Source organism: Peribacillus sp. FSL P2-0133, assembly GCF_037975445.1.
Lineage (GTDB): Bacteria > Bacillota > Bacilli > Bacillales > DSM-1321 > Peribacillus > Peribacillus simplex_E.
The window spans coordinates 5413593-5471263 of record NZ_CP150254.1 but is presented as its reverse complement, the minus strand read 5'-3'; the positions used below and the strand labels follow the sequence as shown (position 1 = coordinate 5471263).

Genomic DNA, 57671 nt, shown 5'->3' with positions numbered 1-57671 from the left:
TCCTCCTATCATCTATTAAAGATTTATGAAGAGGGGGCAGAATAACTTCAGCCCCGCATCTCATTTACCTATCTCCGATTTCAATAAATCGGCAACCAATACGTATCGTTCCGGTGCACTACCAATATATGAAAAAGGATAGCAGGTTGTTACTGTAAGTGTGGCTTTAGGCTTGGGAACGATCACGGTACGGTCATCTGCATCGACGATACGAACCTTCCTCACTTTATATGTAAACGTACCGGCTTCCGTCTTGGCAATCAGCAAGTCACCTTCGCCGACTTCACCTAAATCTCTGAAAATTGTATCTCGGTGACCGGATAAAACGGAATTATCCTTTTCACCGGGGAGGACGGACCCCGCATAATGACCGACGCCCTTTTCGAGTTCATCTTCGTCCGTTCCGTGATAAATTGGAAGTGTTGCCTCGATTTTTGGAATATAAAGCTCACCCATCAAATCACCTGTCTCCGGTCGTTCTTCATATAGTTCAAGCCCAACGGGAATATCAGCTTTCGTCTTCGGTTCGGGTAGCTTAGCCGTCGCTTCCAATGTGTCAGATTTATTCCATTTATATAGGGCATAGCCTTTTAACAGCGTATAGGCATTTGTAGTTGTAAAATAAAAACCTAAGGTTAAAATGCAAACAGCAGTGATAAGTAACGTTTTTTTCTTATGCTTGGATTGCCTATTTTTGCTCATCTTAATTAGTGAATCTCGCTTTTCTGATTAATCCGAAAGCGATACCCATCAACATTAAACCGATTAAAGCACCGAATAAGTAATTACCAGCCGTTTTAGGAAGCACTCCGCCTTTTTCCGTTTTATGTTCAGGTTTTGTGGGTTTTTTCTTTTCTTTTTTTACCTCAACCACTTTAGAAATGACCTCAGTGGACTGTTTAATGTCATTACCGGTTTCTTTCACTAAATCTGAACCGATCATTTCACCTGTCAATGTAAAATCTAGCAAAAAATTGCCGTTTAAATCATAAATGGAAACTAGTAAACTAGCATTCGTCAATTCCTTAAGCTGGAATAAAGCCTCAAGGGATAGGTTTGTCGTGACACCATCCTGAATTAAGGCGAATTTGAATTGAATTTGCAGCAAGCTTTGAAGATCATTATATATAGAAAGCAATTCTGCCACTTGTTCAGCAGATAATTCATCAATTGTTTCAAAATACTCGAGTTGATCCATCCGATCGGAGATCGCCATTAAACGAGCTTCAAAAGAAGGGTCTTCGACGATAGGTAAAAGGTGGTTCATGAATCTGTCCAGCTCTTCGTCTGTAAGGCCAATCTCAGTAAAGAGACCATCCATTAAATCGATGATCTCTTCATCATCATATTCCATCTCTTCCTCATCATAATCCATTTCTAAATCGATAATATCCTCAATGTCGTAAATGAAATGGAAGGTATCGATGATGGAATCCCCCTCTTCCAGTTCACCGTATTCTATTAATAATTCCTTAAGTTCAGCTTCTGTCATTTCATATTGTTTAAGTAGATTCTGTATGGTCTCAGGAGTGACGGTCGGTCCTAATGTATCACGCAACTCTTCTACCGATTTCAGTTCATTCAATGATAAGTCGTAATAGGATAAATACTCTTCCAATTCTTCTTGCGTCATTCTAACTTCAGAAAGGTATGCATTAAGCTCTTCCTGGTTGATCTTAGTTGCCGCAAAAGCCTTCGTTCCGCTTATACCCAGTGAAAAAAGAACGATAAGTGCCACAAAAAATGAAAAAAATTTCTTCACTCCCATTTCCCCCTAAAATTTTATAATATTACCAAACTCCTAAATATTATAAAACAGCTAAACCAAAAGGTATACATTAATAACAATGAATGGCTAAAGATAGTAAGAAATATTCGGGTAAAAAGGTACAACTCTTTCCATTTGGACTTAAAACGATCATGAAGAATATCCAACACCGCCGTTGTATTGAAGTAATGGAATTAGGCATATTTTCCTTGACGTAAGGTGGGGGCAGGGGTAAACTATTAATAACTTCAACCTACTACCATATTAGCGAACTAAAGTGTTCTAGTAGAATATTGTGATTATTTATATTATTATGTCAGTTTATTTGATACTATTTTTATATGTTGTCCGAAATTTGGATTTAAGCGTGAAACCTTGGAAAGATAAAGGGATAAACAAAATTAGGAATGGGTGCATCGGTTTTTGCCCATAGGCGGACCGATTGGATATAGATAGTAATCAAAATTTCAAAAGGATGTGCAGTCGTGACAAAGCCATTTATGTTTGAAAAACCATTAGGCATGAGAGATACATTGCCGGTGCTGTATGAAACGAAAGTGTCGGCCAGAAATAAAATGAGTGATGAAATCAAGAAGTGGGGCTATCAATTTATTGAAACGCCTGCTTTGGAATATTATGAAACAATTGGCGATGCTTCGGCAATCTTGGATCAACAGTTGTTTAAACTTCTTGATTCCCAGGGGCATACGCTCGTACTCCGTCCCGAGATGACAGCTCCCATTGCACGCGTCGCAGCATCCAAACTGTTAAAACAGCAAATTCCGCTTCGCCTGGCCTATTCCGCGAATGTATACCGCGCACAGCAGCGTGAAGGAGGCAGGCCGGCAGAATTCGAACAGATTGGGATTGAATGCATCGGAAATAAGTCTATAAGTGCCGATGCTGAAATGATTGCCCTGCTTGCGGATGCTCTAAAGGCTGCAGGGCTTCAGGAATTTAAGATTTCCATTGGACATATCGGATTTCTGCAAGAATTTTTCTTAAGCATTCTAGGTACGGAGGAAAGAGCCTCTATATTAAGGAAGTTTTTGTATGAAAAAAATTATGTCGGTTATCGCGAGCATGTTAAATCACTACCGCTTTCATCCATTGATAAACAACGGCTTATCGAATTTACCTCATTAAGGGGCAATGAAGGAACCCTGAACAAGGCGCTAGGGTTGGTTGAAAATAATAAAGGGCAAGATTCTTTGGCTGAACTGAAGGAATTGTCTGCGCAGCTGAAAGAATTTGACGTTGAACAATATGTGAGCTTCGACTTAACATTGGTCAGTCATATGAGTTATTACACGGGAACTTTATTTGAAGTGTATGCCGGGCAAGTGGGTTCGCCAATCGGCAATGGCGGCCGGTATGATAATCTGCTTGCGAAGTTCGGCTGGAATGCTTCGGCCACAGGTTTTGCACTCCGGGTGGATCGTCTTGCAGAAGCTCTTGGGGAGCCGATCCAGCCTGTAGCGCCAGAATGCATTTTATTCAGTCCCGAACGGAGATTGGAAGCAATACAATTTGCAAGAAAAAAACGCGCCGAAGGGAAAATAGTAACGATTCAAGATATTACGGTCGTCCAGAATGTCGATGCTTTTACACGGACATTTTCTGAAGTTCATTTATTCGTAGGGAATGGGGGGAATGGAAAAGATGAATAATAGCTTTTTAACGATTGCCATGCCGAAAGGGAGAATATTTGAAGAAGCGGCAGAGCTGTTAAGAAGGGCCGGTTTTCGTCTCCCTCCCGAGTTTGATGATTCCCGGAAATTGATCCTTGAAGTGGAAGAGGAGAATCTGCGGTTCATTTTAGCAAAACCGATGGATGTCGTAACATATGTGGAACACGGTGTCGCTGACATTGGAATTGCAGGGAAGGATGTCATGTTAGAAGAAGAACGTGATGTCTATGAGTTACTTGATTTGAAAATCAGTGCCTGCTACTTGGCTGTAGCTGGATTGCCTGGTACGAAAATAAGTGACATCGCCCCCAAAATAGCCAGTAAATACCCGAACGTTGCTTCCAGTTATTTTCGCGAGCAGGGGGAGCAAGTTGAGATTATAAAGTTGAATGGGTCAATTGAGTTAGCACCGTTAATCGGTTTAGCTGAACGAATCGTCGATATCGTTTCAACGGGGCGGACATTGAAGGAAAACGGTCTTGTGGAATATGCGAAAATTGCCAATGTGACTTCGAGGCTGGTAGCAAACCCTGTCAGCTATCGAATTAAAGAAGCAAGGATTACCGAAATCGTGGAACGGCTAGCAGAAATTATTGAATAGTAAAGAATCGCTAATGAGGTGAAGGTATGAAAATAGAACGGTTTGCTGAAGGGATTTCACTGAAACGCTCGGTTGAAGCAGGTACTGCCGATCAAAGAAAAGCGGTTCAGGATATTATTTATGATGTCAGGAAAAGCGGAAACGCCGCTTTACATACCTATACCGAACGTTTCGATGGTGTCAGTCCAGGGGAATTACTTGTATCGGAACAGGAAATGGAAGAAGCGACTGCGGCCTTATCTGCTGAGCAGCTTGATATTATTCAAGAAGCTGCAAATAATATTCGAATGTTTCACGAGAAACAAATTCGAAATTCATGGTTTACGACTGATGATACGGGAACGATGCTAGGACAAAAATTGACACCTCTTGATGCTGTAGGTGTTTATGTACCTGGAGGCACAGCTGCATATCCTTCGTCAGTATTGATGAATGTGTTGCCTGCGAAGGCCGCGGGGGTGGAACGGATCGTTATGGTTTCACCTCCAGGAAAAGATGGGAAATTATCGCCAGCGGTTTTGGCAGCTGCCAGAATTGCCGGAGTGAAGGAAATCTATAAAGTTGGCGGGGCCCAGGCCATAGCTGCTCTCGCTTATGGGACGGAAACAATTAAGAAAGTGGATAAAATAGTGGGTCCGGGAAATATATATGTGGCGTTAGCGAAGCGTGAAGTATTCGGTGATGTTGCCATTGATATGATAGCAGGACCAAGTGAAATAGCCATATTGGCGGATGAATCGGCCATCGCTGCAGAAGTTGCGGCAGACTTGCTATCACAGGCGGAGCATGATGCCCGAGCATGCAGTGTTTTGGTGACGACGTCAACGGCACTTGCAGAAGAAGTGGCAGCAGAAGTGACCAAGCAGGTGGCGTTACTTCCACGCCATGATATTGCTGCAGCATCCATAAGGGATTACGGACGAATCGTTGTATGCGGGAATATGGCAGAAGCTGTTGAAGCGATTAATGAACTTGCACCGGAACATTTGGAAATTGTGGCTAAAGATGCACTTGAAATCATGGCTAAAATCCGCCATGCCGGGGCAATCTTCATTGGCCGCTTTAGTTCGGAGCCCGTCGGGGATTATTTTGCAGGTCCCAACCATGTGTTGCCTACAAATGGAACTGCCCGTTTTTCCAGCCCGCTGAATGTGGATGATTTCCAAAAGAAATCGAGCGTCATCATGTATAGTGAAACAGCCTTCCGCAAAAATGCAGAAAAGATCGCAGCATTTGCACGGATGGAAGGACTAGAGGCTCATGCCCGGGCCATTGAATCACGTGGTGTGAATGAATCCGGGGAAAAGTCCTGAATTATTAAAATAAGTGAAATCGCTGATATAAAGACTTTTGACATGCTTTTACATCTTGGGAATTGAGGAGGAGTTGTAATGGAACGTTTTGCTAGTGTGGAGCGAAAGACGAATGAAACGGAAATAAGCTTGAAGTTTGGTGTGGATGGGGAAGGTAATTCCTCCATTAAGACGGGCGTTCCGTTTATGACGCATATGCTGGATTTGTTCACGAAACACGGGAAGTTTGATTTGACTGTAGATGCAAACGGGGATACAGATGTGGATGATCATCATACAACTGAAGATATTGGCATTTGCTTGGGGCAGACGTTATTGGAGGCCCTTGGAGACAAGAGCGGGATAAAGCGTTACGGAAATGCTTTCGTACCTATGGATGAAGCACTTGCCCAGGTTGTCATTGATTTAAGCAATCGTCCGCACCTGGAGTTCCGGGCTGAATTTCCTTCGCAAAAGGTCGGTACTTTCGATACTGAACTGGTGCACGAGTTTCTTTGGAAGTTCGCTCTTGAAGCCAGGATGAATCTGCATGTAGTCGTTCATTACGGACACAACACACACCATATGATCGAAGCAATATTCAAAGCGCTTGGACGTGCATTGGATGAAGCTACGACCATCGATCCACGTGTCAAAGGCATCCCTTCGACGAAAGGAATGTTGTAAATGATCGGGATCGTCGATTATGGCATGGGGAATTTATTTTCCGTAAGCAAAGGGCTGGAGCGCCTTGGTGCCGATTCATTCATTTCCGATGACCCAAATGAACTTTCAAAGTCGAATGGGATCATACTTCCCGGCGTTGGCTCTTTCAGGGATGCCATGAGTCTCTTGGAAAAACAAAAGCTGGATGAATTCCTGAAGGAATATGTAGCCGATGGAGGGTATCTTTTAGGCATCTGCCTAGGTATGCAGCTTCTCTTTGATGAAAGTGAGGAAAATGGACCTGCAAAAGGATTATCCCTCATCCCAGGTAAAGTCGTTCGTTTTAAAGGAGTGGATGCGAATGACCAGGTTTATAAAGTGCCGCACATGGGCTGGAATCGTCTTGAATTTAAACAGGCGTCACAAGTGAATGAGGGACTGGAAGAGGAACATGTTTATTTCGTCCATTCTTACTACGCCGATACGGATGAATCATTCGTTACCGCTTCGGCGACGTATGATGTGGAAGTGCCGGCGATCGTCGGTAAAGGGAATGTATTCGGCATGCAGTTCCATCCGGAAAAAAGCGGGAAGATGGGCATGTCACTCTTGAGAAATTATCTGTCATTAGTAGAAGGGAAGGAAGAAGCATGAGCAACTTTACTATTTACCCGGCGATTGATATGCGCGGAGGCAAATGCGTCCGCTTAATCCAGGGAGATTACAATCAGGAAACCGTTTATGGCGATTCCCCCTTCGATATGGCTAAAAGCTTTGCAGACCAAGGAGCCGATTGGATACATATGGTCGATCTTGACGGAGCTAAAGAGGGAGTGCGCATCAATGATTCATACGTAATTAAAGCTGCAAGTGAGTTAGGGGCCCGCATTCAAATCGGCGGCGGCATCCGTACGGAACAGGATATAGCCCATTACCTGGATAATGGAGTGGAACGTGTCATTCTAGGCAGCACGGCCGTTTCAGACCCTGATTTCACTAAAGATATGATTAGGAAATATGGAAGCCATATCGCAATCGGGATAGATGCGAAAGATGGCATGGTAGCCACTCATGGTTGGCTTCAAACTTCTGGAACCCTTGCGGTAGATCTTGGAAAATTACTGGCCGATGCTGGTGCAGAGACCTTTATCGTGACTGATATCGCGACGGATGGCATGCTTTCAGGTCCGAATGTGAAAGGTATATTGGCCATGGCGGAGGCAACTGGTAAAAACGTGATCGCTTCGGGAGGCATTAGTTCACTCGAAGACCTTGTCACCCTCAAAGAGTATGAAGCCCAAGGAATTGCAGGGGCAATCATTGGCAAAGCAATTTATACCAATCGCTTTACTGTAGAAGAAGCACTAGAAAAGGTGCGTGGTTAAATGCTCACTAAACGAATTATTCCATGCCTCGATGTAAAGGACGGGCGCGTAGTTAAAGGTATACAATTTGTTTCCCTTAGGGATGCTGGAGATCCGGTCGAACTTGCATCCTTTTACGACCAAGAAGGTGCCGATGAGCTTGTCTTCCTTGATATTTCGGCATCACATGAAGGCAGGGAAACGATCGTCGACGTCGTTCAAGCGGTAGCGGGCAGCTTGGCAATCCCGTTCACGGTGGGCGGCGGCATAAATTCATTGGCGGATATGAAGAAGATCTTACGAGCCGGTGCCGATAAGGTATCCTTAAATACAGCAGCCATTCTGCGCCCTGATTTAATAAATGAAGGTGCTGATTATTTTGGTTCCCAATGTATCGTTGTCGCCATAGACGCCCGATATGATGAAGAGCTTGGGTCATGGCGCGTCTATACCCACGGCGGTCGGAAACCGACTGAATGGGAAGTGATCGAGTGGGCGAAGGAAGCCGTAATCCGCGGTGCAGGTGAAATTTTATTGACAAGCATGGATTGTGACGGCGAGAAAAAAGGGTTTAATGTCGCTTTGACAAAAGCGGTATCTGAAGCCGTTTCAGTGCCGGTCATCGCCTCAGGCGGGGCTGGTAACGCCGAGCATTTCCAGGAAGCTTTCCAAGAAGGAAAAGCCGACGCAGCATTAGCCGCATCGATTTTTCATTATAAAGAAACATCCGTCAAAGAAGTCAAAGCGTTTCTCAAACAACAAGGAGTGGTTGTACGATGAATCTTGAAACTATTAAATACGACGAAAAAGGCCTGGTACCGGCAATTATTCAAGATGCAGGAACCGGCGAAGTGCTGACACTTGCTTACATGAACCAAGAATCGCTGCAATTGTCGATTGAAAAAGGTGAAACGGTCTTCTTCAGCCGTTCGCGCAATGAATTATGGCATAAAGGGGCGACCAGCGGCAATACCCAGAAAATCATCGAAATGAAGTATGACTGCGATCAAGATGCATTGGTCGTTCGGGTCGCTCCTGCAGGTCCTGCTTGCCATACAGGGGCAACAAGCTGTTTTAGTGAAACGATTTACCGAAACAGTGAAGCCGGACAAGACGTGAAGGCGAATGTGTCTTTCTTGACGGAATTGGAAAGATTGATTGAAAAAAGAAAATCGGAAATGCCTGAAGGTTCATATACTACCTACCTATTCGATAAGGGCGTTGATAAGATCCTGAAAAAAGTCGGTGAAGAAGCGGCAGAAGTGATCATTGCTGCCAAGAACCGGGATGCAGAGGAACTTTCGATGGAAAGCGCCGATCTCCTCTATCACTTATTCGTTCTTCTTCGGGAGCAGGAGTTGCCTTTCCAAGCAGTGCTTGATGTATTGAAGGCTAGACATGCCGATAAGGACGAACCGAAAGAAACCGAATGAATGGTGATTGCCCTCCGTCAATAGAGGGCTTTTTTTGTATTTACGACTAATCTTGAATCCCCATTTGGCTAGGGATATAATTCGATTTTTTCTTAAAGAAAGCATGGTAATTACCGTTTTCCATTTTCTTGAATTGTTCGGCAAATATTCTCCAATATGTTATAATACTATGGTTAATCAACTTGTAGATGGAGGATTACATGAGTAAAGACTCTAAATTTGGCCAACAGGCAAAAATTCTAACTTTTCACCCAACAGGTGAGTATTATTTCACCAAGGGTTTAAAAGCTTATCATAGACGAGAATTACCTAAATCAAAAAAATACCTGGAACGTGCGCTGGAACTTGAACCGGCTGAACCGATGATAGCCTGTCAATTGGCAATCACCTGCTCGGAAATCGGTGAATATAATTATTCAAACAACCTATTGGAAAACATCTTGGATGTGATGGATCCCTATATGTCCGAATGTCATTACTTCCTGGCGAATAATTATGCCCACTTAGGCATGTTCAAGGAGGCTTATCGTCACGCCAGTGCTTATCTTGATAAAGAAGAAGACGGGGAGTTCAGCGATGACGCAGAGGATCTGCTTGAACTGATAACTTTTGAGTCGGATGAGTCAGAAGAAAACCCCTTTAAGCATGATGGGCTCATTACCAAACAGGAACAAGCCCGTGACTACCTGGAATCAGGCAATTTCCCGAAGGCAATCGAAGTCCTGAAAGAAACGATTGCCGAGTACGAGGATTACTGGTCTGCTTATAATAACCTGGCACTTGCCTATTTCTATCTTGGTCAAGTAAATGAAGCTTTTGAAACACTTGATGAGGTACTGGAAAAAAGTCCGGGAAACCTGCATGCGCTTTGTAACCTTGTTGTTTTTCATCATTATCAACAGGATGAAGCGAAGGTTGAAGAGCTCATACAAATGCTGGAGAAAATTCGGCCGATGCTATCCGAACATCGTTTCAAGCTTGGAGCGACCTTCGCTTTGATCGGAAACTATGCTTCTGCATTTAAATGGCTGAAAGGACTCCAAAAGCAAGGGTTCGAGGGAGATGGAACCTTCTACTATTGGCTTACCATTTCCGCTTACCACTTAGGCCATGAACAGGCTGCCAAAAAGGCATGGAAAAAGGTCGTGGAAATGAACCCGGAAAAGGAAGGCATGGAGCCTTGGGGAGATATGAATGCAACTTCAGATGGTTTTGAACATCATTTTCCTTCTATTATAAAAAGACTGGAAAGTGAATTCATCGAAGAAAGGCTGTTTGCCATTTTCCTTCTGAAACATTCGGTTCATAAACAGAAGCTATTGAAAAACCAGGTCCTCAACCTAAACCAGAATTTCACTGATTTGGAACGTGATTATGCCGAACTTGTTCAAGTTCCTGCTAAAGATCGCCAATTAACACCGATTGATTTTGCCGATCGTACAGCTGAGTTATTATATCGGCATTTCCAACCGATACAATTAAATGAAGCCGGGCTCTATTTAATGTGGTTTTCCGTCTTCATCGAAGCGGTGAAATCCGAGCAGAAGTTAAATAATCCAGCAGGCTGGGCATCTGCTGTGGAGTACGTGTGGAATCAGCTTAAAAATGAGAAGGCGAGCAAACAGGCAATCGCAGACAAACATCTTATATCGGTGTCCACCTTATCGAAGTACGTAAAGTTGGTTGAAAACTTACTGGGATGAGCAGATATTTGGACGAAAAATTATTTGTTATATAGGATATTAGGTAGGGAACACTAACCGTAGTGAAGGTTCCATTTGCAATGGAATATGGAGGAGTGAAAACATGTCTGAAAAAATTTATGACGTTGTTATTATTGGAGCTGGTCCTGCAGGGATGACGGCGGCTGTCTATACATCACGTGCGAACCTTTCAACATTGATGTTAGAACGCGGAGTACCGGGCGGACAAATGGCCAATACTGAGGAAGTAGAAAATTATCCTGGATTTGACACAATACTCGGACCTGAACTTTCAACGAAAATGTTTGATCATGCAAAGAAATTCGGTGCAGAGTATGCCTATGGGGATGTTAAGGAAATCATTGACGGTGAAGAGTATAAAACGATCAAAGCCGGTTCCAAGGAATTCAAAGCACGTTCAATCATCATTTCATCTGGTGCCGAATACAAGAAAATCGGTGTTCCTGGCGAAAAAGAATTGGGCGGCCGCGGTGTATCGTATTGTGCAGTTTGTGATGGTGCTTTCTTCAAGCAAAAAGAACTGTTCGTTATCGGCGGCGGAGACTCTGCTGTTGAAGAGGGTGTGTACTTAACCCGTTTTGCTTCAAAAGTGACGATCGTTCACAGACGTGACGAACTTCGTGCTCAAAAGATTCTTCAAGATCGTGCATTTGCCAATGAGAAAATTAACTTCATCTGGAATCATACTTTGAAGGAAATCAATGAAAAAGGCGGCAAAGTCGGCGGTGTCACTCTAGTTTCCACTGAAAACGGAGAAGAGACAGTGATGGACGCAGACGGTGTATTCATTTATATCGGAATGCTTCCGCTAACTACACCATTTGAGAACTTGGGCATCTTGAATTCCGCAGGCTATATTGAAACGAATGATCGGATGGAAACACGCGTCCCTGGTATTTTTGCGGCTGGTGACGTTCGTGAAAAAACATTGCGCCAAATCGTTACAGCTACAGGCGATGGAAGCATTGCCGCTCAATCCGCTCAGCATTTTGTTGAGGAACTTCAAGAAAAATTGCAGCCAAAGGCTTGATTTCAAGAATATACAATCGTAATTCCGTTTTAACGACGTTGTAACACGGGTGAAATAATAATTGGGTATAGTATAGGTAGAAGTTGACCCCCTTTAATTATAAACGTTTAAGGACACAGATTGAGTTTCTGTGTCTTTTTTTTGTTTTCCGGCTTTGAGACTATATCTTTTGTTCCAATTTTTAGGGTGTTTTTTAAATGGTTTTTAATGTGAAGTAAGCCAGCCCTTTGCATTTAGGCAGCGAAAGCGGAGAAGAATAGGAGTTAAGCAGGATAAAGGCTTGCCTATGTGATTCCTTGCGAATGAATATTCCCCCAATGCAGGAAGTTTACTTTATTGTTAGCTCATTTCAAAAATAGTATAATGATAAGATATACTAAACATAATCTTTCATAATGGTAAGAAGATGAAAAATACAACTTGTTTGAACTATTAGCATTTATAAATCGCTAAATGGATATCTAGCGGCGGTTTAAGGATATAAACTGAACCTCTTCAATATGGGGGAAGGTTTCTATAGTCGAGCAGATCCAATTGAGGTGAAGAACGTGCAACGTGTCACAAACTGTGTATTGATAAAAGATAATCAAATCCTCTTATTGAAAAAGCCTAGACGCGGATGGTGGGTAGCTCCAGGCGGCAAGATGGAACCTGGGGAATCTGTACGCGATGCTTGCATTAGGGAATATCGCGAAGAAACGGGCGTTTATTTAAAAAACCCTTCCATCAAAGGTATTTTCACCTTCATTATGAAGGACGGAGATAAAGTTTTGTCAGAATGGATGATGTTCACTTTCTTTGCAACGGATTCCGATGGTATAAATGTGGATGTTTGTGAAGAAGGGGAACTTAGCTGGCATCCGGTTGAAGATGTTAAAAAGCTGTTGATGGCTGAAGGTGATTTTCACATCCTGGACTATATGGTTCATGGAAGTGGGATCATCTATGGAACGTTTACCTATACGCCTGAATTTAAGCTGCTTTCTTACCGATTGGATCCAGGTTAATTTTAAAATATAAAAAAAGATATACATGGGGGCGGAGAAACTATGAGTACAGGGCAGATGAGTGAAACGCAATTGGTCATCATTACCGGAATGTCCGGAGCAGGTAAGACAGTGGCGGTTCAAAGTTTTGAAGACCTCGGCTTTTTTTGCGTCGATAATTTGCCGCCCACGCTATTGCCAAAGTTTTTGGAGTTAATGAAGGACTCCGGGAATAAGATGAATAAAGTGGCCCTTGTCATGGATTTAAGGGGAAGGGAGTTTTTTGATTCCTTATTTCTTGCACTGGATAATTTAACGGATACAGCTGCAGTATCACCAAGAATCCTTTTTCTTGAAGCTGATGATGATTCCTTGGTACGCAGATATAAGGAAACGAGAAGGACCCACCCCCTTGCTCCATTAGGCCGGCCGTTGGAAGGCATTAAAATGGAACGGGAACTTTTGGACGAATTGAAGGGAAGGGCTCAATTGATCTTTAATACTTCCCAACTGAAACCGCGCGAATTGAGGGAGAAAATCGCTTCGGAATTTTCTGCCGATAAAAGTGTCGGTTTTACACTCAATGTCATGTCGTTCGGGTTCAAACATGGCCTGCCCATAGATGCCGACCTTGTGTTTGATGTACGTTTCCTGCCAAATCCATATTATATTGACCATATGAGGCCAAGGACTGGCTTGGAACAGGAAGTGTCGAGTTACGTTTTAAAATGGAGTGAGACGCAAAAGTTCTTGGAAAAAGTGACCGATCTGCTTGCATTCATGCTTCCATATTATAAACGTGAAGGGAAGGCACAGCTTGTTGTTGCGATTGGATGTACAGGCGGTCAGCACCGTTCAGTAGCGTTGACGGAGTATATTTCAAACCACTTCAAAAAGGATTACAGGGTTCAAGTATCACATCGCGATATCGAAAAAAGTAAGGGGAAAGCAGATGTTAAATAAGAAGAAACAACCTAAGGTTGTGATCATTGGAGGGGGAACCGGCCTTCCCGTTTTGTTGAGAGGGTTAAAGAAGCATCCAGTGGATATTACGGCAATCGTTACGGTAGCTGATGATGGTGGCAGTTCAGGCCGCCTTCGCGAGGATATGGATATCCCCGCTCCGGGGGATATTCGTAACGTGCTGGCTGCGTTATCGGATGTAGAGCCCCTTGTTGAACAAATGTTTCAACATCGCTTTCAGAGTAAAAATGAGTTGTCCGGGCATTCGCTGGGGAATTTGATACTGGCGGCAATGACCTCGTTGACAGGCGATTTCGTCCATGCGATCCAGGAAATGAGTAAATTTCTTAATGTCCGCGGTAAAGTGCTCCCGGCTGCCAACCAAAGTGTGGTTCTCCATGCGGAGATGGATGACGGAACGATTGTTACAGGAGAATCCAAGATCCCCTTCTCAGGAAAGAAAATAAAAAAAGTTTTTCTGTCTCCTCATCATATAAAGCCGCTCAGTGAAACTCTCCAGGAAATCAAGCAGGCAGATCTTATTGTCATAGGTCCAGGAAGTCTATATACTAGCATTCTGCCTAACTTACTTGTCCCTGGCCTAGGAGAAGAGGTTGCCCGTTCCAAGGCTAAGAAGGTGTACATTTGCAATTTGATGACACAAGCCGGCGAGACGCTGGATTATAGTGCGAGCGATCATATAAAAGCGATATATGACCATATGGGAAATGCATATATTGACAGGATACTTGTTAATAATGAGGAAATACCAACCGAGATTCAGCAACGCTATCAAGCTGAATATGCCAAACCGGTCATGTATGATGTGGAAAGTTTAAAACGGATGGGTCTTGAAATCATACAAGAACGCATTTTCAGCTACGAGGGGAATGTAATACGCCATGACACGAAAAAAGTGGCGGATTTGCTTTATAATATGCTTGTAAATGAAACTAAAAGCCCTATAATACCGTAGATATAAGCGGGGACGGTTTTTTGATTGATAAAAATAGATTACTTGCGTTCGATTGGGGGTGAAATGGATGTCTTTTGCTTCAGAAACGAAAAAAGAGCTTACTACATTAGAGGGAAAGGATTGCTGCGGTAGGGCGGAATTATGTGCGCTTATCCGGATGAACGGATCCCTTTCATTTTCTAATCGGAAGCTTGTTGTGGATATTCAAACTGAGAATGCTGCGATTGCCAGAAGGATTTATACGCTGCTGAAAAAAAGTTATGAGGTCCAGGTCGAGCTGTTGGTCCGTAAAAAGATGAAGCTAAAAAAGAATAATGTATATATTGTCAGGATGTCATCCGGAGGGCAGCGGGTTTTAACCGATTTGGAAATTTTAGGCGATGGCTTTGAAATTCTCCATGATATATCCGATACTATTGTTGGGAAGAAATGCTGTAAGCGTTCTTACCTGAGAGGTGCATTTCTTGCGGGGGGTTCGGTAAATAATCCGGAAACGTCTTCCTATCACCTCGAGATTTTCTCACTTTATAAAGAGCACAATGATGCCCTATGTGAGCTAATGAATAAGTTTGGCTTGAAGGCCAAGACGCTTGAACGCAAGAAAGGGTACATCATTTATTTGAAAGAAGCCGAAAAAATTGCCGAGTTTTTAAGTATAGTTGGCGCCCATTCAGCTTTATTAAGGTTCGAGGATGTACGGATTGTCCGTGATATGCGTAATTCAGTGAATCGGCTTGTGAATTGTGAAACAGCCAATTTGAACAAAACGATCGGGGCCTCATTGCGCCAGGTTGAAAATATCCATTATATCGAGGATACGGTAGGACTAAGCATTTTACCGGATAAGCTTCGGGAAATTGCGGAGCTTAGGATAGCGTTTCAGGATATAACCTTAAAGGAACTTGGGGAAATGGTATCCGGGGGAACCATCAGTAAGTCCGGGATTAATCACCGATTACGAAAGATTGATGAAATAGCTGACAGGCTCCGTGGGGGAGAGGCTATTGCTGCGAAAAAATAAAGCTAATAGGGGAGATCAAGATGGTGGAAAAACAAGTTGAGGTAAAATTGAAGACGGGTTTGCAAGCGCGGCCGGCGGCTCTTTTTGTACAAGAAGCTAACCGCTTTCATTCAGATGTTTTTCTTGAAAAAGAAGGAAAGAAAGTGAATGCAAAAAGTATAATGGGGTTAATGAGCCTTGCCATCAGTTCTGGCGTGTCCGTTAAGTTAATCGTCGAAGGACGCGATGAAAAAGAAGCGTTAGAGGCATTGGAAGAGTTCGTTCAGCAAGAGGGTTAAAAGAAAAGGATGCCTAAAAGTGCATCCTTTTTTTTATAATGTAAAAAAGGCTACGGAAGTCGCTTAAGGCGATCTCCGGAGCCTTTTGTTGCATAATTATTTAGAGTCTTTTTTGTCATCAAGGATGCTGCGCGTGATGACTTTGTCAATCAAGCCATATTCAAGAGCTCTTTCGGAAGTCATGAAGTTATCACGTTCCGTATCTCTTTGAAGGACTTCAATAGGTTGACCAGTACGTTCTGCCAGGATTTGGTTCAGTTTATCTTTCAAGTGAAGGATACGGCGGGCAGCAATTTCAATTTCAGTAGCTTGACCTTGAGCTCCTCCAAGCGGTTGGTGAATCATGACTTCACTGTTTGGCAATGCATAACGTTTGCCTTTTTCGCCAGCAGCCAATAGGAAAGCGCCCATGGAAGCGGCCATACCGATGCATACTGTGGATACATTAGGTTTGATATATTGCATAGTATCATAAATGGCCATACCGGAAGTGATGCTTCCGCCAGGGCTGTTGATGTATAGAGTGATATCTTTTTCAGGGTTTTCCGCTTCTAAAAATAGTAATTGAGCAACAATGGAGTTGGAAACATTATCGTCAATTGCACTTCCTAGCATAATGATCCGGTCTTTTAATAAACGGGAGTAAATATCGTAGGCACGCTCCCCACGACTTGTTTGTTCGATAACTGTAGGAATTAAATTCATGTTCATTTCCTCCTTCGATTAAGAGAATCATTTAAATTCTTTATGTATGTATGATACACTTTTTGGTCAATTTAGGTCAAACAAAACAAACCCTTTAATGGATAATTTGTTCGACAATTTTCTGGCTAAGGCTCCTTCCTGATAGATTACTTTATATATTATGCCGCACAGGGATGATTTTCCACATTACCCATAATACCCAAAAGACAAAGTTTTAAACCTGATAACCCTTGCAAAGAAGGGGATTCTATCATATAATGAAGTCTGTTAAAAAAATATTTTCTATTACGCCCTCGTAGTGCAACGGATAGAACGCAAGCCTCCGAAGCTTGAAATGCAGGTTCGATTCCTGCCGAGGGCATTACCAATCTTCTGCTTAATAAAGTGGGGGATTTTTTATTGGGCATTTTTAAGCGGTTCCATAAGATTTTTGGAGAATTTACTCGTTTTCCGTAATATTCCATCGAATCCTATGATGTTATTCCCGCCTTGGAAATATTACCCAACACTATTGAAAAATGGTGATTTTTCAATAAAAGTAGTTGTTAAATTTGCGTTTCTAACATATAGTATTTAAAACAAATAAACTATTCAGAAAAAATTCGTAAGCGTTTTCATGGGTTTTTGTGTAGAATTTTCTCCTGATAATGTAAAATGGAGTGGGGGAGGGATGAATCGATGAGTATGAATATGAAAGCAGGACTTTTTCAACAGCAAACATTAAAGATGGCAATGACCCAGGAGCTTATGCAAGCTATTACATTGCTGCAATACTCCTCGCAGGAGCTATCGGCTTTTCTAGAAAATAAAATGGTGGAGAATCCATTACTGTCCATAGATCAGCCAACATCTTCTATATTTCAGCCAACTTTTGACCGGAAAAAGGGTAAACGGACTCTTAAAAATACGTATGATGCCAACTATTGGATTGAACAGATCAGTGAAGATACTTTATCGCTTGAACAGCATATCATGTCCCAGGTGAATCACCAGCAGTTTTCAGGTGAGCAGCAGAAGGCAATGCTTCTATTAATTCATAACCTTGATGAAAACGGTTACTTGAGGACTCAACTGGATGATATATGCGTCCCAGGCATATCTCCGGCGGTTTTGGAAGAGAGTCTCTCGATATTACAGGAACTCGAGCCGCATGGCATTGGAGCGAGAAACCTTCAAGAGTGCCTTTTGCTTCAGGTGATAGCAGAGGGGGAGAACCTGCTTGCAGAATCGATCATAGAAAATCATTTCCTCGATTTTGCTGAAAAGCGTTGGAAAGACCTAAGTAAGAAAATCGGTGTTACAATGAAGGAGATTCAAGAAGTCTTTGATTATGTCCAGACGTTGAACCCGCGTCCGGCTTCACTCTTTTTTCAGGAAAAGCCTTCTTATATAGTGCCGGATGTGGTCGTGGAAGTTCGGGATGGCATGCTGCTTGTTGGGAATTATGATGGTAACACACCCAATCTTAATGTGGATAAAGGGTATTTAAACCGAATGAAGAGCCATAAGGATCAGGGAGTTCAACGGTTTATCCAGGATAAGTGGCAGGAATACCAATGGATCTCCAGAGGGATTCAACAAAGAAAAGAAACTATATTGAAGGTCATTCAGTGCATCGTCGAAAAACAGCCGGCGTGCTTTCATCATGGCCTGAACTATTTGAAGCCGATGACGATGAAAGAAATAGCTGACGAAATTGGTATACATGAGTCCACAGTAAGCCGGGCGGTTAAAGGGAAATACGTGCAGACACCATTTGGCACGATAGAGATGCGGATATTTTTCACTACTTCTTTACAGTCAGTCGGCCTTGATGAGGATATGTCGGGCATGCAAGCAAAAAAGAGCCTGCAGGCAGCCATCAATGGGGAAAATAAACAAAAGCCGCTTTCGGATCAAGACCTGGTAGAACGGTTGAAAGAGGAGCATGGAATTATCTTGGCACGCCGAACCGTTGCCAAATACCGTGAACAATTAGGGATCCCTTCTTCATCTAAACGAAAAAGATATGATTGAAAAGGATGAGTGGTTTGGAATCAAATGCGTTTGTTTTATATAGTAGGGATAAATGCCCGTTATGTGATAAAGCCAAGCGGGTACTTGAAGAAGTGAAGGCGGAGTCGGGCATAGGCTATAAGGAAATCGATATCCATACCGATGATGATTTGCTAGAAAAATTCGGGCTGATGATTCCTGTCGTAGAATGGAAAGATGATATCGTTCAATTCGGAAATGTTGATAAATCAGCTCTAAATAGGCTTTTGGAAAAATAATTTTTCAAATCATTTGAAGAAACATTCCGTTCCTGCTAGAATAAAATATGTAGCAGGAATATTTTTTTGTTTTAAGTGGGACAGAAAATGACTACGCGGGACATTAAATGTCCAACTTAACTTTTTGGGAGTTTTAAATATGCGTACATTACTCGAGGTACAAAGAAAATTATTACCAGATTTCCTTCTGGTTATGCAAAAAAGATATGATATCCTGCGTTATATCAAAATGATGCAGCCGGTTGGAAGGCGCAGTCTGTCCGTGAGCCTTAATTTGACAGAACGGACGCTTAGAGGCGAGGTTGATTTTCTGAAAAGTCAGAACCTGGTTAACATATTCAGCTCTGGCATGACGCTGACTGATGAAGGGATTGAAATCCTGGATAAGTTAGAAGGAATAATGCGTGAAGTAATGGGTATAGACATAATGGAACGGCAATTGCAGGATTTGTTACAAGTGGATGAGGTCATTATTGTCTCAGGAAATTGTGATGAGACCCCATGGGTGAAAAAAGAATTGGGTAAAGCTTGTGCAAACCGTATGAAACGGGAATGGAACTCAAAGAATATCATTGCGGTTACTGGCGGATCGACAATGGCCGAAGTGGCTAATTCGTTGTCACCTGATGAAGCGTCGAAGAAATTGATATTTGTCCCTGCCCGCGGGGGAATTGGTGAAGCAGTGCAGAATCAGGCCAATACGATTGTTGAAAAAATGGCACAGAAGGCACAGGCCTCATACAGAGTGTTATATGTACCCGATCAATTAAGCGGTGAGGTTTATGCTTCGTTTCAGAAGGAACCTGCAATTAAAGAAGTGATTTCCCAAATTAAATCTGCTGATATGATCATTCATGGAATCGGTGATGCCATGGCGATGGCAGAGAGAAGAAATTCTTCGCCTGAAATGTTAAAGAAGCTGTTAGATGGAAATGCTGTAGGAGAGGCGTTCGGTTATTATTACGATGAAAACGGCAAAGTTGTTCATAAAGTTTTGACAGTCGGCATCCAGTTAGATGATCTTAGCCCTGAAAAGCGAGTGATAACTGTGGCAGGTGGCAAAACTAAAGCAAAGGCTATCCGTTCCTACATGAAAGGCGCACCTTCATCAACCGTTTTGATCACGGATGAAGCGGCGGCACAAGAGTTAATTCAGGGGAATTACACCCCTTAATATATTTGCGAACTTAAAAGGAGGAATTTTTCATGGCAGTAAAAGTTGGTATTAATGGTTTTGGACGTATTGGACGTAATGTATTTCGTGCAGCATTGAGTAATCCTGGGGTAGAGATTGTTGCTATTAACGACTTAACGGATGCTAATATGTTAGCGCACCTTCTTCAATACGATACAATTCATGGATCTCTTAATGAAAAAGTAACAGTTGATGGGGATTACCTTGTTGTTGATGGTCACAAAGTAAAAGTATTGGCTGAACGTGATCCTGCACAATTAGCATGGGGTGAACTAGGAGTAGAAGTAGTTGTAGAATCTACAGGACGTTTCACTAAACGTGCGGATGCAGCTAAACATTTAGAAGCTGGCGCGAAAAAAGTAATCATCTCTGCTCCTGCATCTGATGAAGATATCACGATTGTCATGGGTGTAAATGAAGACAAATATGATGCAGCAAACCACCATGTAATCTCTAATGCTTCTTGTACAACGAACTGCTTGGCTCCATTTGCTAAAGTGCTTCATGAACAATTCGGAATCAAACGCGGTATGATGACTACTGTTCACTCTTATACAAATGATCAGCAAATCCTTGATTTGCCTCATAAAGATTACCGCCGTGCACGTGCAGCTGCCGAGAATATCATTCCTACAACAACTGGGGCAGCAAAAGCTGTTGCACTTGTCCTTCCTGAACTTAAAGGGAAATTGAATGGTATGGCAATGCGCGTACCTACTCCAAACGTTTCTGTTGTCGACCTTGTTGCAGAGCTTGAAAAAGACACAACAGTTGAAGAAGTTAATGCAGCTTTCAAAAAGGCTTCTGAAGGCGAATTAAAAGGAATTCTTGAGTACAGCGAACTTCCGTTAGTATCAACTGACTATAACGGTAACCCATCATCATCTACAATTGATGCCCTTTCCACAATGGTAATGGAAGGAAACATGGTTAAAGTATTATCTTGGTATGACAATGAAACAGGATATTCTAGCCGTGTTGTGGATTTGATCGACTATTTGGCTAAAAAAGGATTGTAATTAGAATAATAAAAAAACCTCACCAAGGTGAGGTTTTTTTTATCACACCTCTAAAAAAACTTGGCAGAAGATGATATTATTAGTAAGTCATTAATCAGTCAAGCGTTTACATTTCTTGTTTTTGGATAATTTCCTGGAAACCGACTATAATGAAAAAGAGAAAAGGGGAGTTGGGAAATTTACCCTCTCCCTTTTTGGCTAAAAGAATCAAAAATATGATAACAATATCTAAGGAGGTTCTTGGATTATGAATAAAAAGTCGATTAAAGATATTGAATTAAAGGGGAAACGCGTATTTTGCCGTGTTGATTTCAATGTGCCGATGCAGGACGGAAAGATTTCGGATGATACTAGAATCAAAGCAGCACTGCCGACGATTTCCTATCTGACAGAACAGGGAGCTAAAGTCATCTTAGCCAGCCACCTTGGCCGTCCTAAAGGACAAGTTGTTGAAGAATTGCGTCTAGCACCTGTTGCAAAAAGACTAAGCGAACTTAGTGGCAAAGACGTGCAAAAGGCAGAAGAAGCTTACGGAGAGACCGTGCAATCAATCATTGATAACATGCAAAATGGCGAGATCTTGTTGTTGGAAAACGTTCGTTTCTATCCAGGAGAAGAGAAGAACGATCAAGAATTGGCGAAGTCTTTTGCTGCACTGGCTGATGTTTATGTTAACGATGCATTCGGAGCTGCGCATCGTGCACATGCTTCAACTGAAGGAATAGCACACCATCTCCCAGCTGTTGCCGGATTGCTGATGGAAAAAGAGCTTTCTGTACTAGGAAAAGCCCTATCGAACCCGGAACGTCCTTTTACAGCTATAATTGGCGGAGCAAAAGTAAAGGATAAGATAGGCGTTATCGAAAACCTTTTAGAAAAAGTCGATCACTTGATCATTGGTGGTGGTCTGGGTTATACATTCATTAAAGCGCAAGGTCATGAAATCGGTAATTCTTTATTGGAAGAAGACAAAATAGAATTGGCCAAATCTTTCATCGAAAGTGCAAAAGAAAAAGGGGTAAAACTCCATTTGCCTATCGATGCAGTCGTAACGGCTGAATTTTCACCTGATGCAGAGGCAGAGAATGTCGATATCGATGCTATTCCACATGATAAAATGGCTCTTGATATCGGTCCAAAAACAAGTGATTTATTTGCGGATGTAATCAAAAGTTCTAAGCTAGTGATTTGGAATGGACCAATGGGTGTATTCGAGTTCGATAAATTTGCGAATGGAACGAGAACGGTTGCTAGTGCCTTGGCGGAAGCAAAAGATACGTACAGCATTGTAGGCGGAGGGGATTCAGCCGCAGCTGCAGAAAAGTTTGGCCTGGCTGAAAAGATGTCCCATATTTCAACTGGCGGCGGTGCATCTCTTGAGTTCATGGAAGGCAAAGAGTTGCCTGGCGTTGTGGCCTTGAACGATAAATAAGATCAATCCGTTACATATTTCAACTTTAGAAGGGATGAGAAACCAAATGCGTAAACCGATTATTGCAGGAAACTGGAAAATGAATAAAACACTATCTGAAGCGACTGCCTTTTTAGAAGAAGTGAGCAATTTGATTCCGAAGCAAGATGTAATTGATACGGTTGTATGTGCTCCAGCTTTATTTTTGGATCAGCTGGTTCAAGCAGCAAAAGGAACCGATGTGAAAATCGGGGCGCAGAACATGCACTTTGAAGAAAGCGGTGCTTTCACAGGCGAAATCAGCCCAATCGCATTGGCTGATCTTGGTGTATCCTACGTCATACTTGGTCATTCTGAGCGCCGGGAAATGTTCAACGAAACGGATGAAGCCGTTAATAAAAAAGCTCATGCCGCTTTTGCCCACCAGTTGACCCCGATCGTTTGCTGCGGTGAAACACTTGAGCAAAGGGAAGCTGGCGAAACGAATGATTTCGTAGGCAGTCAGATTGAAAAAGGCCTGGCAGGATTATCTGACGATCAATTGAAACAAGCCGTTATTGCTTATGAGCCGATTTGGGCGATTGGAACAGGAAAATCGTCATCTGCTCAAGATGCAAATGAAGTTTGTGCGCATATCCGCTCAGTTGTTGCCGACAAATTTTCAAATGAAGCAGCTGCAGCCATCCGAATTCAGTACGGTGGCAGTGTAAAACCTGAGAATATTAAAGAGTACATGGCACAACCTGATATAGACGGTGCGTTGGTTGGCGGTGCAAGCTTGAAATCCGATTCATTTTTACAATTGCTGGAGGCTGGTCACTATGAGTAAGTCGCCTGTGGCACTTATCATCTTAGACGGTTTTGGCTGCCGTAACGAAGAAAAGGGAAATGCTGTTTTTCATGCGAAAAAACCGAATTTTGACCGTTTTTGGGAACAGTATCCTCATTCCCATTTAACTGCAAGCGGGGAAGCGGTCGGCTTGCCTGCAGGTCAAATGGGGAACTCAGAAGTGGGGCATTTGAATATCGGGGCAGGACGGATCGTTTATCAAAGTCTGACCCGTGTGAACCTGGCTATCCGTGAAGGCGAGTTTGCACAAAACCCAACTTTGGTCGATGCCATGAGCTATACCAAAGAAAAAGGCACGGACCTTCATCTTTTCGGTCTTCTTTCAGATGGCGGCGTGCACAGTCATATTGATCATATGTATGCCCTGCTGAAATTGGCCGCAAAAGAAGGAGTTAAAAATGTATATGTACATGCATTCTTAGATGGCCGTGATGTCGGACCGAAAACGGCGCAGGGTTATATTAAGGAAGCGGAAGCGAAAATGAAGGAAATCGGTGTTGGTCAGTTTGCGACCATATCCGGAAGATATTATTCGATGGACCGTGATAAGCGCTGGGAACGTGTGGAGAAATCCTACCGTTCGATGGTGTATGGTGATGGCCCTGCTTACTCTTCTGCAATGGAATGTGTCGAGGATTCCTACGAACATGGTATATTTGACGAGTTCGTGATACCTTCAGTCATAACGGCGGAAGACGGTAAGCCGGTGGCGACGATTAAAGATGATGATGCCGTAATCTTTTATAACTTCCGTCCAGACCGGGCGATCCAGATTTCCAATACGTTCACGAATGAGGATTTTCGCTCATTTGACCGCGGTCCTGGACATCCAAAGCATCTCCATTTTGTCTGCTTGACACATTTTTCGGAAACAGTTGACGGATATGTTGCATTTAATCCGACAAATCTTGATAATACATTAGGGGAAGTACTTTCCCAAAACCAGCTAACCCAGCTTCGTATCGCTGAAACTGAAAAATATCCACATGTGACGTTTTTCATGAGCGGCGGACGTGAAGAGAAGTTTCCTGGTGAAGAGAGGATTTTAATTAATTCTCCGAAAGTCGCTACATATGATTTACAACCTGAAATGAGTGCTTATGAAGTGACGGATGCATTGGTGGAACAGATTGAGGCTGATCGTTTTGATGCCATTCTCTTGAATTTTGCCAACCCGGACATGGTTGGTCATTCAGGGATGCTAGAGCCTACCATTAAAGCGATTGAAACAGTGGATGAATGCCTAGGCAGGATTGTCGATTTAATCGTCTCAAAAGGCGGTACAGCAATCATTACCGCTGACCACGGAAATGCTGATGAAGTCGTAACGCTTGAAGGCAATCCCATGACAGCCCATACTACGAATCCCGTGCCTGTCATTATCACTAAAAATCAGGTAACATTAAGAACAGGTGGTATCTTAGGCGATTTAGCTCCAACGATGCTTGATTTGCTTGGAGTCGAAAAACCTGTTGAAATGACAGGGAAATCCCTATTATCTAAATAAAATTGTGATTAGGAAAAGGAGAGATTTATAATGCCGTACATCGAACATGTATATGCACGCGAAGTGCTAGATTCCCGTGGTAATCCAACAATAGAAGTAGAAATCCAAACAGAGTCCGGATACTTCGGACGTGCAATCGTACCATCAGGTGCTTCAACAGGGGAACACGAAGCGGTTGAGCTTCGTGACGGAGATAAATCTCGTTACCTGGGTAAAGGGGTACAAAAAGCAGTCGATAATGTAAATGATATCATTGCTGAAGCTGTCATCGGTTTGGATGTAACGAACCAAGCAGGCCTTGACCTTACTATGATTGAATTGGATGGCACTGAAAACAAAGGAAACCTGGGAGCTAATGCAATCCTTGGCGTGTCAATGGCTGCTGCCCATGCCGCTGCGGAATTTTCAGGTTTACCATTGTATCGTTACCTTGGAGGGTTCAATGCGAAACAACTTCCAACTCCAATGATGAACATCATTAACGGCGGATCACATGCCGATAACAATGTTGACTTCCAGGAATTCATGATCCTTCCTGTAGGCGCTCCTAGCTTCAAAGAAGCAGTTCGTATGGGTGCTGAAGTATTCCATGCATTGAAATCTGTCCTTTCTGCCAAAGGCTTGAATACGGCAGTCGGCGATGAAGGCGGCTTTGCGCCAAACCTTGGTTCAAACCGTGAAGCACTGCAAGTCATCATCGAGGCAATTGAAAAAGCTGGCTACAAAGCAGGCGAAGATATCTACCTTGGCATGGATGTAGCTTCATCTGAATTCTATAACAAAGAAACAGGCAAATATGATCTTGCAGGCGAAGGCCGCAATGGCGTTACATCCGAAGAAATGGTTGCTTTCTATGAAGAGCTAGTGAATGAGTTCCCTATTCTCTCCATCGAAGACGGCCTGGATGAAAATGACTGGGAAGGCCACAAACTTTTAACGGAACGCATCGGTTCTAAAGTTCAACTTGTTGGTGACGATCTTTTCGTAACGAACACGAAAAAATTGGCTGAAGGCATCGAAAAAGGCATCGGTAACTCCATCCTGATCAAAGTGAACCAAATTGGTACACTGACAGAAACGTTTGATGCAATCGAAATGGCTAAACGCGCAGGCTACACTGCAGTCGTTTCCCACCGTTCCGGTGAAACGGAAGATGCAACGATCGCTGATATTGCCGTTGCAACAAACGCAGGACAAATCAAAACTGGTTCAATGTCCCGTACAGACCGTATCGCTAAATATAACCAACTTCTTCGCATCGAAGACCAACTTGGTGACTTGGCTGTATATGGCGGCTTGAAATCTTTCTATAACTTGAAGAAGTAATTTTTTTGGGATTCCGCTTCTGACGAGAAGATGGATTCTGCACAGTAATTTCTTTTCACCTCCCATTCAATGTGAGAAACACATTGAATGGGAGGTTTTTTGCTTATAAAGTTAGCCGCAGAGCTGATAAAAGGATTTAATCAAACGTTTGATTAATATAAAAAAGGTGCCGCATCCGGGCACCTTTTTTTATTTATTCGATACAGCTTCCACTGGTACGGCATTATAGTATTCTTCTAATGTAATCTTCGCTTCAAAGATTTCAGTTGCGGTAGCCACACCAACATAACGGATGTGCCATGGTTCGTATTTATACCCTGTGATGTTTTCCTTGCCTTCAGGGTAGCGGATGATAAATCCGTATTCATGTGCATGTTCAGCAAGCCAGGCCGCTTCATTCGTATCACCGAAGCAGTCTTGTGCAGCGCATGCACCATCGTGGGTCGTGACATCAATCGCTAGGCCCGTTTCATGCTCGCTTGTCCCAGGCATTGCGCTGTAGGTTTTCGCTTTTTCTTCCCCGTCCTTAGCCACATAGTTATTAAAGACGGTGATTTGTGTTTGGTGTGAGCGGTATGCGGAAACGCCGGCGAAGTGCATGCTGTCTTTTTCGGCAGCTTGGAACATTTTTTCAAGAGCCTTCCCCGCTTCTTCGCGCATCATTCTTTTTTCGATTTTATCTTGAAAGATGAAATCCACTTTTGGGTAGATGAGGTCAGCGGGTTTATAATCTTCAGGAAGACTGTATTGTTTATTGACAAGTACAGGTATGCTTTCCGGATTGGCTAACGTCTGAAGGCCAGCCTGTGCGGGTTTAGCCGTTTCATCAACATCCACCTGGCGTTGGGCCGATTCTTTTGAATCATCATTCTTGTCGGTTTCTGTCTCCGTCTCCGTATCCTGGGAGCTCGGTTGTTCTTCTTTTTGCTCTTTTTCATGATCGCTTGTCAGGTCTGATGAACAGCCAGCCATCAGAATGAAAGATGATAGAGCGGTTGCTGCAAATATAGGTTTTAACATTTGAAAGGCCCCTTGCTTTTAATATAAGATTTCCAATAAAAGTAGTTTTGAAAAATTATCGTGATAAGTAATCCCTTGTTAATTCACTTTGATATTTATCTAGAAATAAGCCAATCCAGACGACCATCAATAAAAACGGATAATCATTACGAACTGCGGTTTGCACGACGGGATCAGACCAAAAGTTCGAAAGGAAACCAGATGACATCCTGATTGTCTCGAATGTGACAAGGGCGTGAAGCGATAACCAAAGAATCGTAAGGGTATTTGTCCCAAACCCAATGACCGCTGCTATGACGCTCAGCAAGGCGGCTGCTGCCCCGATCAGGAGGACATGGAAGTTGGATTGGAAAAAATCGGTACCGCTATTGGAAAGTCCATTATAAATAATAGCAGTAAAATAAACGGTTGTCGTGATATATGCAGCAAATAATAAGTATCGATTTCCGTGATACTTTGCCAGCAGCAATAAAATTGGTGATAGGATAATTAATAGGACACTGATAAGATTGCTTCCGCCTGTCCATAAAGAATAGCCGGCAACCGCCGAGAATAGGATGGTCAGGAGATCAAGAATCCGAAGTATGGACTTAAACATGTTGACACCTCTTTCTCTATTTATGCAAATTATCTCAAACTTTGTTTCAAAAAGAAATAAATGACTATGGGTTTTTAGGAATTCTTACCATCATAGTATAACAAAGATTGTGGATATTTATTGGGTGTGGTAAAGTTAAAGTAATTGTTTATTGGTTCTTCAGGAGGTGTAATTGCATGCATGCATTTCTCATAACGCTTTTAGTGATTGTCAGTATCGCCCTCATTGTGACGGTATTGCTTCAATCAGGTAAGAGTGCAGGTTTATCGGGTGCGATTGCCGGCGGTGCTGAGCAGCTATTCGGAAAGCAAAAGGCACGCGGTTTGGACCTAGTTTTACATCGTGCAACGATAGTATTGGCGATTTTATTCTTTGCTTTAACTTTACTTGTTGCTTTCTTTGATGTGTAATGGATCAAAAATGAGTCTAGCTAATTAGCTAGGCTTTTTTCTTTGCACAATAGTTGCATGAATAGATATAGTGATTTTAGTACTTAATTATAGGATAGGGATATTTTGAATTCTATTTACTGATAAAGGAGTTTGAAGTCATGAAAATCAAGCTGCAGCAGCCCTTTACTTTTGAAGGCGGAAAAAGGGCTGTCTTACTTTTACATGGATTTACGGGAAATTCGGCGGATGTACGGATGCTGGGCCGTTACTTGGAGAAACAGGGATACACCTGCCACGCCCCGCACTATAAAGGGCATGGCGTTCCGCCAGAAGAACTGGTGAAAACGGGTCCGGAAGATTGGTGGAAAGATGTCATGATGGCCTATGATTTTCTGAAAAGCAAAGGCCATGAAGAAATTGCTGTTGCCGGACTCTCATTAGGAGGCGTATTTTCTCTTAAATTAGGTTACACTGTACCTATAAAGGGTATCGTATCAATGTGTGCGCCTATGCATATTAAAAGTGAAGAAATGATGTTTAAAGGAGTATTGGAGTACGCCAGAGAATTTAAGAAGTATGAAGGGAAAACTCAAGAGCAAATAGAGCTTGAAATGGACCTCCTTGCCGATAAACCGATGAATACATTGAAAGCCCTTCAGGAATTGATAACGGATGTAAGAGAGCACGTCGACCTTATTTACGCTCCGACATTTGTCGTGCAGGGCCGGCATGATGATGTTATCAATCCAAAAAGTGCCGATATTATTATTGATTCCATTGAATCACCGGTCAAACGAATCAAGTGGTATGAAGAATCCGGCCATGTCATAACACTTGATAAAGAAAAAGACCAGTTGCATGAAGATGTATTGGAATTTTTAGAAAGTCTGGATTGGTCCGAATAACAAATTTATTATACCCTGAATAGGAGGGTTTTCATGGAAGATAACATTCAAGAACATATTAATAAGCTTCTGACATACATGACGGATGAAGCGTATAAGCCGTTAACGGTACAAGAACTGGAAGAGGCTTTGAAAATCGAAGACTCGGCAGATTTCAAGAATTTCGTTAAGGCTTTAGTAAAAATGGAAGAAAAAGGATTGGTAGTCAGAACGAGAAGCAATCGTTACGGCCTGCCGCAAAAAATGAATTTGTTCCGCGGTAAATTAACGGGACATGCAAAGGGATTCGCATTTGTGACACCTGACGATAACCCAGGAATGGATGATATTTTCATTCCGCCAAATGAAACGGGCACAGCGATGCATGGAGATGTCGTCATGGTACGAGTGTCTTCGGAAACATCGGGCTCAAGGCAAGAAGGCACGGTCATCAGAATACTTGAACGCGGAATTACACAAGTGGTCGGTACATACTCCGAAAGTAAAAGTTTTGGTTTCGTCATCCCTGATGATAAAAAAATCGCAAGCGATATCTTCATCCCACAGCACGCTTCACATGGCGCGGTAGAGGGCCATAAGGTTGTCGTCAAGCTTACTTCCTATCCTGAAGGACGCATAAGTGCTGAAGGCGAAGTCATTGAGATTCTGGGGCATAAAAATGACCCTGGCGTGGATATTCTTTCCGTGATCCACAAATATGGTTTGCCGATGGAGTTCCCGGAAGACGTAATGGAGCAAGCCAATGCCGTTTCGGATACCATTCAAGAAAGTGAAATTGGCAGCCGCAGGGATTTGCGCAATGATGTTTTGGTCACAATTGATGGTGCGGATGCAAAGGACCTGGATGACGCCGTCACTGTTTCTAAACTTGAAAATGGCAATTACAAGCTAGGTGTTCATATTGCTGATGTCAGCCATTATGTGGAGGAAGGATCTCCAATCGATAAGGAAGCTTTGGAAAGAGGGACGAGCGTATATTTGGTGGACAGGGTCATTCCAATGATCCCGCATCGTTTATCGAATGGCATTTGTTCCTTGAACCCACAAGTCGATCGTTTTACACTCTCTTGTGAAATGGAAATCACGCCAGATGGCAAAGTCGTCAATCATGAGATTTTTGAAAGTGTCATTAAGACGACGGAACGTATGACATATGGCAATGTGAACAAAATCCTTGTGGATAAAGATGAAGAACAGCTCGAACGCTATGAAGCGTTGGTGCCAATGTTCCAGGACATGGAGAAGTTAGCGGCCATCCTTCGTAAAAACCGGATGAACCGCGGTGCGATCGACTTTGATTTCAATGAAGCGAGAGTCATCGTTGATGAAGAGGGCCATCCGACTGATGTGGTTTTACGTGAAAGGTCGGTTGCGGAAAAGCTGATTGAAGAGTTCATGCTTGCGGCAAATGAAACCGTTGCAGAGCATTTTCACCGTCTTGACGTTCCGTTCATCTACCGTATTCATGAAGATCCAAAGCCGGAAAAACTGCAGCGTTTCTTCGAATTCATTACGAATTTCGGATATATTGTACGGGGATCGGCCAATGACGTCCATCCTAAGGCGTTACAGGAAATCATTGAGGCAGTTGCCGGTAAACCGGAAGAAACGGTCATTTCAACCGTCATGCTTCGTTCCATGCAACAGGCGAAATATGATCCGGAGAGCTTAGGTCACTTTGGTTTATCTGCTGAGTTTTATACACATTTCACATCGCCGATTCGCCGTTACCCGGATTTGATCGTGCACAGGTTGATCAGGACCTACTTGGTGGAAGGTAAAATGGATGAAGCTACGAAGGAGAAATGGAATGCCAATTTACCTGAGATTGCCGATCATACATCGAAACGTGAACGTCGCTCAGTCGATGCTGAACGGGAAACGGATGATCTGAAGAAAGCGGAATATATGCTGGATAAAATTGGCGAAGAATATACCGGGATCATTGGTTCGGTTACGAATTTCGGGATGTTTGTCGAGTTGCCTAACACCATTGAAGGACTTGTCCATGTCAGCTTCATGACAGATGATTATTACCGCTTCGATGAGCGTCAGCTTGCAATGATCGGGGAGCGTACCGGTAATGTGTTCCGGATTGGCGATGAGATCGACGTACGTGTTTCCAACGTTAATAAAGAGGAACGCGCAATCGATTTTGAAATCATCGGCATGAAGGTAAGCCGTCCGCGTCCATCTGGCGAGAAGAAAATATTCAAAGCCAATTCAGGTGAACGCAAACGCGGCCGAGGCGGCAATGGGGGACGTAAGGAAGGAAAAGGCGGCGACCGTAATGGAGATTCGGCTTCTTCTGGAAGAAAATCGAAAAATAAGAAAAAATTCTTTGAAAATGCGCCAGCTGCCAAGCGCAAGAGAAAACCAAAAAAGAGATAAAGATTCAGGCGTGGGGATGATCATTTCATCCTCTCGCCGCGATTGGATGTAAAAAAGGGGAGAGTTAGATGCCAAAAGGCTCAGGTAAACAACTAGCACAAAATAAAAAAGCTTATCATGATTTTTTTATTGAACAAACGTTTGAAGCGGGAATCGTTTTAAAAGGGACCGAAATCAAAGCAATCCGTGCGGCCCGAGTGAATTTGAAGGATGCCTTTGCTAAAATAGAAAATGGTGAAATTTATCTTCATAATATGCATGTCAGCCCTTATGAGCAGGGAAACCAGTTTAACCATGACCCGTTGCGGACACGGAAGCTTCTTTTGCATAAGAAAGAAATCAGTAAACTGATCGGTGAAACAAAGGAAACAGGTTACACCATCGTCCCGTTGAAAATGTATTTAAAGAATGGCTTTGCCAAAATTTTAATCGGACTTGGAAAAGGGAAGAAACAATATGACAAGCGTGATGACCTTAAGAAGAAGGAAGCGAAGCGTGATATTGAACGTGCTTTCCGTGATCGTCAGAAGATGTAAAACTGCCAAGACCTTACAATTGATTTTTTGGACCAATCTGTTATAATTAATCCTGTACCGATGACAATTGAATATCAGCCAACTTGCTGACTATTCTTCTCTCGTACGCTCCATTTCTATCATGGGGACGTTACGGATTCGACAGGGATAGTTCGAGCTTAAGTTGCGAGTCGAGGGGATCGGCCTCGTTAAAACGTCAACGCCTATAACTGGCAAACAAAACAACAACCTAGCTTTCGCTGCTTAATAACAGTCGATAGCTGTTCCTCCCTCCATGGCCCACGTGGTAGGGTAAGGGACTCACTCTAAGTGGGATACGCCGGAATCCACCGTCTGAGGATGAAGGAAGAGACCAATCAGACTAGCTGCTCTGCCGCCTGTCGATAGGCTAATGAGTTCGCGAAATGCGAATATATCGACTACACTCGTAGAAGCTTAAGTGCCGTTATGTCTGGACGTGGGTTCGACTCCCACCGTCTCCACCAATACATATATTGGTGGTTTTTTATTTTATATAACAGGAAGCGTAACCTTTTCATAAAATGCAGGGTTATGCTTCCTTTTTTGTTGTGCAATAATATGCTTCCACAAAGTTAACGTTACCTCACTTATTGTGGTTTTATAAAAAAGATTGATAATTTATAATAAAGCAACACTTATTAGGATAGCGTCAGGAAAATGCGGATTTACAACGTTAAGAAAGTTTTAATGGCTTTTAAAGAGTCTAGGGTGATCATTTTCTCTGAATTAATCCCGTAAATTAATATGATCCCATCCTAAAGTAGATATATGATGTAAAAGTCACCATTAAAATTACCTAACCCGAGATGAATGATATGGAATTGCAATATCTGAAAAATAACAAAGCATATCTGAGATTTCTCAGATATGCTTTCATTTTAAATACATTAAATAATAATGTTGACTATTTTAGTTATGTGATTCACTTTCGTATTTTTGAATGGCTACTTTTTTAGGCATTAAACATGCAAAAATTAATGCTACAAAAGATACAAATAACATAAATACATAGGCGTCACTTGAGCTGAAGATAGAAGATAATTTCGCTAGTTGTATAGCTGAAATGTCTCCATTTTCAATGGATAACTGAGAAGCATGCGAAGTTGCTTGAATTGTATACACTGTGATGATAACTGCTGTTCCTATAGCACCTGCTAATTGGCGAATGGTATTATTTACTGCTGAACCATGTGAACCCAATTCTCTGGGTAAAGCATTCAGCCCTGCTGTATTTAAAGGCATCGAAATGAAATTTAATCCAATTCGTAAAATAATGGTACGAACCATTAAATACATATAAGTTGTGGATTCGGTCAAATCAATTGCACCCCACATCGTAATAATGATAAATACTAAACCTGTAATAAAGAGTGGTTTCGCCCCGTATTTATCATACATTTTACCTGTGACAGGTGATAAGAAGGCATTAATCACGGCTCCAGGTAATAGAAGTAGACCTGATTCAAATGCGGTAAAACCTCGTCCATTTTGCAAGTAAATTGGTAAAAGAATTAGATCGGCATACATAATCATCGTAATGAGTATGTTAATGACTGAGGTAAGAGTGAAAATTTTATACTTAAATACGGATAAGTTTAATAATGGATCGTTAGACTTTATTTGACGTAAACAGAATAGAGTTGTAACGATTATTCCGATGATGATTGTTGTAATAACAACTGGATGTGTCCATCCTTTGCTTCCTGCACTACTAAATCCAAATAAAATACAACCAAAGCCAATCATTGATAAAATGACACTTACGATATCTAATTTTGCTTTTGTTGTGTCTGCAACATTCATTAAATATTTAATAGCAAGAATAATGACGATTAATACGAGTGGAGTTAATCCAATAAATAGCCATCTCCATGATACATATTCAATGATAAAGCCAGATATTGTTGGAGCGATGGCTGGGGCAAAAATTATGGCAAAGCCGATAGTTCCCATAATACTTCCACGCTTTTCACTCGGGTATAAATACAAAATAACCGTCATCATTAGTGGCATAATAATTCCTGCCCCAATTGCTTGAATCATTCTTCCTGTTAACAGAATGCTAAAGTTCATGGCACAGGCACATAGCACAGTCCCCATGAACAAAAAGAACATCGAGCTAATAAACAGCTGCCTTGTTGTAAAACGTTTCATTAAAAACGCAGTAATCGGCACTAAAATACCGTTTACGAGCATAAAGCCTGTTGATAGCCATTGTACAGTTGCGGCCGTAACATGAAATACCTCCATAAAATTACTCATTGCTACATTTAATAGTGTTTGATTTAATGTTGATAAAAAACAGCCAGCAATCAGGACCATTAATAAGATTTTTTTATTTTTTTCCGCTATTTCCTTCTGCATTAATAAACTCCTTTATTCTAGGCTTAAATTATCGACACCGTGTCGATAAAATCAATAGTAACAAGATATATATTCTTTGACCATGAACAGTTTTTTTTAAAATGTTCACTACTCGACATAAAACATATATGATGTTGAGAAAGTCAAAGGAAAATCTATAAAGGGGGTTAAAAATGTCTACACCTAAAAAAGAAGATCCTCGTACAATTCGTTCAAGAGAAATGTTTAAAAATGCCGTCTTTTCTCTTTTATGTGAGGACCCCACCATTTCAAACTTAACGGTTCAGAAAGTCGTAGCCAAAGCAGAATTAAATCGGACAACATTTTACTTACATTATCAAGATATTCAAGATTTACTAACGCAAATCACCAACGAGATTTCAAATGAGCTTTCTAATAAAATTGTTGATTTAATACATGCAAAAGATTTATCAGAAAAACAAAAACTAACACAATTTCTTGATTATTTATATATCCATCGAAATTATTTACTTATTATATTTAAAATGAATCAATTTGAGGAGCAATTGTTTTTATTTTTAAAGCAACTAGTAGAAACAAGAAGAAAGAATACCAAAAAGGATTTACCTGCTGACTATGTCGCGGTTGATATTAAAACAGCTTCATTGGTAGGCATCATCATGTGGTGGATAACGAAGGGGCTTCATTTTAGTTCAGATTATATTGCAAATCAAATTTATTTAATGTACAAAGTGCAATGATTCTAAATCATTCATCCATATTGTTAATAAACATTGGAATCAGTAAATGATGAAAATTAAAAGGACCATTAAAGTTATTCTCTTACAAGTAAGAGTGTAAAGTAGGAACAAGTAACGAATAAAGCCCAATTCCTCAATTTTAATGCTGAGAAATTGGGCTTTTTATATTGGCATTTCCTTTAACGTTGTAAATCCGCATTTTCCTGACGCTACTCCTTATTAGAAAAATCCTTAGGTTCTTTAAAAAAGTTAGATGCAATGCAACAAACTATTCGAGTAATAAGAACACTAAATGATAACACTTTATTTGCATTTTCAAACTGTATAATATCTGTAATCATATTAAGCATAATTAGTCCCCAAACAAAAAGGCGAAGTAGTTTTTCTCTTATTTACCAGTTAAATACCAGCTGTAACCAGTGTTACAAAAAGTTGCCGGTTGTTTCACCCTCCAAAATGTATGACAATTAATGTAACAAAAAAGCAGACAAACACATAGGAGGGAAATAATGAAAAATAAGAGATTGTTACTTTCAATAATTGCATGCATGGCCATTATTTTTTCTGTTGTTACTATTCAGCCTTCTGATTCCAAAGCACAGACAAACAGCCATGATCCAGTTATCTTCATTCACGGAGCCGGCGGTAATAGCGGAAACTTTAACAGCATTAAGAATTACCTGAAAACACAAGGCTGGTCCGATAATGAACTATATGCCATCGAAATGGTGGATAAATCGGGTAATAGCTTGAATAATGCAAGACAGCTAGCTCCTTATGTAGATGAAGTGTTAAAGAAAACAGGAAAGAGTAAGGTTGATATTATTGGACACAGCGCGGGAGGCATCAATACCTTGACTTATATTCTCCTCAATGGCGGCGGAAGCAAGGTAAACGATGTGGTGACGTTGGGTTCTCCAAACAAATTTGTAACATCGAAAGCTCCCGTAGGTACAGATCCTACCCGTAAAATCCGTTATACTTCGATTTACAGTACCAACGACTATGTTGTACCCACTTCGCTTTCAATTCTTCAGGGAGCGAAAAACGTTCAAATTAGCGGTGTAGACCACGTGGGAATGCTCTGGAACAGTAAAGTCAACGAGCTGATTAAAGAAGGATTGAATGGCGGAGGGACAAATACAAATTAACAAAAGATTCTTATCTTGAACTTAGTTTTTTTAGCAATATTAAACACATACCGCCTAATGCTTTACTAGAATGTTAATCGAAGCCAGAACAAATAACAATAATCTATAAGCATGTAGCACAAAGAAGATGATTTCCTGTATTTAATAGGGGTCATCTTCTTTAAGTTCCATTGATATCTGAAATTGTTATAGTACGTCAGCTATGTAGGACGGACTTGTTAAGCAGGTCCGTTATTGGTCGATATATCAAATAAATTGTAGATAAATAGATGTTTTCGTAGAAATAACTCAATTTTCGTAGATATATCCCGAATTTCGAAGATAAACTACATTTCGAAAGAAAATGCTGCTACCAATTAAAGGAATATCACTTGTTATGTAGAATCAATTGTAAGAAACCTAGATTGGAGTGATAAAATGATTGTAAAAGAACGAAAAGTTCCTCTTTCTATCCTTAAATTACGAGCCTTGGCGCACAGGCTTCCTCAGTCCCATCCTAAAATCCCCTCAATAATGAATGAACTCAAAAAAAGAGAAGCGGGTTTTAAAGGGGAAAGTGCAATTGATTTTCCTTTAAGTTTTCTTGAACCGAAAAACTATTTCATCTTCCACGATTTAAGGTTACAGGATCAATCCCGATTTTTTCAAATGGATACCTTATTAGTATCCAAAAAATTTGCCCTTATTATAGAAGTGAAGAATATAGCTGGTTCAATCTACTTTGATCCACATTTCAATCAACTCATTCGAAAGAAAGAAGGAAAAGAAACGGCATTTCCAGATCCTATTATTCAAGTCAGCCGCCAGGAATCACAGTTAAAGAATTGGTTCTTGAAAAATGGATTTTCAGCGCTGCCCATTCTTTCTTTGGTTGTTATTAGTAATCCACAAACAATCATACGTACGTCTCCTGAAAACCGTAAACTACACTACAAAGTAATCCATCGCGACATGCTTCCCTCTAATATTAATAGGATAGAACAATCTATTAAAAATCCAACATTTTGTGAAAAAGAATTGAAAAAAATAATTCGGGTAATAAATAGGAATCATATCGAAGCAGATTTTTCTGTCTTGGAACGTTATACCCTCAAGCCGGGGGAACTTATCAAAGGAGTCATATGTGAGAATTGCAAGGAGAGCCCGTTATTAAGAAGACATGGTACATGGTTTTGCGACAATTGCCAACTATTAAGTAAGGATGCTCATATCCAAGCATTACAAGATTATTTTTTCCTTATCAGATCGACTATAACCAATCGTCAATTGAGGGAGTTTTTACTTGTTTCATCTTCTGCTAGTGCTACGAGAATATTGCAATCATTGAATCTAACAAGTAGTGGGGCGAATAAGGGGAGAGTATACAGCTTGTCTTTTAATGAGTAAAAAAGAGGCCGACTCTTAAGAGTCAACCTCTGTACAATTATGCTTGATTGATAATATCTTCTGCTAAAGATGTAAAGGTTTCTCCAATGTACGATTCTTCATCAAAGACAGAGGCGTCGTTATTTTCTTTGCGGTTTGAGAATGGGATGGTAGAGATTACTTCAGTTTCAAGTCGTTGTGCCAAAATGGCCCCGCCGCCTTTTCCAAACAGGTAATTCCTCGATCCGTCCTGTTCTTCAAAATAAGCCATGTTCTCAATAACACCCAAGATTTCATGTTGGGTATGTTTGGCCATTGCACCTGCTCTTGAGGCGACAAAAGAGGCGACATTATGCGGCGTAGTAACAACAATTTCCTTAGCTTGAGGGATCATAGCCGCTACGTCGATGGCTACGTCTCCAGTTCCAGGAGGTAAATCAAGCAGCAAGTAATCCAGTTCTCCCCAATGCGTGTTCACAAGGAAGTTTTTTATCCATTTATTAAGCATAGGTCCCCGCCACATAACAGGATTATCATCTGCTGCAAAAAATCCCATGGACATGACCTTAACACCATGACTGACAACGGGAATGACGGTTTGGTCAATCATCGTTGGTTTTTGGCTAATCGCCATCATTGCAGGGACACTGAAGCCATATATATCAGCATCTAAAATGCCCACACGTTTGCCCATTCGTGCTAAAGAGACTGCGAGATTAATCGTAACAGTTGATTTTCCAACGCCTCCTTTACCGCTTGTCACGGCAATGAAGGTCACACCTGAATCAGGGCGAAGCATATTAGGCATACCCGTTTCAGTGGTTGCATTGCTTTTTAGTAATTTCGTCAAGGCTTCTCGTTCTTCTTTAGTCATCGAGCCAAATTGTAAAGACACAGTCGAAGCACCGATGGCTTTCAGTGAGTTTTCAATATCTTCCTGAATCTTCGCTTTTAAAGGACAGCCTTGAATGGTTAACACCACTTCTAACTGGATATGGGTACCTTCGATTTTGATATTTCTAACCATATTCAACTCTACAATACTTTTATGCAATTCAGGATCTTCGACATGTTTCAAAGCATCCATGACTTTTTCATGTGTTAGCATTTCATCCATCCTTTTGTTTTCAATATAGTCGTGCATGATAGAAAAAAGACTCAAAAGAAGGTTGAACTTCTTTTAAGTCTTAATCTATTTGTTGAGAGAAAGCTTACTTTTGGGGATAGTCACTTGTAAAAAAGGTTCTAAATCTATTCTTTTAATTCCTTGCCCATTCCCTTTAGGAAGTGGACGCCAAAACCGATCGCCCGGTTTATGTCTGGGTCATTCAATGTTTTCATTAAATCCAAAACTCCGATCTTCTTATCGGTCTGAAGGAATTTGTTTCCTTCATCGATTCCTGCAAGTGCACTGTTTAGCAGTTTCGTGGATTGTGCGGCATCGGCGTTCATCAAGGCTCCTGTTGCCCCCATAAGGGTATTGATTAGGTTTGTGACAGGTTGCCTTGTGATTTGTTGAAGAGCGATTTTTGCAATTTGTTCTTTTCCTTGAAGCATGGAGGTCGCGGCTTCGAATACTCCCGAGTCATTCAGTTCATTGACGATTTTAAACATATTGTTTAATGCATCTTCATTATCGGTGATCAGCGTTTTCAGTTCTTCGAGTTTTTGTAGCTTTATTTCTTCCTCAGTAATGGGATTATGGATTTCCGTAATAGGAGCTGCCATGATCTTCACCCTCCTTGTTTATTTATCCGTTAAGTGAACATACCCTGGACGGGCCCACTTACGTTCAACCTCGACACCATTTTGAGGGTGACGTTTTTTGTTCCTTGGATTGGTACCCGGTAATGGGATGTCTCCGCTTGCGCTTAATACTTCCATGCGGACCATCGTCTGTTTGTAGGCAGGCGTGCTTGTGCGTTGATCATAGATAGGACCAGTCAGGAAGTTGATGGCAGAGTCTTTATCGACTGAGTTCATCGGTAAAAATAGCTCATTATTTTTCACACGGTCTGTGATCAGGGCTTTTAATTTAACGGCTCCGAATGGGGACACTAAGCGAACGAGTCCGCCATCACCGACTTTACGTTCTTTTGCAAGTTCTGGTGATATCTCAACGAAAATATCAGGTACTTTCGATTGGATTCCATTGGATTTGTTCGTCATATTGCCTTCATGGAAATGCTCCAGCATGCGTCCATTATTGATATGAAGGTCATATTCTTCCGGGAATTTATGGGGTTCCACCCAGTCAGCCAGAGCAAAGCGCGCTTTCTTATCAGGAAAGTTGAAGCCATCCACATAAAGAAGCGGCGTGTTTGAGCCATCATGGCTTCCCCAGAGGAAGCTGTTCCATCCTTCCAGCACCTCGTAATTCGCTTGGCTGAATATCGGTGACAGGCTTGCCATTTCATCATAGATTTCACTAGGGTGAGTGTAGTTCCAATTTGCACCTAAGCGATTGGCGATCTCTTGAGTGATTTCCCAGTCCGCTTTAGAATCTCCTATAGTGGGAAGGGCTTTATATAAACGCTGTACACGGCGCTCAGTATTGGTGAACGTTCCGTCTTTTTCAAGAGATGGAGCTCCGGGTAATACCACGTCGGCATATTGGGCTGTCCTTGAAAGGAAAATATCCTGTACAACAAAGAAATCCAATCCGGATAATACTTTATCAACATGGTTTGCATCCGCGTCAACAAGTGCCATATCTTCTCCGACAAGATACATGGCCTTCATGTCGCCTTTTTCTATCGCTTTAAGCATTTCAATATTGTTCAAGCCAGGTTTGCCATCGATTTTCACTCCATAAGCTTTTTCGAATTTAGCACGTGCCACGTCATCGGTAACATGCTGATATCCTGGAAGCCATGTTGGAAGGGTACCCATATCGCAAGCGCCCTGTACATTGTTATGGCCGCGAAGCGGATAAGCTCCCGCTCCTGGACGACGGTAGTTACCCGTAGCCAATAGCAAGTTGGAAATTGCCGCTGAAGTATCGGAAGCACCGGTGTTTTGTGTAACGCCCATTCCCCAGAGAATGCATGTTCCGTCTGCATCGCGAATGGTCTCAGCTATTTGGATCAATGTTTCTTTTGAAATACCTGTGTGTGTTTCTGCATATTCCAAGGAATATTTCTTAAGAACTTCTTTATAATCTTCGAAGAAGTTAACATTTTCATGGATGAATTCTTGATCATGCCAGCCTTGATCGATCATATATTTTGTAACCGCCATCAACCAAACTTGGTCTGTTCCTTGTTTTGGACTGATATGGATGTCGGAGCGCTCGGCCATTTCGTTTTTGCGGATGTCAGCTACGATCAGTTTTTGTCCGTGAAGCTTGTGTGCCCGTTTTACGCGTGTCGCCAGTACGGGATGGCCTTCTGCAGGGTTAGCCCCAACGATGATGACAAGACCTGCTGCGGCGATATCTTTAATCGTACCAGCATCTCCGCCCATGCCGACTGTACGGAACAGTCCGTCTGTTGCCGGGGATTGGCAGTAACGCGAGCAATTGTCGACGTTATTCGTTTCGAACATTTGCCGTGCCAGTTTTTGAATCACATAGTTTTCTTCATTCGTGATCTTTGATGAGGAAATGAAGCCTACTGAATTCCCGCCGTATTGCTGTTTGATCGAACCAAGTCTGGATGCAACTAAATCAAGTGCTTCATCCCAGCTTGATTCAACGAATCTACCATTTTTCCGAATCAGGGGCTTGGTCAAACGTTTTTCCGAGTTTACGAAGTCCCAACCGAATTTCCCTTTGACACATGTGGATATCGCATTGACGGGTGCTTCATGAGTAGGTTGGACTTTAAGAATTTTACGGCCTTTTGTCCAGACTTCGAATGTGCATCCTACCCCACAGAACGTGCAGACCGTTTTTGTCTTCTTCGTCCGTGTATCACGCATTGCCGCTTCAATCTCCGAAATGGCAAAAATTCCGCTGTATCCAGGTTCCACTTCTTTGACAAGGTCAATCATTGGTTCAAGCATATCGTTTTTCAAACCTGACATGAAGCCTGCCTCACCCAGCATCGATTTTTCCATTAATGCATTGCATGGACAAATGGTTACACACTGTCCGCAGCCTACACAAGATGAGTTATTGATTTCCGTTCCTTCATCCCAGATTACCCGGGGGCGTTCCGCTTCCCAGTCGATGGACAGCGTCTCGTTGACCTGAAGGTTTTGGCAGACTTCGACACATTGACCGCATGCGATGCATTGATTGGCATCATAGCGGTAAAATGGATGGGACATATCGACGGCACTCAATTCCACTTTAGGTGTGTAAGGATATTTTTGGTGTTCAATTTCCATTAATTCCGCTGTGTTATGCAGTTTGCAATTTCCGTTATTATTATCACATACAGTACAGTATAAAGAATGGTTTTCCAGGATCCGGTCCATGGCTTCGGTTTGGGCTTCTTTTGCCTTGCTTGAGTCCAAGGCAATATCCATGCCGCCCGCTGCTTTTGTCGAACATGATCGGACGAGTTCCCCATTAACTTCGACGATACATGTGTCGCATGTTTGGATCGGATCCACTTCAGGAACATAACAAATCTGTGGATGAGCTATCTCATTTTGGTTGATGACCTCCAGTATTGTCGCTCCTTCATTAGCGGTATAATCCTTCCCATTGATTTTGATGGTGATGTTTGAATCGCTCATTATATTTCCCCCTTTTATAGCCAAAAACACGAAAAAAACCACCATGATCACACCTCCGGCTCTGAACGGAAATGTAGGTCATGGTGGAATAGTTTAATAGCAAAGCTTGCCAATATACCAATCCATACCATAATGGATAATTTTTAAAAAAGATAGGACACAACAGTACACTATTATGCTCCCAACTTTCCTCTTTGATATTATACCTTTAATTTTAACAAGAAACAATCCTGGAAAGAGGTTATCATTCCCAAATTCCTTTCGTTTTTCTCCGCGTTGATTTATGATAAGAAAATTGAGAACTTAATTTTCTTGAATTGGAGTGACGTAACGGTGTCAAAAGTTATCCATGAATTCAATGATATGATTCGTAAGCTGCGCAAGGAACTATTCGGTAAAGGACCAGAACGCATACACACGGTTTTCGTGGAAAATATGGCCGTTTCTACGTTATATGGGAATTTGACTCCTACGGAAATGTTCATATCAAGATCGGAGGAAGGAAGGGACATGGTCCATTCTGCACGTACCAAAATGGTTCAGGATGTGTATTCGGAGAGTCCTCCTGATGGAATGGAAGAACTGGTTGGAGCTAAACTGGTCCATTTGTTTTCAGATATCAAAATTAAAGAGAACATAGCGATTTCCGTATTCGTATTTGATAAGGATATAGCGGACAAACTCAACGGGCATTGACCATGTTCCTTACATATTGGTCAATTGGCTCCTGGATAGTAAAAGGAGTGGGAACATGAAAGCGATTGAAAGCAAGAGGGACATCATCCGGATAACCAAAGGCAACATCGAGCGGACGGAAGATACGATCGTAACGGAGTATCCCGTCACTGTCAAAATAAATGGACAGGAATTCGTCACGATGGTCTGTACACCTGAATACATCGAGGATATGGTGATCGGTTATTTGGCTTCGGAAGGAATCATTAAAAATTATGATGAGATAAAAGAAATCTGGGTCCAGGAAAAAGAAGGCTTTGTTCATGTGAAGACAGATAAAGTGAATCCCTACTTCCAGGACTTTCAAAATAAGCGGTATATTACATCATGCTGCGGAATGAGCAGACAAGGGTTCGTCTTTGTGAATGATGCATTGACTGCCAAGAAAATGGATAATGTTTCGGTGATACTGACTCCCGATGACTGCTTCCGCTTGATGAAGGATTTACAAAATTCCGCTGTCACCTTCCAGAACACAGGAGGGGTCCACAATGCCGCTCTATGCGATGTCGATGGCCTCGTATTAAGCAGGATGGACATCGGACGGCATAATGCCTTGGACAAGATATACGGCCATTGCTTGAAAAATGGTATTTCGATAGATGGGAAAGCTATCGTGTTCAGCGGCCGGATTTCATCGGAAATTCTCTTGAAAGTGGCGAAAATCGGCTGTGAACTGATACTCTCGAAATCCGCTCCAACCGAATTGGCCTTGGAGTTGGCTGAAGGATTGGGAATCACCACGGTCGGGTTCATTCGTAATGATTCACTGAATATCTATACATGCCCTGAAAGAATTCAATTGAATGACTGAGCGTCCTCCGCTTGAAAGATGCTGCTCCTAAGGCGGGCTGGAGAATGCGCTTTGGGAAAGTCCTTGCCGGCATGGCTGGATATGCCAACAAGCCTTATATGGTACAGTTTGGATAAGACATTCAAGGAAAAAGCGGTATCGGGGGAAGGGTTATGAATGAAAGGGATTGGCATATTTTAAAGGTGTTGCATGAGCATAAGAACATTACTAAAACGGCGCAAAGTCTATATATATCGCAACCTTCTTTAACGAAACGAATTCAACAAATAGAGAAGGAGTTCAATCTAAAGATTGTGGAGCGGGGAACAAGGGGAGTGCAGTTCACCCCTCAAGGAGAATATTTGGCCAACTGTGCAGATGAGATGCTGATCAGGCTCCGGCAGATAAAAGAGACAGCGTTCAATATGGGCCAGGAGATCAGTGGGACATTAAGGCTGGGTGTTTCCAACTATATCACGCTGCATAAATTGCCAGGCCTGTTGAGATTATTTCGTGAGCGATATCCTAAAGTGGATTTCCATGTGACCACTGGTTGGAGTAAAGAAGTGCTGAACCTCATTTACAAGGAAGAAGTGCATGTAGGGATCGTTCGGGGGGACTATCAATGGGCAGGATCAAGGCACCATCTTTTTGAGGAAACGATTTGTATTGCTTCCAAGGAAGAAATCGAAGTCCGGGACCTGCCTTTCCTGCCGAGGATCGATTATGGGACGGATGCTTTATTGAAAACAATGATCGATAATTGGTGGAGAGACAATTTTTCAGGACCGCCTTTGGTTGGGATGGAAGTGGACAAGGGTGATACATGCAAAGAAATGGTCAGGAATGGCCTGGGATATGGCATCCTCCCCAGTGTTTTATTGGAGAAAGACCAAAATCTCCGTCAAATGGACCTCAAGGATAAGCAAGGTAATCCCCTTATCAGGAATACGTGGATGTTATATCATGAAAAGTCGCTGGAATTAAAACTGGTCAAAGCGTTTGTCGAATTTGTCAAAGACGTCGATTTCATGAGTGATATTTAACTGGAAGCGCAGAAATCTCTGTGCTTTTTTTGTCATTCCTTTTTTGAATGGCTAACGATAATTTATTGGTATTTTAACTATGGTTATCCCGGGATTATGATAGATGGGAGATGTAAATCATCAGGAATTTGCCTAAGGAATGGAGAGGAAGTCAAGTGAGTGTCCTGTTTCTGATCGTATTGAATGTCATTGTGCCGGTCTTTTTCCTAATAGGGGCTGGGGCCATCCTGCATCGTAGATTCAAGTTGGATATGAGTACGCTGTCTAAATTGAATCACTTCCTGCTCATGCCGGCCATTAGCTTTGTCAATATATATCAAAGTAAAATGGGCGGGGGAATGATTGTCCAGATATTCAGCTTCCTTGCCCTTCAAGCAGTAAGCCTCATCATCGTGAGTACAGTGATTGCTAAACTTGCCAGGTTTGATCAAAGTCTTTCTGCCACGTTTAAAAATAGTGTAGTCCTGAATAACTCAGCCAATTTCGGGTTACCCGTCAGCCAGATGGTTTTTAATGGGAATCCTCTTGGCCTGTCGATCCAAGTCATCGTGATCATTTTTCAAAACCTGTTGACCTATACCTATGGATTGATGAATTCCGTTTCCGTCCATACAAAAAGTGCGAAGGGCGCCATTCGCGAGTTCTTGAAGAACCCCGTCATTTATGCTTTATTACTCGGTTTTCTATTACATTCCGCTTCTTTCGACATTCCGCTGTTCTTATGGACCCCGATTGAAAATATCGCGAGTGCTTTCATAGCCATTGCCTTGATTACATTGGGTGCACAGAGTGCCTATTTGAAAATGACGCAATTTCCGCTTCCGCTTATCCTTAGCTTGATTGGCCGATTAATACTCTCGCCATCCATCGCATTCCTGATCATCCTCCTGCTGGGCCTGGAAGGGACTGTCGCTCAGGGATTATTTATCGCAAGCTCATTTCCAACATCGAGAAACAGCGCATTATTCGCTTTGGAATATGACAATCATCCGGAGTATGCGGCACAGGCAGTCTTGATGTCGACTTTATTCAGCAGTATAACGGTAACGGTGGTCGTATATCTATCAAAAATACTATTCTAGCAGGGCTGCTCATAATGGGCGGGCCTTTTTCCCATGTCTCCCGATAAAACTTTATGAACATTATAGAGGTTATGGAATTTATGCATCTTAGGTTAATAATCAAAGAAAAGGAAGATATTTTTGTAGAATTAAGAAAACGCTTTCAAAAGGAGGATTATTATGTTTTCTCGTAAAAAGATTTCAGCGGTCATATTGGCGGGTTCGTTAGCTTTAAGTCTAGGTGCATGCAGCAGTTCGGATACATCAGGAGAAAAGAAAGAAAGCACAGGCTATCCGAAAAAAGCCATAACGGTCGTTGCTCCATCGGGCGCAGGCGGGGGATGGGATTTAACCGCCCGTTCATTTACAAAGGTCTTGAGTGAGACAAAACTGGTGAACCAGCCATTGACCGTCGAAAACAAACCCGGTGGCGGGGGCGCAGTCTTCATGGCGGATTATGCAACTCAGCAAGCGGATAATAATGACATGCTGTTCGTGAATTCACCGCCTGTCATCATAAATAACCTTAAAAAAGAAGGGAACAGTCCTTATGGATATAAAAATACGACCCCTTTAGCGCAGCTGACAAAGGATTATGGGGCGATAGTGGTAAAGGCGGATTCTGAATTCAAGGATTTGAAATCAGTGCTGGAAGCGGTGAAGAAAGATCCGCGTAAGCTGACCTTTGCAGGAGGATCGGCTCCTGGATCAATGGATCATTTGATTTCCATTCTTCCAGCCTATGAATATGGCTTGAATCCAACTGAACTTAAATACGTTTCGTACGACGGGGGCGGGGAAGCGATTACGGCATTGCTTGGCGGTAATGCAGATGTGATTGGAACGGATGCATCCAGTGTCAGGGAATTTTTAAAAGCAGGGAAGATTAGAGTGTTGGCCGTAACCTCGACTGAACGTTTGGGTGGCGATCTTAAAGACATACCGACGGCAAAGGAACAGGGTGTTGATGCTGAATTCACGATTTGGAGAGGGGTTTTTGGACCTCAGAATATGTCTGATGAAGCGAAAACCTATTGGGACGGAACCATTGCAAAGCTAGTTGAAACTTCTGAATGGAAAAAGGAAGTGGAAGTTCAAGGATGGGAACAGGAATATAAAAATAGTGAAGAATTCAGCAAGTTTTTAAAAGAACAGGAAAAACAGGTGCAGCAATTATTAGAAGCTTTAGGCATGGAAAAATAATCGGGGAGAAGGAGGTGCTTTCACCTTCTTCTTATTTTCTGAAATGGAGGGATTAGGATGGACGTGAAATTTGATCGCTTTGCATCTGTAGCCTTTCTGGCTGTCGGGGTGCTGTTCATGATAGGAAGCAGGAAACTGGCCAGTTCTTCTTATGGAAGTTCGGTAGGACCGGACATTTTCCCTTTTGTATTGGGGCTCGTTCTTGCTGTTTTAAGTATTCGCCTGTTCTATGAGGCATTTCGGAGCAAGGTGCAGGAATCGGGTAAGGGAAAGCTGGAATATAAACCCTTCATCATCATTCTGCTCTCCACCTTGATTTATATTTTGACATTGGAAACGATAGGATATGTCATTACGACCTTTCTCTTTTTGTTTGTTTGCTTTCAAACGATGGAACGGAATAAGTGGGTGACATCGCTCATCATTTCCGCAGGATTTTCCGGAATCATCTATTATTTATTCGTGAATGTATTAAAGGGAACACTGCCGGGTTGGCCAATCTGGTTTTCATAAAAGGAAGGGGGATGTGAAGTGGGCACTTTTGATTATTTAATGCATGGATTTGAAACAGCACTAACTTGGTATAACATCCTTTTTGCATTTGTCGGAGTATTGATCGGTACGGCTGTCGGCGTTTTGCCAGGGATCGGGCCGATGAGCGGGGTGGCTCTTTTGATTCCGGTAACCGCTTCGATTACAGGGGGACTTCCACCAGAGCAAGCGGCAACAAGCGCCATCATTTTACTTGCAGGTGTTTATTATGGAGCGATGTATGGAGGGTCGACAACTTCAATCCTATTGAATACACCTGGCGAATCTTCTTCTGTCGTCACCACATTGGATGGTTACCAAATGGCGAAAAAGGGAAGGGCAGGTAGTGCTTTATCCATTTCGGCAATCGGTTCCTTCGTCGGAGGGATAGTGACCCTTATCGCCATGATTGCCTTGGCTCAGCCATTATCGACGATTGCCATTAAATTCGGTCCGGCGGAGTATTTTTCGCTCATGCTTCTAGGGTTGGCGGCCGTCAGCGGCCTCGCGGGAAAATCAGTAACCAAGGCACTGATCATGACGGTTTGCGGTTTGTTGATCGGGACGATAGGAATCGATAATGTATCCGGGATCGCCCGTTTTACATTCGACATTCCTTGGCTGTATCAAGGGGTCGAATTCCTGACGATCGCAGTCGGTCTATTCGCACTTGGAGAAGTATTCAAGACAATCTTGGAAAAAGAAGAGGATGACGGGGAAATTGCAAAGATCAAAAATTTGATTCCTTCCAAAGAAGAATTCAAGGAATCCGCGGGTCCCATTGCGAGGGGGTCGCTCTTAGGTTTCTTTGTAGGGATCCTGCCGGGTGCAGGGGCTACTCTAGCATCTTTCTTCTCATATCTTATGGAAAAACGGATTTCAAAAAAACCTTGGAGATTTGGTACAGGGGCGATCGCTGGGGTGGCTGGACCTGAAACGGCCAATAATGCGGCATCTGGCGGAGCGATGATTCCATTATTGACGCTGGGAATTCCGGGTTCCGGTACAACGGCGATTTTAATGGGTGCGCTCATGATGTACAATGTTCAGCCAGGTCCATTATTATTCGAGGACCATCCTCAGGTGGCTTGGGGGCTCATCGCCAGTATGTTCATCGGGAATCTGATGCTCCTCATCCTTAATCTCCCGCTCGTTAAGGTTTTTGCGAAAATCATAGAAACGCCAAAGAAATATTTGATTCCGATCATTATCGCGATTTCCATTTTTGGAGTTTATGCTGTACAAGTATCGACTTATGATTTATTGCTATTATTAGGATGCGGGGTCTTGGGATATTTCTTAAGTAAAAATGATTATCCAATCGCCCCATTGGTATTAGGACTGGTTTTAGGACCGATGATAGAAAATAATATGCGCAGGGCCCTGACGATATCCGATGGGGATTACAGTTTGTTTTTCACTCGGCCGCTTTCCCTGACATTCCTGATCATAACGGCATTATGGCTGCTCATTCCGGTTTTGCTTAAGAAGAGAGGGAAGGATGTTGTCATCAATATTGAAGGTTAACCCGTATTTTCTGAATGTTGTGAAAAAACTCCTTTTTTAAAGGGGTTTTTTTTTATATGATGTAAGTAGAGGTGATTGAATGCGTTTACACACCAAGTTGATGCTGGGCATATGTACGTTAATCATCTTAATGGGCGGAATCTTTGAAGTTATTTTTATAAATATCCTGGAAAATAACCTGAAGCAGGAAACAGGGGAAAAAGCATTGTCGGTTGCCCAGACCATTTCTTTGCTGCCTGAAATTAAACAAGCTTTTCGAACGGATAATCCCTCTGTAATCATCCAGCCCATCGCGGAAAGGATTCGCAGGCAGATCGATGCGGAATTCATAGTAATAGGCGATAAGAATGAAACACGGCTGTCCCATCCAAATCCCGACATGATCGGGAGGAAAATGGTAGGGGGAGATAACGCCGAAGTGTGGGATGGGAAATCCATCATCACGGAGTCCACTGGGACATTGGGTCCTTCCATAAGGGGGAAATCCCCGATAATCGCAAATGAAAAAGTCATTGGAGTCGTCTCTGTTGGCTACCTTCAGGATGATATTGAAAAAGAAGTGTCCAGTATACAAAGAAAGATCGTCTGGATCATCTCTTTTATATTAATCGGCGGTTTATTGATAGCCTTTTTCATTTCATACAATATAAAAAAGGCGATATTGGGTCTGGAGCCGAAAGAGATCGCCTGGATGTTTCAAGAGAAGCATGCCATTTTGGAATCCATTCACGAAGGCATCATTGCCATTGATGTTCATGGGAAAATCACGGTCGTCAATGAAACGGCGCATAAAATCCTTCATATCCCTAAAGACGTCATGCTTCGCGGGCAAAAAATTGAAGAAGTCATAACGCAAACACATTTGCTAGATGTAGTCAGCACGGCACGGGCCGAGTATGATCAGGAATTCATGATAGACGGTGAAGTTTTTTTGGCAAGCCGGATCCCCATTTTGAATGGACAGGGTGAAATCATCGGTGCCGTTGCAAGTTTAAGAAATAAATCGGAACTATCCAATCTCCTTCAGGAACTGTCACATGTAAAGGCATATGCTGAAGGGCTGAGGGCCCAGACACATGAATATTCGAATCGGCTCTATACACTGCTAGGCCTGATTCAACTCGGTTCATATAAAGAAGCAATGGATTTCATATCGAAGGAAGTCGATGTCACCCAAGGCTTCATTCACTTTCTAATGAAGGAAATACCTGATCCGATTATTGCTGGGTTCATCTTAGGGAAGGTGAGTTTAGCGAGCGAGCTGAAAATTGATTTTACAATTGATAGAGAGAGCAGTTTTAAAGATATTCCTTCCGAAATAGATCGGGATTTATTAGTGACGATCATCGGCAACCTCATAAATAATGCCTTCGAAGCTGTACGGGCAAACGATAGGGAGGAAAAAAGGGTATCGTTGTTCGTCACGGACTTGGGTAAAGAGTTGATCATAGAGGTTGAAGATAATGGAAAAGGGATGAATTCAGATGTTACCGAACTGATTTTCCAGAACGGCTTTACGACGAAAAGCCATCAAACCAATTCAGGTATAGGTTTGAGCCTTGTTCAGGAAGCGATAGATGGATTAGGGGGGTATATCACTTTTTCGACGAAAGAAGGGGAATATACGATATTTACTGTAGCACTGCCAAAAAACAGAGGGGTGATTTCATGATGGCCAATCGCGATATAGAAGTTTTAATCGTAGAAGATGACCTGCGGATTGCCGAAATACAAAAGCTATTCATCGAAAAGCTTGAGGGTTTTCAAACGATCGGGATCGCCTCAAGCTATGACGAAGCCAAAAGCTTCATTGAAATCATGCAGCCGGATCTATTGCTGCTCGACATGTATTTTCCGGATATGAATGGGCTTGATATCCTGAAAGAAATCAAGCAGCAAAGCAAACAAATGGATGTCATTATGATAACGGCTGCTAAAGAAATCGAAAAAGTCCAGGAAGCTATCAAAATCGGCATATTTGATTATATTATCAAGCCTGTCGCATTTGAACGTTTCAAGCAGTCCCTACTCCGATATCAAGAGTATCACATTAAGCTGTCTGAATTGGAAAAGGGCAATTTTCCCGTAACGCAGCAACAGGTTGATAAGCTTTTGCGAAAGGATATGAAAGAAAAAGAGAGAGAACAGGCTTCACTGCCAAAAGGGATCGATCGGATGACTTTGGAGAAGGTGATGGTTGTGTTGGGGAAATCCTCCCCTGGGTTAACTGCCGAAATAGTGGCAAAGGAGATCGGGGTGAGCAGGACAACGGCAAGACGTTATCTGGAGCACTTGATGTCAGAGGAAAAAATTGATGCCGATTTAACATATGGCACGGTAGGACGTCCTGAACGGGTGTATGCCATCAAGTTATAAATGGGTTCGCCAAGCGGCGGATCTTTTTTTATTGGATCGAATAAATGTCAGGCATTTTCTTGGAATCAGATTGATTGGATTCATCGTCTTTTTTTGAAGTGTAAAAATGATGAAAGAGGAAAAAATACGTGTGAGAAGTGTTGAAGCAGACAAGTATATGACAAGTGTCATGGCAGGGAATTGACGTTTATGACTATAGAAAATCGGTTATTATTCCTATACTTAAAGAAGAGATGTAAGTATAACCACTCCATTCCTATATATTATGAGGAGGAAATCATGAGTAATCATAATCATAATCAAAAACAATTGAGAAAAGATATTGCCCCTTTTGAAAAATCCAATACTAAATCAAGCGTGAAACAGCTTATAAATACATTTCCGCCATTTTTCCTGTTATGGTTTTTAGCTTATCAAAGCTTAACCATTTCATACTGGCTGACCCTTTTATTTGCCGTCCTGGCTTCAGGATTCGTAGTCAGGATTTTCATCATTTTCCATGATTGCTGTCATCAATCGTTTTTCAAAAGCAGGAAAGCGAATGGCATCCTGGGTACAATCAGTGGAATCGTTACATTATTTCCGTATGAACAATGGAAGCATAGCCACTCCATACATCATGCAACGAGCAGTAATTTAAACAAACGCGGTACAGGAGATATTTGGATCATGACCGTTGATGAATATATCGCCGCTTCATTCTGGGGGCGTCTGGCTTACCGTTTATATAGAAATCCGATCGTCATGTTTGGATTAGGTCCATTTTATCTATTTCTTGTATCGAACCGTCTGAATAAAAAGGGCGCTAAAAAGAAAGAACGGATGAATACGTATTTGACAAATGCCGCAATCGTGGCAATTTATGGTTTTTTATGCTTGGCTATCGGATGGCAGGCATTCCTGATGATTCAGGTACCGATGCTTTTTGTAACGGGATCACTGGGTATCTGGCTGTTTTATGTACAGCATCAGTTCGAAGATTCTTATTTCGAAGAGGAATCGGAATGGGATTATGTGAAGGCTGCCATTGATGGAAGTTCTTATTATAAACTTCCAAAAGTTTTGCAATGGGTAACCGGTAATATCGGTTTTCACCACGTGCATCATCTTAGTCCAAGAGTGCCAAACTATAATCTGGAAAAAGTCCATGATTCCACCCTGCCATTGCAGCAGGCAACGACAATCACCATTAGTTCAAGTTTAAAATCACTACGCTTCCGCCTATATGATGGAGAAAACAAGACGTTTGTAAGTTTTAAAGAGATTAAGGAACGTCTAAATGAAACAAAACCTAAGGTGGAAATCAACAATAAACGTCCAAGTCTTCAAGAAAAATAAATAGTTCATCAAAAACCATTCAATTTCCATTGGGTGGTTTTTTGATGAAACTCCTTAGTATATACTAGGGTAAAAAGAAATAGAGGCGGCGCCATGCAAAGTTGGTATCATATCTTTCCGAAAAACACAGGGCTGAGCCCTTATGTCTGGATCATTTTTTGTATCCTACCTTTTTATTTCATCTTCAAATCCTCTTCGATGTTGGAGATAGTCTTTGGAATCGTCATGATCATTTTGTTTTTCATATCATATGGTCTCTCATTTGTTTCGAAGGGATGGCCCGTATACGTATGGACGGCGATACAAATAGTCATATCCATATCCATGACCATATTTTTCAGCTATATTTACTTTTCGCTTTTTTTAGCATTCTTTATTGGGAATGTTCAAAATAAGGTTGGCTTTTTCGTATTATATTCGATCCAGCTATTGGCCACCATCGTGTCTGTCAATATTGGATTCATCATGAAAGACCCTACATTCTTTTCGCAATTTCCCTTTATGCTTATTTGTGTGGTAGGCGTGATCCTGCTCCCATTCAACACATATAATCGAAATAAACGGGGCAGGCTGGAAGAACAATTGGAGGACGCGCATAAAAGAATATCAGAACTTGGCAAAATGGAAGAACGTCAGCGGATTGCCCGTGACTTACATGATACACTTGGACAAAAGCTGTCTTTGATTGGCTTGAAAAGTGACCTTGCAGGGAAATTGATCGATTTGAATCCGGAGTCGGCCAAGAAGGAAATCAAGGATATCCGTCAAACGGCGAGGACGGCACTCAAGGAAGTACGTGAAATGGTGTCGGAAATGCGTGGGGCCAAGCTTAGCGATGAAATCATCCGGGTCAAGCAAATATTGAAAGCGGCAGGGATAGAATTCAATTTGGAAGGCACCACGGAATTGAAAGATACCCCATTGCTTGTTGAAACGGTTTTAAGCATGTGCTTGAAAGAAGCTGTGACCAATATCGTCAAACATAGCGGTGCCGACTGCTGTCATATCGTCATTGAAGAATTACAAACAGGAGTGACGATCACAGTGAAGGATAATGGAGTGGGGCTTTCACATAGATCGGAGTTTTTTAAAGGCAATGGGCTTCAAGGAATGAAAGAAAGGCTCGAATTCGTTAATGGCAGCCTGGATATTCAATCAACAGATGGAACGACACTTTATATAAGGGTTCCGAATGCTATAAAAAATAATGGATAGGAGGGATTGACATTGATTCGAATCGTAATTGCCGAAGATCAGCGGATGCTGCTTGGCGCGCTAGGTTCCATCCTTGATTTGGAAAGTGACATGGAAGTTGTAGGAAAAGCGAGCAATGGGGAAGAAGCAATGAATCTCGTCAATCAATTAAAGCCGGATATCTGCATAACCGATATTGAAATGCCAGTTAAAACCGGGCTCGATGTAGCGGAGGAAATCAAGGATCAGGGCCACCAATGCAAAGTCATCATTTTGACCACTTTTGCACGTCCTGGGTATTTTGAAAGAGCCAGAAAGGCAGAAGTAGGTGGATATCTGTTGAAGGATAGCCCAAGTGATGAACTGGCGAACTCGATCCGTGTCATCATGGATGGGCGGCGCGTTTATGCTCCTGAGCTGGTGGATATGGCTTTCGAAGAAGAAAACCCTTTGACTGAACGAGAGTGCCAAGTGCTCAAATTGATCGCGGATGGTAAGACCACAAAAGAAATCGCAAGCCAGCTTTATCTGACTAATGGAACGGTTCGTAATTATATATCGGTCATCCTTGATAAATTGGATGTAAGCAACCGCGTTGAAGCGATTGTAAGATTCAAGGAAAAGGGCTGGTCAAAAGATTGATCAAAGGTAAATCATTTTTGGCGCATTTAATGGCGGCTTCTCAAATCGAAAAAGCACAGTGTCAGGATTGGAATATGGTATATTAATTTTTATTACATACAGGAAAGGGGAAGACCATTATGCAAAAGGCTACATTTGCTGGAGGCTGTTTTTGGTGTATGGTGACACCATTTGAAGAACTACCGGGGATTGGGGGGATCGTATCCGGTTATTCGGGAGGACATGTTGAAAACCCGACTTACGAGGAAGTGAAGACGGGAGCTACGGGGCATTATGAAGTCGTGGAAATCACTTTCGATCCTCAGTTATTTCCTTATGAAAGATTGCTGGAACTATATTGGCAGCAAATTGATCCAACCGATGATGGCGGTCAATTCCATGACAGGGGTAGCCAATATCGGACGGCCATCTTCTATCATGATGAAGCTCAAGAAAAACTGGCTCTTGAAGCGAAAGAAAAGGTAGCAGCGAGCGGGAAGTTCCAGAAACCCATCGTAACGGAAATCCTTCCTGCCCAAACCTTCTATCCTGCCGAAGAATACCATCAAGGCTATCATAAAAAAAACAAAGATGATTATAAAGCGGACCGTGCGAAATCGGGACGCGATGAATTCATTGACCAGCATTGGACCGGTGAATGAAATGGATCGGGTGTGTTTTCACATCCGATTCTTTTTTTTGACCTTTTTTATAGCACAAAAATTAAAATCATTATTTCATGCGGAGGGTTCAATTTCTCATGATATTTTCATATTTCTTCAGTACACTAAGGGGTAGGTGGTGATGATCATGAATAAAAGAATTTTAATTATAGAAGATGAAGAAAAAATTGCGAGGGTTCTCCAGCTGGAACTTAATCATGAGGGTTATCAAACAGAATCGGCATTTACCGGAAAGACAGGGCTGGAAAGGGCAGAAGCCGAAGAGTGGGATTTAATCTTATTGGATGTGATGCTGCCCGAGCTGAATGGCATAGAAGTACTTAGGCGTTATCGGAAAAAGAATGGATCGACACCGGTCATCCTTCTAACCGCAAGGGATGCTGTGCCAGACAAGGTGAATGGCCTTGACCATGGTGCAAATGATTATGTAACGAAACCGTTTGAAATTGAAGAGCTGCTTGCACGGATCCGTGCTTGTTTCCGTACCAATGTAAGGGAGTGTCAATCAGAAGGGGAAGTGGATGAACTAAAGATCCATGATCTGAAGTTGAACCTTGGTACAAGGGACATTCACAGGCAAGGCAAAAGGATTGAGCTGACTTCCCGCGAGTTCGATTTGCTGGTTTATCTTTTGCAAAATAAAAATCAAGTACTTTCGAGGGAGCAAATCCTGACACATGTATGGGGATATGATTTTGCAGGGGATACGAATGTGGTCGATGTGTATATCCGTTATTTACGCAAAAAAATAGATTATCCCTTTGAGCTGCAGCTCATACATACATACCGTGGTGTAGGTTACAGCTTGAAGGAGCCAGTATGAAGATCCGGACGAAAATCCAAACGTATTCCAGTCTTTTTTTAAGCGTCATGCTTATATTGTTGAGTATCATCGTTTTAATCGCCTTCCTTTGGATATCGGTAGAGAGGGAAAGGGATCTGCTTGAAGATCAAGCCTCATTAATTGAAGAAAATATCCTGACGAAAGATTTGATTTCCGGTGATCCCGATTTAATGGAGCCGTATATCCCTGACGATGGAATGGTGCGGATATTCGATACTGATGGAAGGTTGGTAAAATCATTTACCGATGAAGAGGACCTTGAGGGGCTTGCGATTAAAGCCATTAACGAGAAAGGTTATGATTTTACCAAAGCTGACGGGGAATATGTAATGACCTACCGTTATCCTTATCCTGATGAAGGGAAGAAGCTAGGGATGATCGAGGTCACACAGCCGCAAGATACCCTCCTTGATAATTTATCGACGCTTGCCTTCGTTTTAGGCGGTGCATCGCTTTTTGTCATTCTTTTATCCATTCTTGCCGGTAAGTGGCTGGCCAACCTGATCCTCAAACCGATATCGATCATGAGCGGAACGATGAACGATATTGAGAAAAGCGGGGAATACAAACGGATACCGCTATCGGATCAATCAAAGGATGAACTGCAGGTGATGGGAGTGGCATTCAACAGGATGATAGAAAGGCTGGAGCGGAATTATAACCAACAGCAGCAATTCCTTTCAGATGCTTCACATGAATTGAAAACACCGATTACGGTCATAGAAAGCTACTCTTCCCTATTGAAACGCTGGGGAATGAAGGATGAGGCGATTCAGGAAGAGGCGGTGGAGGCAATCCATCATGAAGCCGTCCGGATGAAAAAGCTGACAGAACATCTTCTGCAGTCTGCTTCCCAAACGGAACCTTCAGCAGATGTGGAAGGGAAAATAGAAATTATTTCGTTTTGTGAAGGGATTGCCCAAACATTCAGAAGAACGGTAAATCGTGAAATAACGATAGAATCAGAGTTTAAGGAAATATATGCAATGACCATTTCCAGTAAGCTTGAACAGGTGATTGTCATCCTATTGGATAATGCTATGAAATACAGTGAATCAAATATTCAGATCATGATAAAACGGCAGGCCGATGAAATTTTCATCGGTGTGAAAGATCACGGTGCAGGGATATCACCGGAACATCTCCCACATGTATTCGAACGTTTTTATCGCGTGGATTCATCGAGGGCAAGGAAAACGGGAGGCAATGGACTCGGGCTTTCCATCGCCCGGACGCTGGTCGAGTCATTCGAAGGTAAATTGGAGATTCAAAGCGAAGTGGGAGAGGGAACGTTGGTGACGATTACTCTTTCTCATCAAATTCTAATCTAACGCTCATGTTCGTTTCATGAAGGATGCTTATTATTAAGGTAACAACTTAAAGGAGGAATTCATTCATGAAAAAACAGTGGAGTACGATTAAAGAAGGTATCATTCAAAGGAAAAAGGTGATCATGACGGTGTCCATGGCCTCCGTTTTACTTTTCGGC

General features: G+C 42.1%; 56 protein-coding genes, 1 tRNA gene and 1 other RNA gene (1 of these 58 only partly in view). 48 read left to right on the top strand and 10 right to left on the bottom strand.

What is annotated here, in order from left to right; genetic code table 11:
• Positions 1 to 60: 60 nt before the first annotated feature.
• Entirely contained in the window at positions 61 to 702 is a 642-nt protein-coding gene (locus tag MKY17_RS26520) for a class D sortase (RefSeq protein ID WP_179891062.1), read from the bottom strand.
• Position 703: 1 nt separating this feature from the next.
• Positions 704 to 1762, bottom strand: a complete 1059-nt coding sequence (locus MKY17_RS26515; protein ID WP_179891061.1) for a processed acidic surface protein — start codon at positions 1760 to 1762, stop codon at positions 704 to 706.
• 491 nt (positions 1763 to 2253) lie between these two features.
• Here MKY17_RS26515 and MKY17_RS26510 point away from each other — a divergent pair, with 491 nt between their 5' ends.
• The 15 genes from MKY17_RS26510 to MKY17_RS26440 all read left to right on the top strand — a co-directional run bounded on the left by MKY17_RS26510 (position 2254) and on the right by MKY17_RS26440 (position 15793).
• A complete protein-coding gene (locus MKY17_RS26510) occupies positions 2254 to 3438 on the top strand; it encodes an ATP phosphoribosyltransferase regulatory subunit (protein ID WP_098371557.1) in 1185 nt (394 codons plus the stop codon).
• The gene (gene hisG, locus MKY17_RS26505; protein WP_034311625.1) at positions 3431 to 4060 is read left to right on the top strand and encodes an ATP phosphoribosyltransferase; all 630 of its coding nucleotides are present in this window, start codon (positions 3431 to 3433) and stop codon (positions 4058 to 4060) included. The genes MKY17_RS26510 and hisG overlap by 8 nt, the downstream gene beginning before the upstream one ends.
• Before the next feature lie 26 nt (positions 4061 to 4086).
• Positions 4087 to 5373, top strand: a complete 1287-nt coding sequence (gene hisD / locus MKY17_RS26500; protein ID WP_098371556.1) for a histidinol dehydrogenase — start codon at positions 4087 to 4089, stop codon at positions 5371 to 5373.
• Positions 5374 to 5451: 78 nt separating this feature from the next.
• Positions 5452 to 6039 (top strand): imidazoleglycerol-phosphate dehydratase HisB, encoded by a 588-nt coding sequence (hisB, locus tag MKY17_RS26495; RefSeq protein ID WP_098371555.1) that lies wholly within the window; start codon positions 5452 to 5454, stop codon positions 6037 to 6039.
• Positions 6040 to 6672 carry an imidazole glycerol phosphate synthase subunit HisH gene (gene hisH, locus MKY17_RS26490; RefSeq protein ID WP_098371554.1) on the top strand — a complete coding sequence of 211 codons (633 nt, stop codon included), beginning with the start codon at positions 6040 to 6042 and terminating at the stop codon, positions 6670 to 6672. It abuts the gene before it with no gap.
• Positions 6669 to 7403 (top strand): 1-(5-phosphoribosyl)-5-[(5-phosphoribosylamino)methylideneamino]imidazole-4-carboxamide isomerase, encoded by a 735-nt coding sequence (gene hisA / locus MKY17_RS26485; RefSeq protein ID WP_098371553.1) that lies wholly within the window; start codon positions 6669 to 6671, stop codon positions 7401 to 7403. The genes hisH and hisA overlap by 4 nt, the downstream gene beginning before the upstream one ends.
• Positions 7404 to 8162: an imidazole glycerol phosphate synthase subunit HisF gene (hisF, locus tag MKY17_RS26480; protein WP_098371552.1), complete on the top strand. Its 759-nt coding sequence runs from the start codon at positions 7404 to 7406 to the stop codon at positions 8160 to 8162.
• Positions 8159 to 8815 carry a bifunctional phosphoribosyl-AMP cyclohydrolase/phosphoribosyl-ATP diphosphatase HisIE gene (hisIE, locus tag MKY17_RS26475; protein WP_098371551.1) on the top strand — a complete coding sequence of 219 codons (657 nt, stop codon included), beginning with the start codon at positions 8159 to 8161 and terminating at the stop codon, positions 8813 to 8815. Before hisF ends, hisIE begins: the two co-directional genes overlap by 4 nt.
• A gap of 200 nt (positions 8816 to 9015) precedes the next feature.
• Positions 9016 to 10518, top strand: a complete 1503-nt coding sequence (locus tag MKY17_RS26470) for a tetratricopeptide repeat protein (protein WP_098371550.1) — start codon at positions 9016 to 9018, stop codon at positions 10516 to 10518.
• A 103-nt stretch (positions 10519 to 10621) separates the two neighbouring features.
• Positions 10622 to 11569 carry a thioredoxin-disulfide reductase gene (gene trxB, locus MKY17_RS26465; protein WP_098371549.1) on the top strand — a complete coding sequence of 316 codons (948 nt, stop codon included), beginning with the start codon at positions 10622 to 10624 and terminating at the stop codon, positions 11567 to 11569.
• Between the two features lie 548 nt (positions 11570 to 12117).
• A complete protein-coding gene (locus tag MKY17_RS26460; RefSeq protein ID WP_098371662.1) occupies positions 12118 to 12576 on the top strand; it encodes an 8-oxo-dGTP diphosphatase in 459 nt (152 codons plus the stop codon).
• A 42-nt stretch (positions 12577 to 12618) separates the two neighbouring features.
• On the top strand, positions 12619 to 13518 hold the full coding sequence (gene rapZ, locus MKY17_RS26455; protein WP_098371548.1) for an RNase adapter RapZ: 900 nt from the start codon (positions 12619 to 12621) through the stop codon (positions 13516 to 13518).
• A complete protein-coding gene (locus MKY17_RS26450) occupies positions 13508 to 14494 on the top strand; it encodes a YvcK family protein (protein WP_098371547.1) in 987 nt (328 codons plus the stop codon). The genes rapZ and MKY17_RS26450 overlap by 11 nt, the downstream gene beginning before the upstream one ends.
• Positions 14495 to 14561: 67 nt before the next feature.
• Complete coding sequence (gene whiA, locus MKY17_RS26445) at positions 14562 to 15515, top strand: DNA-binding protein WhiA (RefSeq protein ID WP_098371546.1); 954 nt, start codon at positions 14562 to 14564, stop codon at positions 15513 to 15515.
• A gap of 20 nt (positions 15516 to 15535) precedes the next feature.
• Positions 15536 to 15793 carry an HPr family phosphocarrier protein gene (locus MKY17_RS26440; RefSeq protein WP_048688029.1) on the top strand — a complete coding sequence of 86 codons (258 nt, stop codon included), beginning with the start codon at positions 15536 to 15538 and terminating at the stop codon, positions 15791 to 15793.
• A 96-nt stretch (positions 15794 to 15889) separates the two neighbouring features.
• On the opposite strand, the gene clpP is transcribed toward MKY17_RS26440, so the two are convergent.
• Positions 15890 to 16498 (bottom strand): ATP-dependent Clp endopeptidase proteolytic subunit ClpP, encoded by a 609-nt coding sequence (gene clpP / locus MKY17_RS26435; RefSeq protein WP_063233960.1) that lies wholly within the window; start codon positions 16496 to 16498, stop codon positions 15890 to 15892.
• Positions 16499 to 16787: 289 nt separating this feature from the next.
• Here clpP and MKY17_RS26430 point away from each other — a divergent pair.
• The 9 genes from MKY17_RS26430 to eno all read left to right on the top strand — a co-directional run bounded on the left by MKY17_RS26430 (position 16788) and on the right by eno (position 26079).
• A tRNA-Arg gene (locus tag MKY17_RS26430) sits at positions 16788 to 16859 on the top strand.
• A gap of 317 nt (positions 16860 to 17176) precedes the next feature.
• Positions 17177 to 18514, top strand: a complete 1338-nt coding sequence (gene rpoN / locus MKY17_RS26425; protein ID WP_311607525.1) for an RNA polymerase factor sigma-54 — start codon at positions 17177 to 17179, stop codon at positions 18512 to 18514.
• Positions 18515 to 18528: 14 nt separating this feature from the next.
• Complete coding sequence (locus MKY17_RS26420) at positions 18529 to 18771, top strand: glutaredoxin family protein (RefSeq protein ID WP_260397945.1); 243 nt, start codon at positions 18529 to 18531, stop codon at positions 18769 to 18771.
• A 139-nt stretch (positions 18772 to 18910) separates the two neighbouring features.
• On the top strand, positions 18911 to 19945 hold the full coding sequence (locus tag MKY17_RS26415; protein WP_098371545.1) for a sugar-binding domain-containing protein: 1035 nt from the start codon (positions 18911 to 18913) through the stop codon (positions 19943 to 19945).
• A gap of 32 nt (positions 19946 to 19977) precedes the next feature.
• On the top strand, positions 19978 to 20985 hold the full coding sequence (gap, locus tag MKY17_RS26410; protein WP_076368241.1) for a type I glyceraldehyde-3-phosphate dehydrogenase: 1008 nt from the start codon (positions 19978 to 19980) through the stop codon (positions 20983 to 20985).
• Positions 20986 to 21232: 247 nt separating this feature from the next.
• Entirely contained in the window at positions 21233 to 22417 is a 1185-nt protein-coding gene (locus MKY17_RS26405) for a phosphoglycerate kinase (RefSeq protein WP_098371544.1), read from the top strand.
• A 46-nt stretch (positions 22418 to 22463) separates the two neighbouring features.
• Positions 22464 to 23225, top strand: coding sequence for a triose-phosphate isomerase (gene tpiA, locus MKY17_RS26400; protein WP_048688041.1), 762 nt, complete (start codon positions 22464 to 22466; stop codon positions 23223 to 23225).
• Complete coding sequence (gene gpmI / locus MKY17_RS26395) at positions 23218 to 24753, top strand: 2,3-bisphosphoglycerate-independent phosphoglycerate mutase (RefSeq protein WP_098371543.1); 1536 nt, start codon at positions 23218 to 23220, stop codon at positions 24751 to 24753. Before tpiA ends, gpmI begins: the two co-directional genes overlap by 8 nt.
• A gap of 30 nt (positions 24754 to 24783) precedes the next feature.
• Positions 24784 to 26079 (top strand): phosphopyruvate hydratase, encoded by a 1296-nt coding sequence (gene eno / locus MKY17_RS26390; RefSeq protein ID WP_098371542.1) that lies wholly within the window; start codon positions 24784 to 24786, stop codon positions 26077 to 26079.
• 189 nt (positions 26080 to 26268) lie between these two features.
• Here eno and MKY17_RS26385 read toward each other — a convergent pair whose 3' ends face one another.
• Positions 26269 to 27099 carry a M15 family metallopeptidase gene (locus MKY17_RS26385; protein ID WP_098371541.1) on the bottom strand — a complete coding sequence of 277 codons (831 nt, stop codon included), beginning with the start codon at positions 27097 to 27099 and terminating at the stop codon, positions 26269 to 26271.
• Between the two features lie 55 nt (positions 27100 to 27154).
• Positions 27155 to 27697 (bottom strand): hypothetical protein, encoded by a 543-nt coding sequence (locus MKY17_RS26380; RefSeq protein ID WP_098371540.1) that lies wholly within the window; start codon positions 27695 to 27697, stop codon positions 27155 to 27157.
• A gap of 176 nt (positions 27698 to 27873) precedes the next feature.
• Between MKY17_RS26380 and secG the strand changes: the two genes are divergently transcribed.
• From secG to ssrA, 5 genes are all read left to right on the top strand, one after another.
• Positions 27874 to 28107 carry a preprotein translocase subunit SecG gene (secG, locus tag MKY17_RS26375; RefSeq protein WP_063233970.1) on the top strand — a complete coding sequence of 78 codons (234 nt, stop codon included), beginning with the start codon at positions 27874 to 27876 and terminating at the stop codon, positions 28105 to 28107.
• 140 nt (positions 28108 to 28247) lie between these two features.
• Positions 28248 to 28994: a carboxylesterase gene (locus MKY17_RS26370; RefSeq protein ID WP_098371539.1), complete on the top strand. Its 747-nt coding sequence runs from the start codon at positions 28248 to 28250 to the stop codon at positions 28992 to 28994.
• A 33-nt stretch (positions 28995 to 29027) separates the two neighbouring features.
• Positions 29028 to 31385, top strand: a complete 2358-nt coding sequence (gene rnr, locus MKY17_RS26365) for a ribonuclease R (protein ID WP_098371538.1) — start codon at positions 29028 to 29030, stop codon at positions 31383 to 31385.
• 68 nt (positions 31386 to 31453) lie between these two features.
• On the top strand, positions 31454 to 31921 hold the full coding sequence (gene smpB, locus MKY17_RS26360; RefSeq protein ID WP_098371537.1) for an SsrA-binding protein SmpB: 468 nt from the start codon (positions 31454 to 31456) through the stop codon (positions 31919 to 31921).
• Positions 31922 to 32044: 123 nt separating this feature from the next.
• Positions 32045 to 32406, top strand: a transfer-messenger RNA (tmRNA) gene (gene ssrA / locus MKY17_RS26355).
• A 445-nt stretch (positions 32407 to 32851) separates the two neighbouring features.
• Here the strand turns inward: ssrA and MKY17_RS26350 are convergent.
• On the bottom strand, positions 32852 to 34306 hold the full coding sequence (locus MKY17_RS26350) for a DHA2 family efflux MFS transporter permease subunit (RefSeq protein WP_098371536.1): 1455 nt from the start codon (positions 34304 to 34306) through the stop codon (positions 32852 to 32854).
• A 173-nt stretch (positions 34307 to 34479) separates the two neighbouring features.
• Between MKY17_RS26350 and MKY17_RS26345 the strand changes: the two genes are divergently transcribed.
• The gene (locus MKY17_RS26345; RefSeq protein ID WP_098371535.1) at positions 34480 to 35028 is read left to right on the top strand and encodes a TetR-like C-terminal domain-containing protein; all 549 of its coding nucleotides are present in this window, start codon (positions 34480 to 34482) and stop codon (positions 35026 to 35028) included.
• A 209-nt stretch (positions 35029 to 35237) separates the two neighbouring features.
• Here MKY17_RS26345 and MKY17_RS26340 read toward each other — a convergent pair whose 3' ends face one another.
• Complete coding sequence (locus MKY17_RS26340) at positions 35238 to 35420, bottom strand: hypothetical protein (RefSeq protein WP_098371534.1); 183 nt, start codon at positions 35418 to 35420, stop codon at positions 35238 to 35240.
• A 117-nt stretch (positions 35421 to 35537) separates the two neighbouring features.
• Between MKY17_RS26340 and MKY17_RS26335 the strand changes: the two genes are divergently transcribed.
• A complete protein-coding gene (locus tag MKY17_RS26335) occupies positions 35538 to 36179 on the top strand; it encodes an alpha/beta fold hydrolase (protein ID WP_098371533.1) in 642 nt (213 codons plus the stop codon).
• A gap of 417 nt (positions 36180 to 36596) precedes the next feature.
• On the top strand, positions 36597 to 37565 hold the full coding sequence (locus MKY17_RS26330) for a nuclease-related domain-containing protein (RefSeq protein ID WP_098371532.1): 969 nt from the start codon (positions 36597 to 36599) through the stop codon (positions 37563 to 37565).
• A gap of 37 nt (positions 37566 to 37602) precedes the next feature.
• On the opposite strand, the gene MKY17_RS26325 is transcribed toward MKY17_RS26330, so the two are convergent.
• The 3 genes from MKY17_RS26325 to fdhF form a co-directional block, all read right to left on the bottom strand.
• Positions 37603 to 38652 carry a P-loop NTPase gene (locus MKY17_RS26325; protein ID WP_098371531.1) on the bottom strand — a complete coding sequence of 350 codons (1050 nt, stop codon included), beginning with the start codon at positions 38650 to 38652 and terminating at the stop codon, positions 37603 to 37605.
• Positions 38653 to 38795: 143 nt separating this feature from the next.
• Positions 38796 to 39272, bottom strand: a complete 477-nt coding sequence (locus tag MKY17_RS26320) for a DUF1641 domain-containing protein (RefSeq protein ID WP_098371530.1) — start codon at positions 39270 to 39272, stop codon at positions 38796 to 38798.
• Positions 39273 to 39290: 18 nt separating this feature from the next.
• Positions 39291 to 42230 (bottom strand): formate dehydrogenase subunit alpha, encoded by a 2940-nt coding sequence (fdhF, locus tag MKY17_RS26315; protein WP_098371659.1) that lies wholly within the window; start codon positions 42228 to 42230, stop codon positions 39291 to 39293.
• 333 nt (positions 42231 to 42563) lie between these two features.
• Between fdhF and MKY17_RS26310 the strand changes: the two genes are divergently transcribed.
• From MKY17_RS26310 to MKY17_RS26235, 16 genes are all read left to right on the top strand, one after another.
• Positions 42564 to 42926: a DUF2294 domain-containing protein gene (locus tag MKY17_RS26310; protein WP_076368224.1), complete on the top strand. Its 363-nt coding sequence runs from the start codon at positions 42564 to 42566 to the stop codon at positions 42924 to 42926.
• 55 nt (positions 42927 to 42981) lie between these two features.
• Positions 42982 to 43779 (top strand): formate dehydrogenase accessory sulfurtransferase FdhD, encoded by a 798-nt coding sequence (gene fdhD / locus MKY17_RS26305; protein WP_098371529.1) that lies wholly within the window; start codon positions 42982 to 42984, stop codon positions 43777 to 43779.
• A 152-nt stretch (positions 43780 to 43931) separates the two neighbouring features.
• Positions 43932 to 44804, top strand: a complete 873-nt coding sequence (locus tag MKY17_RS26300; protein WP_098371528.1) for a LysR family transcriptional regulator — start codon at positions 43932 to 43934, stop codon at positions 44802 to 44804.
• 155 nt (positions 44805 to 44959) lie between these two features.
• Positions 44960 to 45886: an AEC family transporter gene (locus tag MKY17_RS26295; RefSeq protein ID WP_098371527.1), complete on the top strand. Its 927-nt coding sequence runs from the start codon at positions 44960 to 44962 to the stop codon at positions 45884 to 45886.
• Between the two features lie 159 nt (positions 45887 to 46045).
• Complete coding sequence (locus MKY17_RS26290) at positions 46046 to 47068, top strand: tripartite tricarboxylate transporter substrate binding protein (RefSeq protein WP_098371526.1); 1023 nt, start codon at positions 46046 to 46048, stop codon at positions 47066 to 47068.
• A gap of 57 nt (positions 47069 to 47125) precedes the next feature.
• On the top strand, positions 47126 to 47581 hold the full coding sequence (locus tag MKY17_RS26285) for a tripartite tricarboxylate transporter TctB family protein (protein ID WP_098371525.1): 456 nt from the start codon (positions 47126 to 47128) through the stop codon (positions 47579 to 47581).
• 18 nt (positions 47582 to 47599) lie between these two features.
• Entirely contained in the window at positions 47600 to 49126 is a 1527-nt protein-coding gene (locus tag MKY17_RS26280) for a tripartite tricarboxylate transporter permease (protein ID WP_098371524.1), read from the top strand.
• Between the two features lie 79 nt (positions 49127 to 49205).
• The gene (locus MKY17_RS26275) at positions 49206 to 50798 is read left to right on the top strand and encodes a sensor histidine kinase (protein WP_098371523.1); all 1593 of its coding nucleotides are present in this window, start codon (positions 49206 to 49208) and stop codon (positions 50796 to 50798) included.
• The gene (locus tag MKY17_RS26270) at positions 50795 to 51502 is read left to right on the top strand and encodes a response regulator (RefSeq protein WP_098371522.1); all 708 of its coding nucleotides are present in this window, start codon (positions 50795 to 50797) and stop codon (positions 51500 to 51502) included. The genes MKY17_RS26275 and MKY17_RS26270 overlap by 4 nt, the downstream gene beginning before the upstream one ends.
• A gap of 279 nt (positions 51503 to 51781) precedes the next feature.
• Positions 51782 to 52840 (top strand): fatty acid desaturase, encoded by a 1059-nt coding sequence (locus tag MKY17_RS26265; RefSeq protein ID WP_098371521.1) that lies wholly within the window; start codon positions 51782 to 51784, stop codon positions 52838 to 52840.
• 93 nt (positions 52841 to 52933) lie between these two features.
• Positions 52934 to 54055, top strand: a complete 1122-nt coding sequence (locus MKY17_RS26260; protein ID WP_098371520.1) for a sensor histidine kinase — start codon at positions 52934 to 52936, stop codon at positions 54053 to 54055.
• A 12-nt stretch (positions 54056 to 54067) separates the two neighbouring features.
• Entirely contained in the window at positions 54068 to 54676 is a 609-nt protein-coding gene (locus MKY17_RS26255) for a response regulator transcription factor (RefSeq protein WP_076368214.1), read from the top strand.
• 119 nt (positions 54677 to 54795) lie between these two features.
• Positions 54796 to 55317, top strand: a complete 522-nt coding sequence (gene msrA, locus MKY17_RS26250; protein ID WP_098371519.1) for a peptide-methionine (S)-S-oxide reductase MsrA — start codon at positions 54796 to 54798, stop codon at positions 55315 to 55317.
• 148 nt (positions 55318 to 55465) lie between these two features.
• The gene (locus MKY17_RS26245; protein WP_098371658.1) at positions 55466 to 56161 is read left to right on the top strand and encodes a response regulator transcription factor; all 696 of its coding nucleotides are present in this window, start codon (positions 55466 to 55468) and stop codon (positions 56159 to 56161) included.
• Complete coding sequence (locus MKY17_RS26240) at positions 56158 to 57513, top strand: HAMP domain-containing sensor histidine kinase (protein ID WP_339201093.1); 1356 nt, start codon at positions 56158 to 56160, stop codon at positions 57511 to 57513. The genes MKY17_RS26245 and MKY17_RS26240 overlap by 4 nt, the downstream gene beginning before the upstream one ends.
• 65 nt (positions 57514 to 57578) lie before the next feature.
• Positions 57579 to 57671 carry the 5' portion of a PepSY domain-containing protein gene (locus MKY17_RS26235; protein ID WP_098371517.1) on the top strand. The gene runs 456 nt beyond the window's last position, so 93 of the gene's 549 nt are visible here — the first part of the coding sequence; it begins with the start codon at positions 57579 to 57581; its stop codon lies beyond the right edge, outside the window.

Bases quoted from the DNA above. Each gene is read 5' to 3' on its own strand.
- smpB (WP_098371537.1), top strand. From the start codon at position 31,454: ATGCCAAAAGGCTCAGGTAAACAACTAGCACAAAATAAAAAAGCTTAT.
- MKY17_RS26285 (WP_098371525.1), top strand. From the start codon at position 47,126: ATGGACGTGAAATTTGATCGCTTTGCATCTGTAGCCTTTCTGGCTGTC.
- hisB (WP_098371555.1), top strand. From the start codon at position 5,452: ATGGAACGTTTTGCTAGTGTGGAGCGAAAGACGAATGAAACGGAAATA.
- MKY17_RS26520 (WP_179891062.1), bottom strand. From the start codon at position 702: ATGAGCAAAAATAGGCAATCCAAGCATAAGAAAAAAACGTTACTTATC.
- MKY17_RS26370 (WP_098371539.1), top strand. From the start codon at position 28,248: ATGAAAATCAAGCTGCAGCAGCCCTTTACTTTTGAAGGCGGAAAAAGG.
- hisIE (WP_098371551.1), top strand. From the start codon at position 8,159: ATGAATCTTGAAACTATTAAATACGACGAAAAAGGCCTGGTACCGGCA.
- hisD (WP_098371556.1), top strand. From the start codon at position 4,087: ATGAAAATAGAACGGTTTGCTGAAGGGATTTCACTGAAACGCTCGGTT.
- MKY17_RS26265 (WP_098371521.1), top strand. From the start codon at position 51,782: ATGAGTAATCATAATCATAATCAAAAACAATTGAGAAAAGATATTGCC.
- fdhD (WP_098371529.1), top strand. From the start codon at position 42,982: ATGAAAGCGATTGAAAGCAAGAGGGACATCATCCGGATAACCAAAGGC.
- MKY17_RS26350 (WP_098371536.1), bottom strand. From the start codon at position 34,306: ATGCAGAAGGAAATAGCGGAAAAAAATAAAAAAATCTTATTAATGGTC.
- secG (WP_063233970.1), top strand. From the start codon at position 27,874: ATGCATGCATTTCTCATAACGCTTTTAGTGATTGTCAGTATCGCCCTC.
- MKY17_RS26320 (WP_098371530.1), bottom strand. From the start codon at position 39,272: ATGGCAGCTCCTATTACGGAAATCCATAATCCCATTACTGAGGAAGAA.
- clpP (WP_063233960.1), bottom strand. From the start codon at position 16,498: ATGAATTTAATTCCTACAGTTATCGAACAAACAAGTCGTGGGGAGCGT.
- whiA (WP_098371546.1), top strand. From the start codon at position 14,562: ATGTCTTTTGCTTCAGAAACGAAAAAAGAGCTTACTACATTAGAGGGA.
- MKY17_RS26260 (WP_098371520.1), top strand. From the start codon at position 52,934: ATGCAAAGTTGGTATCATATCTTTCCGAAAAACACAGGGCTGAGCCCT.
- MKY17_RS26440 (WP_048688029.1), top strand. From the start codon at position 15,536: ATGGTGGAAAAACAAGTTGAGGTAAAATTGAAGACGGGTTTGCAAGCG.
- MKY17_RS26275 (WP_098371523.1), top strand. From the start codon at position 49,206: ATGCGTTTACACACCAAGTTGATGCTGGGCATATGTACGTTAATCATC.
- MKY17_RS26330 (WP_098371532.1), top strand. From the start codon at position 36,597: ATGATTGTAAAAGAACGAAAAGTTCCTCTTTCTATCCTTAAATTACGA.
- MKY17_RS26240 (WP_339201093.1), top strand. From the start codon at position 56,158: ATGAAGATCCGGACGAAAATCCAAACGTATTCCAGTCTTTTTTTAAGC.
- MKY17_RS26245 (WP_098371658.1), top strand. From the start codon at position 55,466: ATGAATAAAAGAATTTTAATTATAGAAGATGAAGAAAAAATTGCGAGG.
- tpiA (WP_048688041.1), top strand. From the start codon at position 22,464: ATGCGTAAACCGATTATTGCAGGAAACTGGAAAATGAATAAAACACTA.
- rapZ (WP_098371548.1), top strand. From the start codon at position 12,619: ATGAGTACAGGGCAGATGAGTGAAACGCAATTGGTCATCATTACCGGA.
- hisH (WP_098371554.1), top strand. From the start codon at position 6,040: ATGATCGGGATCGTCGATTATGGCATGGGGAATTTATTTTCCGTAAGC.
- hisG (WP_034311625.1), top strand. From the start codon at position 3,431: ATGAATAATAGCTTTTTAACGATTGCCATGCCGAAAGGGAGAATATTT.
- MKY17_RS26290 (WP_098371526.1), top strand. From the start codon at position 46,046: ATGTTTTCTCGTAAAAAGATTTCAGCGGTCATATTGGCGGGTTCGTTA.
- MKY17_RS26415 (WP_098371545.1), top strand. From the start codon at position 18,911: ATGCGTACATTACTCGAGGTACAAAGAAAATTATTACCAGATTTCCTT.
- MKY17_RS26385 (WP_098371541.1), bottom strand. From the start codon at position 27,099: ATGTTAAAACCTATATTTGCAGCAACCGCTCTATCATCTTTCATTCTG.
- trxB (WP_098371549.1), top strand. From the start codon at position 10,622: ATGTCTGAAAAAATTTATGACGTTGTTATTATTGGAGCTGGTCCTGCA.
- MKY17_RS26300 (WP_098371528.1), top strand. From the start codon at position 43,932: ATGAATGAAAGGGATTGGCATATTTTAAAGGTGTTGCATGAGCATAAG.
- msrA (WP_098371519.1), top strand. From the start codon at position 54,796: ATGCAAAAGGCTACATTTGCTGGAGGCTGTTTTTGGTGTATGGTGACA.
- MKY17_RS26345 (WP_098371535.1), top strand. From the start codon at position 34,480: ATGTCTACACCTAAAAAAGAAGATCCTCGTACAATTCGTTCAAGAGAA.
- gap (WP_076368241.1), top strand. From the start codon at position 19,978: ATGGCAGTAAAAGTTGGTATTAATGGTTTTGGACGTATTGGACGTAAT.
- MKY17_RS26405 (WP_098371544.1), top strand. From the start codon at position 21,233: ATGAATAAAAAGTCGATTAAAGATATTGAATTAAAGGGGAAACGCGTA.
- MKY17_RS26335 (WP_098371533.1), top strand. From the start codon at position 35,538: ATGAAAAATAAGAGATTGTTACTTTCAATAATTGCATGCATGGCCATT.
- hisA (WP_098371553.1), top strand. From the start codon at position 6,669: ATGAGCAACTTTACTATTTACCCGGCGATTGATATGCGCGGAGGCAAA.
- rpoN (WP_311607525.1), top strand. From the start codon at position 17,177: ATGAGTATGAATATGAAAGCAGGACTTTTTCAACAGCAAACATTAAAG.
- fdhF (WP_098371659.1), bottom strand. From the start codon at position 42,230: ATGAGCGATTCAAACATCACCATCAAAATCAATGGGAAGGATTATACC.
- rnr (WP_098371538.1), top strand. From the start codon at position 29,028: ATGGAAGATAACATTCAAGAACATATTAATAAGCTTCTGACATACATG.
- eno (WP_098371542.1), top strand. From the start codon at position 24,784: ATGCCGTACATCGAACATGTATATGCACGCGAAGTGCTAGATTCCCGT.
- MKY17_RS26380 (WP_098371540.1), bottom strand. From the start codon at position 27,697: ATGTTTAAGTCCATACTTCGGATTCTTGATCTCCTGACCATCCTATTC.
- MKY17_RS26270 (WP_098371522.1), top strand. From the start codon at position 50,795: ATGATGGCCAATCGCGATATAGAAGTTTTAATCGTAGAAGATGACCTG.
- MKY17_RS26325 (WP_098371531.1), bottom strand. From the start codon at position 38,652: ATGCTAACACATGAAAAAGTCATGGATGCTTTGAAACATGTCGAAGAT.
- hisF (WP_098371552.1), top strand. From the start codon at position 7,404: ATGCTCACTAAACGAATTATTCCATGCCTCGATGTAAAGGACGGGCGC.
- gpmI (WP_098371543.1), top strand. From the start codon at position 23,218: ATGAGTAAGTCGCCTGTGGCACTTATCATCTTAGACGGTTTTGGCTGC.
- MKY17_RS26450 (WP_098371547.1), top strand. From the start codon at position 13,508: ATGTTAAATAAGAAGAAACAACCTAAGGTTGTGATCATTGGAGGGGGA.
- MKY17_RS26470 (WP_098371550.1), top strand. From the start codon at position 9,016: ATGAGTAAAGACTCTAAATTTGGCCAACAGGCAAAAATTCTAACTTTT.